The sequence below is a fragment of the Marinoscillum sp. genome, assembly GCF_965229915.1.
In the GTDB taxonomy this organism is placed as follows: Bacteria; Bacteroidota; Bacteroidia; order Cytophagales; family Cyclobacteriaceae; genus Marinoscillum.
The window spans coordinates 1,268,774-1,326,444 of record NZ_CBDDJZ010000001.1; the positions used below are offsets into that span (position 1 = coordinate 1,268,774).

Annotated in this window: 53 protein-coding genes (2 of these 53 running past the window's edge); 29 read left to right on the plus strand and 24 right to left on the minus strand. The window is 44.6% G+C overall.

All coding sequences use genetic code 11. From position 1 onward, the window contains the following. The 3 genes from ACO067_RS05380 to ACO067_RS05390 all read right to left on the minus strand — a co-directional run. Positions 1 to 3,915, minus strand: partial view of a two-component regulator propeller domain-containing protein gene (locus ACO067_RS05380; RefSeq protein WP_421871590.1) — the 5' portion only. The gene continues 138 nt to the left of window position 1, outside the view; 3,915 of the gene's 4,053 nt are visible here — the first part of the coding sequence; the start codon lies at positions 3,913 to 3,915; its stop codon lies off the left edge, out of view. A gap of 108 nt (positions 3,916 to 4,023) precedes the next feature. Further along, the gene (locus ACO067_RS05385; protein WP_421871593.1) at positions 4,024 to 5,907 is read right to left on the minus strand and encodes a sialate O-acetylesterase; all 1,884 of its coding nucleotides are present in this window, start codon (positions 5,905 to 5,907) and stop codon (positions 4,024 to 4,026) included. A gap of 5 nt (positions 5,908 to 5,912) precedes the next feature. Continuing rightward, positions 5,913 to 7,055, minus strand: coding sequence for a glycoside hydrolase family 26 protein (locus ACO067_RS05390; protein WP_421871595.1), 1,143 nt, complete (start codon positions 7,053 to 7,055; stop codon positions 5,913 to 5,915). A gap of 312 nt (positions 7,056 to 7,367) precedes the next feature. Here ACO067_RS05390 and ACO067_RS05395 point away from each other — a divergent pair, with 312 nt between their 5' ends. After that, positions 7,368 to 8,057 carry an SIMPL domain-containing protein gene (locus tag ACO067_RS05395; RefSeq protein WP_421871597.1) on the plus strand — a complete coding sequence of 230 codons (690 nt, stop codon included), beginning with the start codon at positions 7,368 to 7,370 and terminating at the stop codon, positions 8,055 to 8,057. Here ACO067_RS05395 and ACO067_RS05400 read toward each other — a convergent pair. The 6 genes from ACO067_RS05400 to ACO067_RS05425 all read right to left on the minus strand — a co-directional run bounded on the left by ACO067_RS05400 (position 8,038) and on the right by ACO067_RS05425 (position 12,935). After that, positions 8,038 to 8,352, minus strand: a complete 315-nt coding sequence (locus ACO067_RS05400) for a putative quinol monooxygenase (protein ID WP_421871599.1) — start codon at positions 8,350 to 8,352, stop codon at positions 8,038 to 8,040. The genes ACO067_RS05395 and ACO067_RS05400 overlap by 20 nt on opposite strands. Positions 8,353 to 8,372: 20 nt before the next feature. Continuing rightward, positions 8,373 to 8,873: a hypothetical protein gene (locus ACO067_RS05405; RefSeq protein ID WP_421871601.1), complete on the minus strand. Its 501-nt coding sequence runs from the start codon at positions 8,871 to 8,873 to the stop codon at positions 8,373 to 8,375. A 69-nt stretch (positions 8,874 to 8,942) separates the two neighbouring features. Beyond that, positions 8,943 to 10,265 carry a serine hydrolase domain-containing protein gene (locus ACO067_RS05410; RefSeq protein WP_421871603.1) on the minus strand — a complete coding sequence of 441 codons (1,323 nt, stop codon included), beginning with the start codon at positions 10,263 to 10,265 and terminating at the stop codon, positions 8,943 to 8,945. Between the two features lie 52 nt (positions 10,266 to 10,317). Beyond that, positions 10,318 to 11,133, minus strand: a complete 816-nt coding sequence (locus tag ACO067_RS05415) for a hypothetical protein (RefSeq protein WP_421871605.1) — start codon at positions 11,131 to 11,133, stop codon at positions 10,318 to 10,320. Then, positions 11,133 to 12,179: a proline iminopeptidase-family hydrolase gene (locus ACO067_RS05420; protein ID WP_421871607.1), complete on the minus strand. Its 1,047-nt coding sequence runs from the start codon at positions 12,177 to 12,179 to the stop codon at positions 11,133 to 11,135. Before ACO067_RS05420 ends, ACO067_RS05415 begins: the two co-directional genes overlap by 1 nt. 57 nt (positions 12,180 to 12,236) lie before the next feature. Further along, positions 12,237 to 12,935 (minus strand): RDD family protein, encoded by a 699-nt coding sequence (locus ACO067_RS05425; protein ID WP_421871609.1) that lies wholly within the window; start codon positions 12,933 to 12,935, stop codon positions 12,237 to 12,239. Positions 12,936 to 13,284: 349 nt separating this feature from the next. Between ACO067_RS05425 and ACO067_RS05430 the strand changes: the two genes are divergently transcribed. The 3 genes from ACO067_RS05430 (at position 13,285) to ACO067_RS05440 (ending at position 15,798) form a co-directional block, all read left to right on the plus strand. Next, positions 13,285 to 13,989: a cupin domain-containing protein gene (locus ACO067_RS05430; RefSeq protein WP_421871611.1), complete on the plus strand. Its 705-nt coding sequence runs from the start codon at positions 13,285 to 13,287 to the stop codon at positions 13,987 to 13,989. A gap of 368 nt (positions 13,990 to 14,357) precedes the next feature. Beyond that, positions 14,358 to 15,068: a hypothetical protein gene (locus ACO067_RS05435; RefSeq protein ID WP_421871613.1), complete on the plus strand. Its 711-nt coding sequence runs from the start codon at positions 14,358 to 14,360 to the stop codon at positions 15,066 to 15,068. 139 nt (positions 15,069 to 15,207) lie between these two features. After that, positions 15,208 to 15,798 carry a glycohydrolase toxin TNT-related protein gene (locus tag ACO067_RS05440; RefSeq protein ID WP_421871614.1) on the plus strand — a complete coding sequence of 197 codons (591 nt, stop codon included), beginning with the start codon at positions 15,208 to 15,210 and terminating at the stop codon, positions 15,796 to 15,798. Positions 15,799 to 15,917: 119 nt separating this feature from the next. Here the strand turns inward: ACO067_RS05440 and xylA are convergent, their stop codons facing one another. After that, a complete protein-coding gene (gene xylA, locus ACO067_RS05445; protein ID WP_421871616.1) occupies positions 15,918 to 17,243 on the minus strand; it encodes a xylose isomerase in 1,326 nt (441 codons plus the stop codon). Positions 17,244 to 17,245: 2 nt separating this feature from the next. Next, entirely contained in the window at positions 17,246 to 18,727 is a 1,482-nt protein-coding gene (locus ACO067_RS05450) for a xylulokinase (protein WP_421871618.1), read from the minus strand. Positions 18,728 to 18,833: 106 nt separating this feature from the next. On the opposite strand from ACO067_RS05450, the gene ACO067_RS05455 reads away from it, so the two are divergent. Then, the gene (locus ACO067_RS05455; RefSeq protein WP_421871620.1) at positions 18,834 to 19,511 is read left to right on the plus strand and encodes an NUDIX hydrolase; all 678 of its coding nucleotides are present in this window, start codon (positions 18,834 to 18,836) and stop codon (positions 19,509 to 19,511) included. 14 nt (positions 19,512 to 19,525) lie between these two features. Here the strand turns inward: ACO067_RS05455 and ACO067_RS05460 are convergent, their stop codons facing one another. The 3 genes from ACO067_RS05460 to ACO067_RS05470 are packed head-to-tail and all read right to left on the minus strand — an operon-like array spanning position 19,526 to position 21,053. Beyond that, positions 19,526 to 19,780 carry a Txe/YoeB family addiction module toxin gene (locus ACO067_RS05460; protein ID WP_421871622.1) on the minus strand — a complete coding sequence of 85 codons (255 nt, stop codon included), beginning with the start codon at positions 19,778 to 19,780 and terminating at the stop codon, positions 19,526 to 19,528. Further along, positions 19,781 to 20,032 carry a type II toxin-antitoxin system Phd/YefM family antitoxin gene (locus ACO067_RS05465; protein ID WP_421871624.1) on the minus strand — a complete coding sequence of 84 codons (252 nt, stop codon included), beginning with the start codon at positions 20,030 to 20,032 and terminating at the stop codon, positions 19,781 to 19,783. It abuts the gene before it with no gap. 52 nt (positions 20,033 to 20,084) lie between these two features. Further along, positions 20,085 to 21,053 (minus strand): Gfo/Idh/MocA family protein, encoded by a 969-nt coding sequence (locus ACO067_RS05470; protein WP_421871626.1) that lies wholly within the window; start codon positions 21,051 to 21,053, stop codon positions 20,085 to 20,087. A gap of 114 nt (positions 21,054 to 21,167) precedes the next feature. Between ACO067_RS05470 and ACO067_RS05475 the strand changes: the two genes are divergently transcribed. The 15 genes from ACO067_RS05475 to ACO067_RS05545 all read left to right on the plus strand — a co-directional run bounded on the left by ACO067_RS05475 (position 21,168) and on the right by ACO067_RS05545 (position 35,084). Continuing rightward, positions 21,168 to 21,482 carry an ArsR/SmtB family transcription factor gene (locus ACO067_RS05475; protein ID WP_421878274.1) on the plus strand — a complete coding sequence of 105 codons (315 nt, stop codon included), beginning with the start codon at positions 21,168 to 21,170 and terminating at the stop codon, positions 21,480 to 21,482. Positions 21,483 to 21,505: 23 nt separating this feature from the next. Further along, positions 21,506 to 21,919 carry an SRPBCC family protein gene (locus ACO067_RS05480; protein WP_421871628.1) on the plus strand — a complete coding sequence of 138 codons (414 nt, stop codon included), beginning with the start codon at positions 21,506 to 21,508 and terminating at the stop codon, positions 21,917 to 21,919. A 22-nt stretch (positions 21,920 to 21,941) separates the two neighbouring features. Beyond that, positions 21,942 to 22,391: an SRPBCC family protein gene (locus tag ACO067_RS05485; protein ID WP_421871630.1), complete on the plus strand. Its 450-nt coding sequence runs from the start codon at positions 21,942 to 21,944 to the stop codon at positions 22,389 to 22,391. After that, positions 22,388 to 23,353 carry an SRPBCC domain-containing protein gene (locus tag ACO067_RS05490; RefSeq protein ID WP_421871632.1) on the plus strand — a complete coding sequence of 322 codons (966 nt, stop codon included), beginning with the start codon at positions 22,388 to 22,390 and terminating at the stop codon, positions 23,351 to 23,353. The genes ACO067_RS05485 and ACO067_RS05490 overlap by 4 nt, the downstream gene beginning before the upstream one ends. Positions 23,354 to 23,497: 144 nt before the next feature. Further along, complete coding sequence (locus ACO067_RS05495; protein WP_421871634.1) at positions 23,498 to 26,122, plus strand: eCIS core domain-containing protein; 2,625 nt, start codon at positions 23,498 to 23,500, stop codon at positions 26,120 to 26,122. A gap of 121 nt (positions 26,123 to 26,243) precedes the next feature. After that, a complete protein-coding gene (locus ACO067_RS05500; protein ID WP_421871636.1) occupies positions 26,244 to 26,543 on the plus strand; it encodes a DUF1905 domain-containing protein in 300 nt (99 codons plus the stop codon). Between the two features lie 95 nt (positions 26,544 to 26,638). Beyond that, positions 26,639 to 27,448, plus strand: a complete 810-nt coding sequence (locus tag ACO067_RS05505) for a universal stress protein (RefSeq protein WP_421871638.1) — start codon at positions 26,639 to 26,641, stop codon at positions 27,446 to 27,448. A 4-nt stretch (positions 27,449 to 27,452) separates the two neighbouring features. Further along, positions 27,453 to 27,704: a putative signal transducing protein gene (locus ACO067_RS05510; protein ID WP_421871639.1), complete on the plus strand. Its 252-nt coding sequence runs from the start codon at positions 27,453 to 27,455 to the stop codon at positions 27,702 to 27,704. A 40-nt stretch (positions 27,705 to 27,744) separates the two neighbouring features. Then, complete coding sequence (locus ACO067_RS05515) at positions 27,745 to 28,332, plus strand: DUF1287 domain-containing protein (RefSeq protein ID WP_421871641.1); 588 nt, start codon at positions 27,745 to 27,747, stop codon at positions 28,330 to 28,332. Positions 28,333 to 28,393: 61 nt separating this feature from the next. Beyond that, positions 28,394 to 28,789 carry a DUF1801 domain-containing protein gene (locus ACO067_RS05520; RefSeq protein ID WP_421871644.1) on the plus strand — a complete coding sequence of 132 codons (396 nt, stop codon included), beginning with the start codon at positions 28,394 to 28,396 and terminating at the stop codon, positions 28,787 to 28,789. Continuing rightward, positions 28,786 to 29,289 (plus strand): CYTH domain-containing protein, encoded by a 504-nt coding sequence (locus tag ACO067_RS05525; RefSeq protein ID WP_421871646.1) that lies wholly within the window; start codon positions 28,786 to 28,788, stop codon positions 29,287 to 29,289. The genes ACO067_RS05520 and ACO067_RS05525 overlap by 4 nt, the downstream gene beginning before the upstream one ends. A 184-nt stretch (positions 29,290 to 29,473) precedes the next feature. Next, complete coding sequence (locus ACO067_RS05530; RefSeq protein WP_421871649.1) at positions 29,474 to 30,337, plus strand: hypothetical protein; 864 nt, start codon at positions 29,474 to 29,476, stop codon at positions 30,335 to 30,337. A 101-nt stretch (positions 30,338 to 30,438) separates the two neighbouring features. After that, a complete protein-coding gene (locus ACO067_RS05535) occupies positions 30,439 to 31,104 on the plus strand; it encodes an NAD-dependent epimerase/dehydratase family protein (RefSeq protein WP_421871651.1) in 666 nt (221 codons plus the stop codon). Continuing rightward, the gene (locus ACO067_RS05540) at positions 31,085 to 31,693 is read left to right on the plus strand and encodes an START domain-containing protein (RefSeq protein ID WP_421871654.1); all 609 of its coding nucleotides are present in this window, start codon (positions 31,085 to 31,087) and stop codon (positions 31,691 to 31,693) included. Before ACO067_RS05535 ends, ACO067_RS05540 begins: the two co-directional genes overlap by 20 nt. Positions 31,694 to 31,985: 292 nt before the next feature. Continuing rightward, entirely contained in the window at positions 31,986 to 35,084 is a 3,099-nt protein-coding gene (locus tag ACO067_RS05545; protein ID WP_421871656.1) for an ATP-binding protein, read from the plus strand. A gap of 45 nt (positions 35,085 to 35,129) precedes the next feature. On the opposite strand, the gene ACO067_RS05550 is transcribed toward ACO067_RS05545, so the two are convergent. The 4 genes from ACO067_RS05550 to ACO067_RS05565 all read right to left on the minus strand — a co-directional run bounded on the left by ACO067_RS05550 (position 35,130) and on the right by ACO067_RS05565 (position 38,693). Next, positions 35,130 to 35,861 (minus strand): DUF2268 domain-containing putative Zn-dependent protease, encoded by a 732-nt coding sequence (locus ACO067_RS05550; RefSeq protein WP_421871658.1) that lies wholly within the window; start codon positions 35,859 to 35,861, stop codon positions 35,130 to 35,132. Between the two features lie 62 nt (positions 35,862 to 35,923). Beyond that, entirely contained in the window at positions 35,924 to 36,880 is a 957-nt protein-coding gene (locus ACO067_RS05555) for an NAD(P)-dependent alcohol dehydrogenase (protein ID WP_421871660.1), read from the minus strand. Further along, positions 36,877 to 37,605: a DUF4386 domain-containing protein gene (locus ACO067_RS05560; protein ID WP_421871662.1), complete on the minus strand. Its 729-nt coding sequence runs from the start codon at positions 37,603 to 37,605 to the stop codon at positions 36,877 to 36,879. Before ACO067_RS05560 ends, ACO067_RS05555 begins: the two co-directional genes overlap by 4 nt. A 101-nt stretch (positions 37,606 to 37,706) precedes the next feature. After that, entirely contained in the window at positions 37,707 to 38,693 is a 987-nt protein-coding gene (locus tag ACO067_RS05565) for a helix-turn-helix domain-containing protein (RefSeq protein WP_421871664.1), read from the minus strand. Between the two features lie 421 nt (positions 38,694 to 39,114). On the opposite strand from ACO067_RS05565, the gene ACO067_RS05570 reads away from it, so the two are divergent. From ACO067_RS05570 to ACO067_RS05585, 4 genes are all read left to right on the plus strand, one after another. Then, on the plus strand, positions 39,115 to 40,134 hold the full coding sequence (locus ACO067_RS05570; protein ID WP_421871667.1) for a serine hydrolase domain-containing protein: 1,020 nt from the start codon (positions 39,115 to 39,117) through the stop codon (positions 40,132 to 40,134). Positions 40,135 to 40,149: 15 nt separating this feature from the next. Further along, complete coding sequence (locus ACO067_RS05575; protein WP_421871669.1) at positions 40,150 to 40,701, plus strand: hypothetical protein; 552 nt, start codon at positions 40,150 to 40,152, stop codon at positions 40,699 to 40,701. A gap of 44 nt (positions 40,702 to 40,745) precedes the next feature. After that, positions 40,746 to 41,780 (plus strand): serine hydrolase domain-containing protein, encoded by a 1,035-nt coding sequence (locus ACO067_RS05580; protein ID WP_421871670.1) that lies wholly within the window; start codon positions 40,746 to 40,748, stop codon positions 41,778 to 41,780. A gap of 130 nt (positions 41,781 to 41,910) precedes the next feature. Further along, complete coding sequence (locus ACO067_RS05585) at positions 41,911 to 42,273, plus strand: hypothetical protein (RefSeq protein WP_421871672.1); 363 nt, start codon at positions 41,911 to 41,913, stop codon at positions 42,271 to 42,273. A 113-nt stretch (positions 42,274 to 42,386) separates the two neighbouring features. Here the strand turns inward: ACO067_RS05585 and ACO067_RS05590 are convergent, their stop codons facing one another. Further along, positions 42,387 to 43,436, minus strand: coding sequence for a DUF4407 domain-containing protein (locus tag ACO067_RS05590; RefSeq protein WP_421871674.1), 1,050 nt, complete (start codon positions 43,434 to 43,436; stop codon positions 42,387 to 42,389). 115 nt (positions 43,437 to 43,551) lie between these two features. Here ACO067_RS05590 and ACO067_RS05595 point away from each other — a divergent pair, with 115 nt between their 5' ends. From ACO067_RS05595 to ACO067_RS05610, 4 genes are all read left to right on the plus strand, one after another. Further along, a complete protein-coding gene (locus tag ACO067_RS05595; RefSeq protein ID WP_421871676.1) occupies positions 43,552 to 43,944 on the plus strand; it encodes a BlaI/MecI/CopY family transcriptional regulator in 393 nt (130 codons plus the stop codon). Next, on the plus strand, positions 43,941 to 44,990 hold the full coding sequence (locus tag ACO067_RS05600) for a M56 family metallopeptidase (RefSeq protein ID WP_421871678.1): 1,050 nt from the start codon (positions 43,941 to 43,943) through the stop codon (positions 44,988 to 44,990). The genes ACO067_RS05595 and ACO067_RS05600 overlap by 4 nt, the downstream gene beginning before the upstream one ends. Before the next feature lie 59 nt (positions 44,991 to 45,049). Continuing rightward, positions 45,050 to 46,273: an alpha/beta hydrolase-fold protein gene (locus ACO067_RS05605; protein WP_421871680.1), complete on the plus strand. Its 1,224-nt coding sequence runs from the start codon at positions 45,050 to 45,052 to the stop codon at positions 46,271 to 46,273. Between the two features lie 213 nt (positions 46,274 to 46,486). Continuing rightward, on the plus strand, positions 46,487 to 47,203 hold the full coding sequence (locus ACO067_RS05610; RefSeq protein ID WP_421871682.1) for a hypothetical protein: 717 nt from the start codon (positions 46,487 to 46,489) through the stop codon (positions 47,201 to 47,203). 92 nt (positions 47,204 to 47,295) lie between these two features. On the opposite strand, the gene ACO067_RS05615 is transcribed toward ACO067_RS05610, so the two are convergent. The 5 genes from ACO067_RS05615 to ACO067_RS05635 all read right to left on the minus strand — a co-directional run bounded on the left by ACO067_RS05615 (position 47,296) and on the right by ACO067_RS05635 (position 56,840). Beyond that, a complete protein-coding gene (locus tag ACO067_RS05615) occupies positions 47,296 to 48,645 on the minus strand; it encodes an alpha-amylase family glycosyl hydrolase (protein ID WP_421871684.1) in 1,350 nt (449 codons plus the stop codon). Between the two features lie 88 nt (positions 48,646 to 48,733). Further along, positions 48,734 to 50,167 carry a SusE domain-containing protein gene (locus ACO067_RS05620; protein ID WP_421871686.1) on the minus strand — a complete coding sequence of 478 codons (1,434 nt, stop codon included), beginning with the start codon at positions 50,165 to 50,167 and terminating at the stop codon, positions 48,734 to 48,736. A 50-nt stretch (positions 50,168 to 50,217) separates the two neighbouring features. Next, a complete protein-coding gene (locus ACO067_RS05625; RefSeq protein ID WP_421871688.1) occupies positions 50,218 to 51,792 on the minus strand; it encodes a RagB/SusD family nutrient uptake outer membrane protein in 1,575 nt (524 codons plus the stop codon). A gap of 19 nt (positions 51,793 to 51,811) precedes the next feature. After that, complete coding sequence (locus ACO067_RS05630; RefSeq protein WP_421871692.1) at positions 51,812 to 54,802, minus strand: SusC/RagA family TonB-linked outer membrane protein; 2,991 nt, start codon at positions 54,800 to 54,802, stop codon at positions 51,812 to 51,814. 46 nt (positions 54,803 to 54,848) lie between these two features. Next, positions 54,849 to 56,840, minus strand: coding sequence for a glycoside hydrolase family 97 protein (locus tag ACO067_RS05635; protein ID WP_421871694.1), 1,992 nt, complete (start codon positions 56,838 to 56,840; stop codon positions 54,849 to 54,851). Between the two features lie 518 nt (positions 56,841 to 57,358). On the opposite strand from ACO067_RS05635, the gene tnpA reads away from it, so the two are divergent. Further along, a protein-coding gene (tnpA, locus tag ACO067_RS05640; RefSeq protein WP_421871697.1) for an IS200/IS605 family transposase crosses the window boundary here: on the plus strand, positions 57,359 to 57,671 show its 5' portion. Its footprint extends 155 nt past the window's final position; only the first 313 of its 468 coding nucleotides appear in the window; it begins with the start codon at positions 57,359 to 57,361; its stop codon lies off the right edge, out of view.

The following is a 57,671-nucleotide window of genomic DNA, read 5'->3' on the forward strand; positions in this document are numbered from 1 at the left end:
TTTTTCCAGCAATGCTGCAGCGCGTTTGATTCGCACTTCCCGAATGAACTCAATAGGCGTCTTGCCAGTAATCTCCAGTGTCTTTTTATACAATTGCCCACGGCTGACGGCCATCTCACTACTTAGCTCCTGCACGGAGAAATTGGCATTGGCAATATTGGCCTCCACCACATCCAGCGCTTTGGCAATGAACTTCTCATCCAGTGAAGTGATCTCTATTTCTTTTGGTTTAGCTTCTACACGGTGTTCCTGCGCATGAATCAGCTTTTGCAGCTGGATGGCAGATTTGATCGTCTGCACGAGTATCTCAAAGTTGAACGGCTTAGTAATGTACTCAATAGCTCCTGCTTCAAAACCTTCCAGCTTCTGATCATCCGAATAGTGGGCGGTGAGCAAAATGACCGGAATATGAGCTGTACGTGGATCGTTTTTGATTTTTTTGCATAGATCTATACCATTGAGCTCCGGCATCATGATATCAGTAACTACCAGATCTGGCAAGTTATTCAATACCTTCTTCCATGCCTCCTTGCCATTAGGAGCTTCATAGATATTGTAAATGGTTTTTAAGTTGTCCTTGAGATAAAAACGGAAATCCGCATTGTCGTCTGCCAGCATGATTGTGGCATTGTTGTCCTGATGGATTAACGGCTCACCTTCACCTTCCAACTCATTGATCACATCATGCGGCTCCATATATTCGGTGAGTTTCTTCATCGGCAGCTCAAAGATGAAGCTACTACCTTTCTCAACCTCGCTTTCCACCCAGATGTTGCCATCGTGCATTTCCACGAATTCACGAGTAATGGATAGTCCTATTCCACTGCCATGATTGAGATTTTGTGAGGCTTGGCCATCTACCTGAAAGAATCGATTGAATACCTCCTTTAGTCGCTCAGCGGGTATGCCTATTCCAGTATCTTCCACACTGATCCGGATTGTATGCACATCCTCTCGATATGCCACATCCTTCACCGTCACATCAATCTTCCCTCCAGAGTGGGTGAATTTAAACGCGTTGGAGAGCAAGTTGAAGAGGATTTTTTCCATTTTATCCCGATCAAACAAAGTCAGGAATTCATTCATATTGGAATGAAAATGCAATCTCACTCGTCGGTCGTTGGAAAGATCTGAAAACGACTCAGTAATGCTCCTAATAAACTCCACCAGATCACCTGTGGCCAGGGAAAGCCGATGTTGATTAGCCTCCATTTTTCTAAAATCCAGGAGTTGATTTACCAAAGTCAGCAACCTTTTGGCATTGCGATAGATCATCTGGTAATGCTTGGAGGTGCTATGGTCAGTGCTAGTCTTCAACAGGCGCTCGATTGGCGTCATGATCAGCGTCAAAGGCGTCCTGAATTCATGGCTGATATTGGTAAAAAACTTGATCTTCATCAGATCCAAATCGTGAAGCTGTTGAGCCTCCAGCTGCTCCTGTGCCACCTTGGCACGAAAGCGCTCCTTGTCGATAATGGCACGTCTCGTAAAATACAATCCGATGGCCAACAGTACCAGGTACACCAAATATGCAATCGGCGTTTGCCACCATGGAGACTGAATCTGGATGTTCATAATCCGCGACTGGCTATCCCAGCGCTGGGTCTGATCACTGGCCATCACTTCAAACTGATAAGTACCAGGGTCCAGGTTGGTATAGTTGGCTCGGTGGATGTTTGGCCGAACTACCCACTTATCGTCAAAGCCAAGCAATCTGTATTTATAGTTGATATTTTCCTGACGGTAAAAGCTCAGCGCTGTAAACTCAATGGTAAATGAATTTTCATCGTGTGCCAAAACGAGTTCCTCTGTGTTGTTGAGACCATTTTCAAACCATACCTGATCATTAAAGGTGTCACCAGGTTTGATTTGATGATTGGAGATCAGGAAGTTTAGAAAGACCAGCTCATTCTTGTTCTCATCTACTTTGATTTTGGCAGGATCGAAGATGTTAAGTCCGTTTTTTCCTCCAAAAGCCAGGTCTCCATTGTGGAGCTTCAGTACAGACCGTTCATTAAAAACATCACCCTGCAGCCCATCTGATATATCAAAATTGTGAAAAACAGGTTCGTCTCCTTTAAAACTCAACTTGGACAGACCCTTCGGTGTGCTCAGCCAGTAGGCCCCTTCGTCATCCTGACTGGTAGCCGCTACAATGTTCTCTGGCAGCCCGTCTTCTTTAGTGAAGAACCGAAACTTACCTGTTTTTTGATCATATCTACTGAGCCCGTACATAGTACCAATCCACATGTTGTTATCACGATCGCAGAAGATATGCAGTATGGAGTTGTTGCTCAGCGATTCAGAATTTCCTGTTTCCCTCAGAATGTGACGGATGGTATCTACCTTTGGGTCCACTACCTCCAGACCATAGCCAGTACCGATCCACATTTTGCCATCCTGATCTTCGCAAAAACTAGTGATGTAGTCTGAGTTGATCAGCTGATTGTCCAGTCCATAATGCTGGAGCTTTTTGAAATTTCTATCATAGACATCTACGCCGCCTTTGAGAGTACCAACCCAAAGACGATCCTGCGAATCCAACAGCAGGTTCCACACGCTGTTATCAGAAATGGAATTAGGATCGTTTTCATCTTTGTAAAATGCCGTAAACTTCTTACCATCGAAGTAATTAAGTCCACCAAAATAAGTCCCCAACCAAAGTCCGCCATCAGCAGCCTTACTCATACTTACCACAATGTCTGTGCTGATGCTATTCGGGTCTTTTGGGTCATGTACATGATTGGTGTATTCACCCGTTTTTAAATTGAAATAGGTCAGTCCTCCTCCATCGGTACCCAGCCACAGGTTGCCCTGCTTGTCCTCTACTATTGGCCAGATATCATTGGCATTGGTCGGATGACCCGATAGCTGCTTGTAGAAATTGAAAGAGACAGCCTCTGACGAGAAGTAATTCACTCCACCTTTGTTGGTCCCTAACCACACCAGCCCATTATCATCCTGAAATAGGGAAATGATACTATTATGACTCAGCGACTTGGGATCTGATGGATTGTTAACAAAATTGGAGTAGTTCCAATCCTTCTTGTCAAACATGGTCATTCCCCCATGATCTACTCCGATGATGATTCGATCATTTTCATCTTGAATTACTCCGGTCACCAAATTGGAGCCCAACTCTTTCGCATCAAAGTGGCGATGATCTTTGGTTTCTGGCTGATAGTAGCAAGTCCCAAAAGAACTGTTGGTACTGTAAAACCAATACCCTCCGCTATTGTCCAGAAAACTGAGAAGCCCATTGATGCTACGCAGATGCTCAGGATAGTTTAAAAATGTGGTATTGTTCTGATTGGTCACATCCACAAGTTCAATCTCTCCATCAGAATGAATTAGTGCCATATTCCCATAGGTATCCTTGGTGATGCTAGTCACATCCCGATAGGACCCGCCAAAATGATAAATGGTCTGTTCTTTGGTGAGGTATTTTTTCACCCCTACATCATCTATCACAAACCAATAATTGCCTACATCATCTTTGACAATATCGGATAGGTTGTAGTTGTTAATCTGAAGTTCATCGAGCATTTGGGTGATGTCCACAAACTGCTCACGGTGGATGTCATAGGCAAACACGCCGTAGTGTGACTTCAGCCAAATACGATGATCAGGTCCTTCCTTCAGCCATACCACATTGGGGTCGCTGGGTGAGTAGGGATTGCTTTCATCAAATTCGAGCACTTCAATATTGTGACCGTCATACCGGTTCAAACCAGAACGGGTCCCGAACCACATGAAGCCAAAATCGTCTTGAAAGATGGTGCCAACTCGGTTGTGCGAAAGTCCATCACGAATGTCCAAATGTTCGAACCGGATCTGTGGGGTTTGGGCTGTGGCATACTGTCCCAACGACAGCATGAGTGCCATAAGGCAGAATGCTGGGTAATACTTCATCATCTTCAGGGGTAGGGTTTCTTCTATACAATTTAATGAATTTGATCTTTGGGTGGAAGATCAAATTCTACAAATTCAGCTTTTCATGGGTCGAATATTTCATTTGATTACTTATTTCAATTTTATTTGAAAAGGCACCGCTGGCAATCCTTCCTGATTGTAGAGTGGAGCCTCTGGATTATCTCCCCAGGCATAAGACACTGCCTTGGGAGTCTTTACATTCTCTGAGGTTACAATCACCTGGTCTCCGACAATCCTGGCCTGAGCCCAATACCAGTTATTGGCATCATCTGCCACTGCAAAGCCATTCAAAGGACCAGTGGATTTAAGTCCTGAACCAACATGATCAAATGAAAGTATCACTCCTTCCCGATCTGTAGTAGCTTCCTTGATGGATGGCCCTGAATAGACCACTTCATCGCCATAGCTCACTTTCTTAGCTGCAAGCCACAGTCTGGCACCAACATCCTGCTTGTTTCTAGGATGAATATCATCCGGGTTTCCAATGTCGATAGTGACGGCCATAGCAGTCTTCGGCAATGCCAAGGTCTGCGTCTGTGCTTCCCTCAACTCCGCCCAGTCACTTGCTACTGGCTGATCTTGTCGCTGCATGAAGTTGGCAAGTTGCACGTACAAAAACGGAATATCTCCCCACAGCTTGCGCCAGTCACCAATCATATTGGTAAATAGCTGACGATAATACTGCGGCTTGTCGGCGTTGGATTCTCCCTGGTACCATATCACACCCCTGGCAGTATATCCGCCAATCGGTGCAATCTTCGCATTGTAAAGAAAAGATGGCATCTGAAACATTTTGACTGCCATAGGAATGTCCGGTTCTATATCGCTGGAGTACTTCCAATCATGCTCCAGTGAGTGCTTGGTACCGTTTATTTCCAGCCACATCTCTCCAGGTCTACCAAAGTACACATTGTTGTCCCATGAGTTAGCCACCCGGTAGGTGATCACATTTTTTCCAGCTCGAACTAACTCTTTGGGGATTTCCAGTGGCTGGATGTCATCGCTCCACTTTTTAGTCCACAGCAGCTCCCCGTTGTAGAAGACAAAAGCTTCCTGTACCACATTGCTAATGTAAAGCTTGATATCCTTGATCGTGTCAGGAGACAGGTTCACCTCTCTTCGCAACCAGGCCAGGTCGGTCATTCGACAGTTGCAAGGCAGGTCCAGCCTCTCCCAGTTGCTATCATCGAAATCCACGTTTTGTGCACCCGTGGCAACTGCTCCTTCCTGATCGCGCATCAGCTCCCACTTGCGGGCATCCTTTTTTTGGTTGATGGCTTCTAACTGATCCCAGGGCATGCTCGGATTCATGATCGTGTCAGCAATGTCTTCGTATCCAGGAGTGTTCGTTAAGGTTTCCAGTGATGTCCATGCTTCTGCCGGTGTACCTCCCCAATGACTTTCTACCACACCCACCGGCACGTTTTTCTCCAGGTGATTATGCTTAGCAAAAAACCACGCAACTGCTGAAAATTGAGGACTGTTATCGGGATTGGCAAGCAGCCATTCGCCACCAGAAACATCCTGCTGAGGAGATGAAGCAAATGTATTAGGCACTTTGAAAAAACGAATGTTCGGATAATCACTATCCTTCACTTCTTCCTCCCAGTTGTTGACGTTCCACTGAAGCTGCCACTCCATATTGGACTGGCCTCCAGCTATCCACACATCACCAACCAGGACATCTTCGTAGGTTATAGTGGAATCTCCAGATACCACCATCAGAGTGTAAGGACCTCCTGCTTTCCGAGCCTTGAGATAGGTCTCCCAATAGCCCGTTTTATCAGCTTTTACCTGTTGCTTCTCAGCATCCAAAGTGACGCTCACCTTTTCTCCTGGCTCCGTCCATCCCCATACTTTGGTTGGTTGATTTCGCTGAATGACCATGTGGTCTGCAAACAGTCTTGGAAGCTTCAGCTGACTAAATACTAGTGTGGATAGTAAAATGAAAATAGTTGAAAAAAATGCTTTCATGGTCGTTACTTAATTGCTTTTCCTTTTTTGTAAGGATTCTTCATGTCTTGTTGAAAGTAGGTCATGGTATCAGCACTGAACTGCTGGAAATCCGGTACACTCGGATGACCCGGATACGGCGCGTAGTGATGTGTGGTATTAGCATTTCGCCACACCAGCACCCAGGCAATATCAATGTCTTCTGCATTTGCCTTGATCGGATTGAGAATGATCTGAGTAAACCAATCCGCTCGAGAAACACCTTCCAAGCCCGTTTCTGTTAAGGCCGCCACTTTGCCTTTATCACGTGCTATTTTAGTGATCAGCTTCAGTGACTCAATGAACTTTTTGGCTTGCTGTTCTTCTGAATCCGGACCTCCTACCCGACCAACATCTCCATAATTATCTATGCCAATGATGTCCACATAATCATCACCAGGATAGCCCCACAAATAGTTTTGCTCTGGAATGGTATCCAACCGCAAGCGACTCCTGTCTGGTGAAAATGCATACAATATGTGATGTATTTGCTTTTCCTTTTTCAAGTAATCTACCGTGTAGCGATACAGGGCTATATAGTCCTCTTCAGTTACGTTGCCTTTCCCCCACCAAAACCAATCACCATTATGCTCGTGCCATGGCCGGAATATGATTGGAATGGGTGAAAACCATGTTTTCATGGAATTGAACAATTCCGCCAATAAGTCCAGTTGCTCAACAAACTCTGCATGTTTGGATCCTCCTGGAAGCAGATCCTGTACGGAAGGAGTTTTATCCCAGCTATTGCCTCCAGTGGTCAGATTATCCAGATGCCAGGAGAAGGTATTGATGGTTCCCATTTTATAGGCTTTCTTCACCCATTTGCGCATGTTATCAAACTTGACCTGATCAATGTTGGCGTCACTATTGAGTCGACTCCCAACATCCCAACCATGCACCGCTGGAAAGCTTCCAGCAGTCTCTTTTACATCAGACCCTCCTTTGATTTCCTTCCAGCCTACACCATATGCCAGATCATCCTGATGGCCAAACATAAATCCCTGTCGGGCTATCTCATGGAGATTTGTTAGTAAATCAGCGGTTTTTTGAGTGGCTTGATCGTCTATGGGCTGCTGGCCAAAAGTAGCTACAGATAGGGCGAATGCCATTCCTATCAGACACGTTTTCATTCTGCTCATCCTTAGGTTGTTCTAAAACTGGTTCAATCACATCTTCGGGGTGACGGTAAAAAACCGGGAATGAAATCATCCCCGGCATCACCAAAAATTTGAAGAAGTGTGATTGATTCTTAATAATAAGGTGTCATAACCACATAATCACTCTTTGTGAACATTTGAACTCCCTATTGAAGTGATTTATGGCAGTATAGTGGACGCCTGACCAGAATCTGGCAATAGAAGTGTACATACCGCCGGGGTTACTAATTGCATGCGAAATGTATTAAATACAAATTATTCTTAACATATTACTATTTCATCGCCATGAAACAACTACTTCTTTTGTGCCTGCTGGCACCCTACTTTGCTGTTGCTCAATACGAAGACCGATCCATCACTGTATATGGAAATGCGGAACAAGATCTGGAACCAGATCAGGTCGTCATGCAGGTCACCTTTACCGAATACGAAAAGATCAAAAACTCGGAAATTGAGCTTAAAGAAAACAATTTCAAATTGACGCTAGCCAAGTGGAAGATCCCTCAGGAACATGTGGAGATAATCGACTTCAACAGTTATAAGTATGTCAACAAGGTACGAATCATCAAAATCTATGAAGTGAAGCTTTACAATCCCAGAATTGCCAATCGGCTGATTCTCGATCTGTACACTTCTGGTGTAGAGTCGGTTCACATCTCAGAGGTGAAGTACAACAATCGAGATAGTATCCAACTGGAAGTAACGCGAATGGCTATCGAAAATGCTCGCAAGAAAGCGACCATGATGGTTACCTCGCAGGGAGATCAGCTGGGCAACACCCTTTCTATCAAAGAGTTTGGTGCCGAACGATTAGAGTCGGAGTATGAGTCTTACTCTTACGCTTCTATATTCGACTACAGAGCACGTCTGAATGCTACTGGAGCAGTCAGTCGAGCGGTGAGCGAACCGGAGGATTTTGCAGTAGAAAAGGTCAAAATCAACTCCAAAGTACGAGTCACTTATCAGTTGGAGTAGTTCTGCTGGCCACGAGATGGACCGTGCGTACTAGTGGTTCTTCGATGCACATCGGATAGAGTCTCTCTACAAACTTGCGACAGTAGGCACTTTCCTGATGAAGCTGCTGTGCCGCTTCATCTTTGAATGCCATCACATGAGTGAATCTGCCGGGATAATCCTCATCTTCAAATGAGTGATAGTAGTGGGTGTCCGGCTCATTAGTCTGGATACCCAATACCAACTCCTCGATTAGTTTAAGGGCTTTCTTGATCTGATGCTGTTCTACTTTAAAGTCGATAATTACATGGATCATTCTAATAAAATACAAAGAAATCACCAGAGGCTCAACTTACCGGACTTGGCACCTTTCTCTTGTAGGTATGTAAGCAACTCTACTGAGTCTTCGCCTCCTCTTTCGGCATGATGCACCAATGTAAATCCATGTGGTCCAGCACTATTGATCAGTTGTGGGTATTCTTCAAGTATGGGTTTTACAAGGTTGGTTTTGCCCAACATGGTCAGCGCATGAATAGTAGGACGGGCACCTTGGTCCAGTAGGAAGTTCACTATGGCTTTGTTTCCCACATGACCGCCAGCCCCTATTCCAGTTTCAAAGTCGCCACCACCCCAGTCCCAGGAGCTGTAGATGAGATTGGGAAATTCTTCCAATAGTCCCTTGATCTTTTCCAAATCACTATGAGAGGCACCTACAAACTTGCTTACCACCTCTTTTTGATAGGCCGCCGGTTTATCTTGACCTAGAATGGTATTGGGTGCCACAAAAAGGCCAGCCGAAAAAAGTCCGGCACCTTTGATAAATGATGATCTTTTCATGATGCTGTTAGTTGGTTAATGAATGCGAACGCAATCAGATCGATACTGATCAACCTTTTACATCAGTGGTTACTCCCTCTTCAACTCAAACTCCCCGCCACCCTGCTTGAGAACCATTGTTTCATTCTCTGGATCAAATTCTAGTTTCAAACCAGCCTGGTCAAACTTGAACTGATGCTCTGCAAAGCAGTCCAGCGGAAAAGAGGACTGACCAGTAGCCTGAGCCATTAATGTAGTACCATTCTTGGTGATGGTGATTTTCATCGGAAAAGTAGGACTCGAATAGACGCCCAGATACTTATCCAAATCTGCACTGGTCAGCTCAATCGATGGAGCGAATTCAGGAAGCTGGTAATCCATACCAAAGTAAATACTCAAAACACCAATCAGAATGTCATTGACGGGCATCACCACGCCATTGGTTACATAAGCTACTGATACCTTTTCATTGGGAAAGTAAAAGGCATTAGACTGAAAACCGTCAATTCCACCGGTATGCCCATAAGCGCGCTTATCGTAAAACGGAACCTGAAGCAAGCCCAGACCATAGCCATCTTCTATTTCCATCATCAACTTCAGCGATTTCTCAGAAACGAGCCTCTTGTTAAAAAGGGCATTCAAAAATAGATTCAGCTCCCCAGCCGTAGCGTTAATTGCTCCTGCGCCGCGCGGTACCGATGGATCGGTCAGTGTGGCCTTTTCCCAGCCATCTCCGCCCCGATAGTACGAATAAGTATCGGTACCATCTCCTTTGAGCTTCTGCGCATAGGTAGCTTTGGTCAGCTTTAGTTTTTTGAAGATTCGCTGATCTAGTAGCTGGCCAAAAGAAACACCGGTCACGTCTTCTGCAATAAAGGTCAACAACACGTAATTCGAATTGGAGTAAGCCGCCTTAGAATCAGGCTCAAACGCAGCTTCATAGCCATAGATCTTTTTCAGTTGCTCTTCTTTCTTGATGGGCTTTTCCATCCAAAGTGTATAATCTGCCTCATCGGTAAGGCTGAAAATACCACTTTTATGACGCAGCATCATTTCCAGGGTGATCTTATCTGCATTGGTTACCTTGGGATAAAATTCACTGAGCTTTTGTTCCAAACTCAAACTCCCATCTTCAACCAGCTGCATGATGATGGTGGCAGTGAACGTTTTAGTAATGGAGCCAATCCGATAGGTAGATGATGGTGTTGCTTTAATTTCTTCCCCTACGTTGGCATAGCCGATGGCCTTCTGATATACTTCCTTTCCATTCTGAAAAATAGAAAGACTTCCCATGCCTTTATCGTTTTCCTCTATTCGATCCAGAAAAGTGTTCAGCTTTTCCGAATCAAAATCCTGAGCAAGAGCTGCAGCAGATACACTCAATAATGAGAGAATTAGTACAGGTAATTTCATGTCGAGTAGTTAGGTTCAACTAAAAGATACGAAAGAATAGCGTGAAAGATACTTAGTCAATCAATTCCTGCAGCTGTTTCTGCAAACGATCATCCACCAGATCATCCACTTTACCAGATGTCAAATTCAATCGCTTGATGATGGTTGGTTCACGGTATTCATCAATTTCTCCATTTCGGTCCTTATCCCGTGACATGTTCAAAAGAATCTCTGCCGAAGCATGCGGCACATAATAAGTATTCAAACTCAATCCTTCAAAAGCTACTTGTTTCAAAGTAGCTGTTTGTAGGTCATAAAGCCAAAAGGACTGCAGATCCGCACCATCCAGCTTACCGTTTTTATTGGTGTCCTTTGTTGTTCCGCTGATGAGCAAGTAAAGCCGACTATTAATCTCACGGTGCTCAAATTGGGTCAATAGTACTTTTTCAGCAAATACTGGCGTTTTTCTATCTGCCGGGCGATTGTACAAAATGATGTTATTGAAATACCCAGAGTAACTGTGGTAACCATAACCTTTTGACATGGACAGATCCAGCAATGCCTCTGTCTTACGCCTTCTGATCTGTTCAGGCTCTTTAAGGTTGACTTGTGAAACAGGAATTAAGTACAGCGACTGTAGTGTGTCAATCAATCTTGGCGTACCCAGCGTTAGCTCTTGCTTGCGGATGAACTCCTCAGTGTTCTCCTTGGTCTCGGTTGAGTCCCTATCAACAATCAGGGCATTGTCAGGCTGGTCATTGAATCGGAAATTGCGCATCACTTCATTGATTATCAGTCCACCCATAAAAAGGACGAATAAGACCAAAGCTACTACTGCTATAGTACCGAGTACTGCCAGTAATTTTTGATTGTATCGTTCTAGCTTCATCAATTCATGCTATTTTGATTAACTGAATGAATAAAGTCAACCAGTCCTGAGAAGTAGGTTTGCTGATCATCGTACATGGAAAAGTGACTGCCTTCCGGACAATGCAAGTACTGACCATTGGGGACCGTTTCAGCAATCATTTTCATATGCTCCGGATCCATGGTATCGTGTGCTCCTCCTATCGAAAGTACGGGCACGGTGATTTTTTCCAGGTCAGCCGTTCGGTCCCAATTCTTGAGTTTCGCATCACCGACTATTCCAAATTCGCTCGGACCCTGCATGGTCACATACATGTCTGCGTTGATGTTGGCAAAGCCTCGATTAACCGGATCTGGCCATTCGCTCATCGGCATGCGCAAGACATGTCTCGGATAGTAGTGCTCATAAATTAATTCAGTATACCTCGGATTCGCATAGTCTTCGTTGGCCTCTAACTGTCGAATCTCAGCAAGAACTACCGAGTCCAGTTGTGGTCCCAGCACGTTATTCGCATAGTCCACATATTCTGGGATACTGGCCATCATGTTGGAGATGATCAATCCTTTGAGGTTTTCCTGATACTTGAGGGCATATTCCATTCCCAGGATTCCGCCCCAGCTATGGCCGAGTAAGTAAAAATTGTCTTTGTTAAGCCCCAGTGCCTTACGCACCTGCTCCACTTCTTCCACAAATCGATCGATGTTCCACAAACTAGTATCCGAAGGCTGATCGCTGTAAGCTGACTCTAACTGATCGTAGTAGTAATACTCAATACCCGCCTTTGGTAAGAACGAATCAAAGCACTCAAAGTACTCGTGCGATGCTCCAGGGCCTCCGTGGAGTAAGAGCAACTTCATTTTGGGATTGTTGCCTACACGTTTGGTCCAGACATTGAAAGTGCCGCTCGGAGTCTCAATAGGTATCATGCGGGCACCACCGCTTAGCTCAGATAGTGTGCCGGAGTAGTCAAGGTAGTTATCGGAAGATGTCTCAGACTTGATTGGTTTTGGGCTATAACAACCAGAAACGATTCCAGCAGCCAGCCATAAGGTGATTAGGTTCTTCATGGGTATGTTTCTTTGTGGATGTTCAAGCTAAGTGTTATTGCGAGAGATTGCAAGCATTCACTCCCTGACCACCACTGTACCGGCGATGTAATCTGGTATGGATCGAGACTTATCATCAAATAGCATGCTCACAATTTCCATCACCGTCCAACCCCAATAAACGATTTGCAAAATCATGATAACAATAACCACTGCTTCAGCTGCCTGATCTCGATAGATTGCCATGAACAAAATATTTAGCCAAACCACCATGATGTATATTACTGGACCTATATCTCTTAGAAAAGCTTGTTTCATCGTTATCCTTGACTCTTTGGCATAATCAATCACTTTGATGGACATAGCCATTTTACCCAGTGTCTGACCGTACTGGGCATGCATGAATACGGAATAGAAATATGGAACACCTATTGCTATGAACCCAAACAAAGAGGTGATCCAGGCAGGCACTGGAATAACACCAACTAAGCCAGCGCAACCAATGAACAAAAACAAATCGATAACGGCCGCAACGAATCTCGGTCCGGTAGTCTGAAATCGCTCGGCTGCTTTGTTTTCTTCTTTTCTCTGCTCCTCTTTCTCCTGAATGGAAGAAGCCCTTTCAGCCAGTTCCTTACTAACACCCTCGCGCTTTTCTAACTCCCAGATGGTAGCCAACTTTGCTGTCTCCTGATGTTCTTGGCTAACACTTATTCGCTTGAGTTCATCAGTAGATTTCTTTTCAAACTTGGATGAGAAGATGTTCCGCTTTTCCAATGGCAACTAGTTAATCGTGACTGGCAATAATAATTCTTTTGTACTGCATTTCTTATCTTACTAATCATGAAGGCAAAGGAAAGCACATCGGAAACCCGCCGGCAGTTGACCAAATTTCTAGCATTGAGCCCCCTATTGGTGTAAACCAACAATCCACTGAGATAGACTCCAAATAGTACTAAAAAACCTTCATATTCTTTCAATTTCCGCCATTTTCCGTACTTGACCCTGGATTTAGTTGACTCACATGGCAAAAAATTGTATTCTTAAAATGCCAAAAAAAGTGCAAGCACCGTGAGTCTACGGCAAATGCACACATGTTTTACAAATCACTTACCTAATGAATTTAATGAACAAACTATCATTGATTGCTGCAGCTTTCATTACGCTTAGTATGCTCTCTTGTGGACAGCAAGACAAATCCAAGGAAGTTGCTTCCGAGCAGCATCCACACAGCCACGGTGGAGACTCAGATGGTCACACGCATGGATCCTCTGCAGCAAAAGAAACCTTCTCTATTGAGAAATTGGTCGATGAGGTAAAAACTGTGCCTGATTCGATTATTGAATACCTACATGCCCAGCATCACCAACATAAGGTATTGGAAAGGAGAACTGTACCCTCAGGTTACGAAACCAAAAATCTGAAGTACTGGAAGGACTATGCCGCTAAGGTCGAAGACCTGCCCGCGATCAATCCGGGACCAGGCGAATATGTACACGTGATGGAAGGTTACAAGCATGGCTATCAAAACCTGGTAATCGGTATTACTGAAACTTTCCCAGGAGGAGCGCCTCCTATGCATACACATAAAGGCGAAGAATCCCATGTATTGCTCGATGGGGAGATTTTATATGCACTGGGAGATACCATATTCACCATTTCTGCGCCATATATCGTCAATATTCCACCCATGGTGCCTCACGCCTTCAAAAATATTGGAGAGGAAACCGCCAACCTGGTGGTGATATTCCCTACAAATGTGTGGGAGTATGACGTACTGAATTACTTCCCCTTTGAGGACTATGATAATAAAGGAAACAAAATCAACTAACAGAATAAATAGAATGGTTCATAGAACCACTATAGCTATAAATGCTTAGAACATGTCGTCTGTCTCGTGTGCAGGCGACAATCTTTTCATATATCAGAAACTGCTCAACGACCGATGATCACCAATCACCTATCCCAATCCTAACGGTAACGGTGGGGTGTTACTACCGCCTCTTTAAACTTCCAAAATGGTTTATAGTATTCTAAACTACCCACAACAAACACATCTATAAGCTAGCTAAGCTCCTTGTCTCACCTGCAGACGGGTTTGCAAAGGCTAGTGCGATAAGATACTTTTATAGTCCCGATAACTATCGGGATGAAAAGTCCAGCTTACGGATTTTAGGTTGTTATGAACGAACAGAGATCATGCTACAAATAAAGAATCTAAACACTTGCTTACATTTAGGTCTAATCGTAATGCTAATTGGATGTCAACAGACTGGAAATCAGAAGACAAACATATCTCAAGAAGCAGCGGAAGCAGAAGTAAGTATTCAAGACGCTCAAGCCTACTCATTAACCGCACAGGATTCTGCCTTTTTAAATTCATTGATAAAGGACTTAAATGGTATTGATAAATTTTTTGTAAAAAATTCATACAAAAGACTTCAAGTCATACTTGAAAAAAAAGACAATCAAAATACACCAAAGGTCCATGAAATACTTGAAAATGTTTCTACTAACGAGCCTGACTACTACATCGAGAAGTATATGCCAAAAAATGGCTACTTAGCTTACACACCGGGTCCTGTAGAAGTATTTATAGATATGGTTTATTGGAACGTCAGTGATGGTTCTCAACTTATTGCAACACAATTGACAGCAATGGGAGATCAACCAAGCATATCATTTGAAAAACATACAAGTGGTACATTTAAAAAAGTTGAGTCACTGATACCAGATGTGGCAACCCTTTCAGACAAACTTGTACCTGGTTACTCCCCAGACAATTCGGAGGAAGAGTTTGTTTTCAAACTCCCAATTGAGGGAAAAGATCTTCGGTTTTGTGTAGACGGAAGCGAAGACAACTGTCTTATTTTAGAGTGGAATGATGGAACTTTTGTTCTTAAGGAATAGCCAAATCATAACAGACTAAAATGACCCCATTAGGCGTGCACATGCGAACTGAGCCATCTGAAAGGACAATTCACAATGGAAACTTCAGTGCTTCTAGCAGCTTAGACTAAACTAAAGTATATCTAAATAGTCGAAAAAAGTGTTCAAAAATCTATTTAAAAGAAGTAAGCAAAAACCAGATTCAAAACTCCTAGCTCAGAAGGTTAATGACTCCACACTGAAAATGTTATTCAGTGATCTTTACATGCACTATTACGATGTTCATAGAAGTCCTGACCCAACAAATCCTGAATGGCAAAATCAGGGATGCTTTTTCTGGAAAGCAGATGAACCTTTTGAGCGCAAATCACTTCCTCCACATTTTACTGGACTTGATAAAAAGCACTTCACTGTAAATGACATTCCTTCTAATATTTCCGTTTCTGTAGGAACTGCCGCTCCATGGTTTGGAATGCCAGGTGGTGGTCAGAAATATTGCTTCAAAATGAATAATCAAGTCATCCCAATCTCTGATTTAATCAACAATGGGTCCATTTCATATATTGAGGAAATTGAGCTTTCTGATGATAATTTAAGCGTGTTACATGACAGAGACAATTACCTTCTACTGGTAAATCCAGAGAGTGTAAGATATGTTCAGGGTAATGATTCTTTTTATGTCAACGAGGAAAAAATGACTCTGGGACAAATCTTCACAGAAGGTTATATTAAGGTGATTAAGGCAAAATAAAAAACCCACAGCCTCGCGACCGTGGGTTTACCTTATGAAGAAAACTATCTTATTGGCTTACATGTAATTATTGAGAAACCCATGACAATAAATATCAGGATGTCAAGGCATCAAAAGACTTATTTAATGTAATTATTGATGATGTTCTCAAACAGCTCCTGCTTGCCGCTGGTCAGCTCGGTGTTGTCACCAAGCTTGGCTAGTTGCTCCAGAGTTAGCTTGCCATCTTCGAATGACTTGCCATCACCTGAGTCAAACGACGCATACCTATCTGCTTTCAACTTCGAGTAGTTGGAGTTCTTTAGGATGTCATCTGCAATCATTAGTGAACGAGCGAAGTTGTCCATCCCACCAATGTGTGCATGGAACAGATCGTCCAGATCTGTAGAGTTTCTGCGCAGCTTCGCATCGAAGTTGATACCGCCACCTTGCAGTCCGCCGTGCTCCAGAAAGATCATCATCATCTCGGTCAGCTCGTTGAGGTTGGTTGGGAACTGATCGGTATCCCAGCCGTTTTGGTAGTCGCCTCTGTTGGCATCCATACTACCCAGCAGTCCAGCACTTGCAGCCACTTCCATTTCATGCTGCATGGTGTGGTTGGCCAGCGTGGCGTGGTTCACCTCCAGGTTGATTTTAAAATCATCCATCAGGTTATACTCTCTCAAAAAGCCGATCACAGTCGCCGCATCAAAGTCGTACTGGTGCTTGGTCGGCTCTGCAGGTTTCGGCTCAATGAAGAAAGTACCCTTAAATCCTTGAGCTCGGGCATAATCCCGTGCCATGGTCAGGAACTGTGCCAGGTGATCTACCTCACGCTTCAAGTTGGTATTGAGCAGACTCATGTAGCCTTCTCTTCCGCCCCAGAACACATAGTTCTCACCGTTTAGCTTGATCGTCGCATCCAATGCACCTTTTAGTTGTCGGCCCGCACGAGCTACCACTTTAAAGTCCGGATTGGTAGACGCTCCGTTCATGTACTGTGGATTGGAAAACAGGTTGGCTGTACCCCAAAGCAACTTCACACCTGACTCAGCCATTTTCTCTTTCGCATAGTCCGTGATGAAGTCCAGTCGTTTCTGTGACTCATCCATGTTGTCAGCCTCATCGATCAGATCAAAATCGTGAAAACAGAAGAACGGTGCACCAATTTTGGTGATGAACTCAAACCCCGCATCCATTTTGTCCTTAGCGGCCTGGTATGGATCAGCACTGGTAGCCCAAGGCATGACACGGGTACCCGGACCAAATGGATCACCGCCGGTACCACAGAATGAATGCCAGTACGCCACAGCAAATCGGAAGTGCTCCTTCATGGTTTTGCCGGCCACTACTTTGTTTTCATCATAGAATTTGAAGGCGAACGGATTGTCCGACTCTCGTCCTTCGAACTGGATTTTCCCAATTCCTTTGAAATATTCTTTGTCTCCTAATACGATATTACTCATGACTATTTGTTTAAGATTTTTGCTAATTCGTTTTTCCAGCTTTGATAAGCCTGCTGGTAGTTGCCCTGCTGCGGCTCGTACACACGAAGGATGGTATCCCCAGCTACTGCCTCCGACAGTGTTTTATAATAACCCAATCCATAGGCCGCTCCACGCGCTGCTCCAATAGCGCCAGTTGTCTGCACCATTTCTATTGGCGCACCGGAAAGTGAAGCGATGGTGTTGCTGAATACCTGGGATTGAAAGAGGTTATCGTTGCCCACACGGAGTTTGTTGATGTCCATGTCCAATTCCTGCATTACTTCCATGCCGTACATGAAGGAAAAAGCAATGCCTTCCAGAGAAGCTCTGAAAAAGTGCTCTGGCTTGTGTCTGTTGAACTGAACTCCGAGCATGGATGCACCCAGGTCTTTGTTGGACAGCATGCGTTCGGCTCCATTGCCAAAAGGCAACACTTTCAACCCATCCGAACCGACTGCTACTTTGTTGGCCATTGCTTCCATGTCATCATAGTTGACATTGTCTTTGGCCAACATCTGGCGAATGTATCGGTACTGAATCCCTGAGCCATTAATGCATAGCAGTACACCTATTCGCGGATCTTCACTGGTATGGTTCACGTGCGCGAAGCTGTTGACTCGCGATTTGGGATCGAAAACAGGCGTTCCTTTCACTCCATACACTACACCGGAAGTACCGCCAGTCGCGGCGATTTCTCCGGGATTAAACACTCCAAGCGAAAGTGCATTGTTGGGCTGATCTCCAGCACGGTAAGCCACCTGAATTCCTTCTGGTAACCCTAATGCTTCCGCTGCCTGCGCAGTAAGTGCGCCTTGCTCCCCAAAAGTCGGAACGATCTGTGAAATCACCGACTCATCAAACCCACAAGCCTCCATGAGTGGTTTGGACAGCTCTTCGTTTTTAAAGTCCCAAAAGATTCCTTCTGAAAGTCCGGATACGGTAGTAGTGGGCAAGCCCGTCATACGCATGGCGACATAGTCACCTGGCAGCATGATTTTATATACTTTCTCAAAAAGCTCCGGCTCGTTATCCTTCACCCATTTCAGTTTGGAAGCCGTGAAGTTACCCGGCGCGTTGAGCATGTGCTCATTGCTTTTTACCTCACCGATCTGAGCCAGTAGTTCATCACCCGTTGTCACAGCGCGGCTATCGCACCAAATGATCGAAGGACGGAGGACCTTCAGGTCCTTGTCTACCATCACCAAGCCGTGCATTTGGTAGGAGATACCAATGCCTTTTACCTGTGACGCATCTACATTGGCACGAGCCAACACAGCTCGGGTAGACTGCAAGACGCACTCCCACCAGAGCTCAGGGTTTTGCTCAGCAAATCCAGGCTGTGGACTGCTGATGTCAAGTTCTGTCTCAGGAAAATGCGCCACCGCCAGTTGCCGGTTGGTCTCCCCATCAAGGAGGGCCGCCTTGATACTGGAGCTTCCTATGTCGTAACCAATAAAATACATTTTTAGCGTGTTGTTTTTCCAAATATAGAAACTTATAGTCATTATGACTATTACTTCGTGAATTTTATTTACTTTAGTATTGTGGAGAATTAACAAACGATAGATCGTGGAGCATCCTATTATGGACGACCTGTCCATAGACTGTGTGATTTTTGGTTTTACGGACGAGCTGAAGGTACTGCTGGTCAAACATGCGGAAGGCATCAGCAAGGGCAAATGGGCATTGCCTGGTGGCTGGATTACCTACGATGAGTCGTTGGATACCGCAGCAGATCGCATACTTAAATTACTTACTGGTGTAGATAACCTGTTTCTGGAGCAGCTGAAAGCCTTTGGGGCTGTGGACCGCTTTCCTGGTAAGCGCGTGGTGACGGTTGCCTATTATACGTTGATAAGAGATGCGGACTATGACCTGGTGGCGGGCTTTACCGCATCGGATGTGCAGTGGTTTTCTATCAATGAGCTACCAGAGCTACCCTATGACCATCGGGATATACTACAGTATGCCTGGGACCAACTCAAAATCAAGGTGAAGCAAGAACCGATTGGCTTCAATTTACTGCCCAAAAAATTCACTCTACTGCAATTGCAAAATCTGTACGAATCCATTTTACAGATCAAGCTGGATAAACCTAATTTCCGAAGAAAGATGCTGGGCATGAAGCTCCTGATTGACTGTGATGAAAAGCAGGACAATGTCTCCCACCGCGCAGCGAAACTTTTCCGATTTGACGAGGAAGTCTACCGGTCGCTGAAGGAGCACAAGTTTGTGCTGGATTGGTGAGACGGACGTCAAAATCAATAATGATTCCGGCATTGGGCAATGATCAGTCGGTCATTTTCCACTCTGTAAACCAAGCGGTGTTCCTGGGTAATCCTTCTGGACCACCAGCCTGACAAATCACCCTTTAGCCCTTCTGGTTTTCCGATTCCCTCAAAAGGTGTTCGCTGGCATTGCTTGATTAGTTCATTTACCCGCTTGAGCGTTTTCTTGTCATGGGATTGCCAATACAAATAATCTTCCCAGGCGTGGGTCAAAAAAACCGTCTCCATTTAATCTAGCAGTTCCCGGGGCGTACCTCCGCCCTGCTGATATTCCTCAAGCGACTCTTTCAGACGTTGTGCGTTTTTTGGACTACTCAATAAAAACAGCGTTTCCTGCATGCCTTCATAGTCTGACTTGCTCATCACCACTACATCTTCACCGTTCTGCTGGGTAACATATAAAGTGTCGCGTGATGAAATAACCTTTGACAGAAAAGACTTAAGATGCTGTCTGAAATTGGAGTATGATGTGATTTCCATAGTGTAAATCTATTAATAATTGTACAATAAGTCGTACAACTTTTCTCCTTTGTTACCTAAGAATTAAAAACCGCTCCATCACCTTACTCATTAGTTCCTGGAACTTAGCAGAATGGGGATGCGGCATGATGGCTGATTCCTTTTTACCATCCAGGATATCCTGACTGACTGCCCGCAGTTCATGATTGAAACCAATGCTTTCCCGATCATCATGAAAATAATCTACCTGTTCATCTCCCTTGTATAGATAAACTTCTGAAGCTTTCCAAAAAAATGGAATTCGGATAGTTGCTTCCGTACCAATCACAAAGAGGTTGTTGTGCAGTTTACTGCGGAAGGATGTTGCCAGGTTGGCGGTTTCGTCTCCATAATCAAACAAAATATTCACATCATCATCCACACCAGTACTTGCCTTGTGACACGTTACGTGAATTTCCTTCGGATCCTTTCTCAGAAATAGCCAGGCCATAGCAATGGGATAAATGCCCATATCCAAGAGTGCTCCACCTGCCAAATCGGGATTGTACATCCTACCCTTGGCATCAAAAGGAACCGCATACCCAAAGTCTGCTTTGACCTGCACCAGCTGACCAATTCTTCCATCACTCACCCATTCCTGGGCTTTTTGAATGGCCGGATGAAAATAGGTCCACATGCCCTCCATCAGGTAGCAGTCCTTTTCTTTAGCAAAAGCTCGCAACTCGTCAAACTGCTGAGGATTGATCGTAATGGGCTTTTCACAGAGAACTGCCTTACCATAAGCCAGTGCTTCTTTGCTATTTTCAAAATGAAAATTGTGTGGAGTGGCTACATAGATGGCCTCTACATTCGGGTCTTCGTACAGTTTTTGATAGCTGTCGTAAGCTTTTGGTATCCCATGTTTTTGAGCAAATGCATCGGCACTTTCCTGCGACCTGGAGGCCACTGCCACCAATTCCGCATTGTCTACATACTTAAAATCTGACGCAAACTCACCAGCTATGCGTCCGGTGCTAATGATTCCCCATTTGACTTTTTTCATAGAGTCAAAGAAAAGAAATCATCCTGCATCATTTAAAAATTCCCAGTTTTATTTGCGCAACCAAATTGTTGCATATATATTTGCAACCATATGGTAGCGAATAAATCAAAATCCATTCGAAGAGACGTTTTCCAGGCGATAGCAGACCCTACACGCCGTGCCATTATCTTTCTGCTGGCTGCAAGTGCTATGACACCTAATGCCATGGCAGAACACTTCAACACCAGTCGGCAGGCGGTGTCCAAGCACCTCAAAGTATTAGTAGAATGTGAGGTGGTAACACAGGAGCAGCAAGGCCGAGAAATCCACTACCACCTCAACAGCGACAAGATGAAAGAAATAGAAAAATGGCTGAAGCAATTCCGACAACTGATGGAAAACCGCTTCGATAACCTGGACCGGTATCTGGCCAATCTGAAAAAGAACTAATCAAAAGCAACAACTTTTTAACTATGAGCAATAAACTAACGATTCAAGCGACAGTAGCCGCTGACTCCCAAAAAGCATGGGACTATTACACTCAGCCAAAACACATCACTCAATGGAATTTTGCAGATCCCTCCTGGCACTGCCCTTCCGCATCTAATAACCTGCGTGTAGGTGGCAAATACACAGCCAGAATGGAAGCAAAGGATGGCAGCTTCGGCTTTGATTTTGAAGCAGTCTACAGCGCCATTGAGCCAGGTGAGTCATTTGCCTATACGCTAGGAGATGGTCGGCAAGTCTCAGTCACATTCGAGCAGCAAACCGAGCACACACTTGTAACAGTGGTATTCGATCCGGAGTCTGAAAACCCAATGGAAATGCAAAGAAATGGATGGCAGGCCATCCTGGATAATTATGCCAAATACACCGAGGCACACTAAACACCAATAGACCTCCAAGCAAATGGATATTAAAGACCGGCAAATTACTCTTGAGCGAACATTTGATGTATCACCAGAACTCATGTGGGAAGCATGGAGCCATCCAGAACACATCGCTCAATGGTGGGGTCCAACTGGATTCAGCACCACCATTCACAAAATGGACTTTCGGGAAGGAGGCGAATGGCTACTGACCATGCATGGGCCCGATGGTACCAACTATCCCAACCGTAGCGTCTTCAAAGAAATTGTCCCATTAAAAAGAATCAGTTACGAACACTACAATCCTGATTTTCTAGCTGAAGTGGAATTTCAATCAGATGACAATGGAACCACACTGATCTGGACGATGACCTTTAAAACTGCCGACTTGTTACAAGCGATCCTGAAAGCACACAACGCAGCAGAAGGTTTGAAACAAAATGGCGAAAGACTACAAAAATATCTCAACGAAAAACTCATTAAATCATGAATAAAGCACTATTAACGGACTTCACAGTAGACAAGTCCAACAATACCATCCACGTAAAGCGTGAATTCGATGCACCGCGTGATATCGTCTGGAAAGCCTGGACCACCGCCGAAATCCTCGATCAATGGTGGGCTCCCAAACCCTACAAATGCAACACCAAAACGATGGACTTTCGAGACGGAGGATTTTGGTTGTACAACATGGAAGGTCCTGAAGGAGATGTTCACTGGTGCAGAGCGGATTATTCCAATATCACGCCCGAAGAGGTGTTTGAGGTGGATGATGCCTTCTGCGATAGTGAGGGAGTCATCAATGAGGGGCATCCGGGATCTCATTGGGAAAACACCTTTTCTGATCATGAGGAAGACCGAACGCTGGTCGCCATTACTATCAGCTACAAAAGCCTCGAAGATTTAGAGAAAATCGTGGAGATGGGCTTTAAAGAAGGATTTAGTGCTGGATTGGACAATCTGGATCATTACATCAGCACGCAGTTTAAGCTCCAAAAAGAGAACAAAACGAGCAGTCGACCGGGTGTAGCTACTTACCTTAACTTTCCTGGAAATACCGAAGAAGTGTTCCTGTTTTACAAGAAGGTATTCGGAGGAGAGTTTACTGGCCGTGGACTTCAGCGCTTCGAGGATTTTAGTTTTCCGGGTCAGCCGCCTTTGGATGACTCCAATCGCAAGCTTATTATCCATGTAGAACTGACCATCATGGGCGGTCATCGACTCATGGCTACCGATGCGCCGGAGAGTATGGGCTTTAAAGTAACTCCTGGCAACAATATGCATATCCAATTAGAACCCGATAGCAAAGCTGAAGCTGACCGGCTGTTCAACGAACTTTCAGCAGGTGGTGAAGTGGAAATGGGCATGAAAGACATGTTTTGGGGTGCCTACTACGGAGCCTTTCAGGATAAGTACGGCATCAACTGGATGATCAATTATCAGCCGGTTTAATTCATTAGGTGTGACAAACGGTAATGGGGCTGCCATGGATCAAGCCCCGATGTTGTCACACCTCCTAATAGTTTAAGCGGGATTTATCTTTTTTTGCAGGTAACCTTTTCCATTTTCTGGTATGAATACTTATTCGAACCGAAAATGCCGACAGTAAACTCCCACACCAACAAAGAGCAGGTCTCTGGAAAGCATGCGGTGTCTTCGAGATTGTCATCTAATTTCAATTCCGATGGAACCCAACAGATGGTCAATAACAGGCCGGAAGCCATCGCACAGCTCAAACTAAAAAAGGTAGCAGACACCTACAGCTCCCGTCTGAGTCAAACGGTTCAGACAAAAAGCAACCACACTGGACTGCCGGACAATTTGAAAGCAGGCATAGAAAGTCTTTCCGGCTTTTCCATGGACGATGTGAAAGTTCACCGAAATTCAAGCAAACCGGCACAGCTCCAAGCAGCAGCTTATGCCCAGGGCACTCACATACACCTGGGGCCTGGTCAGGAAAAACACCTCCCACACGAAGCGTGGCATGTGGTGCAGCAGAAGCAAGGTCGGGTACAGCCGACAATGCAGCTAAAATCCAGTATTAACATAAATGATAGTCCCTCACTAGAGAATGAGGCCACAATGATGGGGACAAAAGCACTAACCACACCTCCAGGTGCCTATAGTGGATCAGGAACATCACTTCCAGACCAAGGGATTGTCCAGGGTATTTTTGTCAATGAGCAAAAGAGCCATCAAATCTCAATTCTGATCTATGAGAGTGTGCTTAAAGCCATTTCAGAAACTGGTGACCAACTATTGATCAGTCAGTTTAAAACTCAACATGTAAGTGGATCACCTATGACCATTTCGCTCTGGATCACTGATAACTGGCCTACCAACAAGTATAATCAACAACGTGAAAAAGCTCTAAAAGCCAGCACGCAAGACTTAGATCCAGTTCATGAAGATGATGGTAGTCATAAATCCCAGATCAAAGAGCATAGCCTCATAACCAATGCCACAGTACTATCAGAATTGATCAAGCAACCCGGTGCTTTTGAAGACAGGCAAGCCAGTAGCGGAGGTCCACGAATCATTGTCAGGTCCATACTGGGGTTTCTTACCTCTCCCATGGTAGCCAATGCAGCTTCGAACCATTTGCCAAATCAATGGGGACCCAAACCCAAGGCAATACTGAAGTGGAGCTTGATAGAAGGCGTAAATAGAATGCAGCAACTGCATGGGCCAGTAATGATTTATCCAGATACCAGGATCATTTTCCAGGCACTTCCGTCCGCTTCAGTCCAGAGTATAGCAAAGAATTTTGGCAACATGGGACAGCAAAGTCTGGGACAACAATGGCCCATTGTTTACAGCTTAATGAACTCTTTGAGCAGTGGCCCCTCTCAGCCATTGCTGCGACCAATGATGACGCTTCTAGTAAAAGATTTGCATACCAAAGACACCCATGTAGCCTACGTCATGGCATTATTGCACGCTATCAAGGTACAATACATCGCTGAAATCCATCACCAGCTACCTGCAATCATCGACCCGCTTACTCGCGGTAATCAGGATACCTGGGGCAAGGTCACAGGGATGGCGGGTGCTTCCAAGCTCTTGATGACCTTTCTACCCAAGGCAGAAGCCGAGTATCTGAGTCATTTGCATGATGCGCAGCTCGGCAACTCATGGAGTGGTCCATCGGTTCAAGCCAAAACACTATGGGAACAAATGGCAGTAGCGGGAAGAAACAAGCAAGTCTGGCATGGAATAGATGGCCATGAGGACATGCCGGATACCATGAATCTTACCGCTGTAAATGCTCTGGTACATCAGCATGCTTTTACTATCGCCATGCTTTATTTCTCGGCATTGAAAAACTCCGTTCGGCACCCAGGATCATTACCAAAAATCATGGTCTACCGCAGAGAGGACCACAGTCATGATACCAATCCTGGACACCTGGTCACCAGCCGGCAGTCACCTCGCCCCAGCAGAGCCAGTCTTGAGTCCTGGTCCTACGCCGGAATGACTAAAGGCACCGGTGAAAAATGGGCCACAACCCTGGGAGCACTACTGCCTATATCACAGGTACTACTCAGTTACATCCAAACAGATGAAAGTGGCCAGAATGCTATCCTGGGAATTGGAGAATCTGAGTTTTTTGCTGCAGCAAGCCATACAGAAATCCATGATTTGGGATACCTCGACAAACGCCTTGACGAATCACATGATGACATGCGAAAAACCATGAATATCGTTCGCATCAAACGATTTGTCGAAATGGGATTGGAGTCATTACAAGATCAAGAAAGGTCCATAAAGCAACTTGGATCGACCATTCAAGAAATAAAGTTGAAGTTTGAAGAATACAAACAACTACTAAGCCAGAAACCACAGACAGATCTTAAATACACTGAAGCTTCTAAAAAAGCTAATACAGAATTGCCAGTCCTCGAAAAAGAAATGGAAAAATGGATACAACAATTGGAAATAAATCGTAAAGAATTTGAAGAAATACGACAACAACTCGAACAGGCTATTGGTGGTCGCTTTGATGAACTTGCGAGGCTACTCAAACTACCCTCCAGCGGGAACTTATCCCAATTAGTCAAGAATGCATATGCATTGGCGCTTTCCCTGACCAATCGAATTGCCGATCTTAAAAAACCTGTGTTTAGTGCAAGTAGCCTGATGGCCTCACTTCAGCAAACCATGAAAAACATGCCAAAAGCTCCAGTAAACAATGATAGTGATGATGACTGGGATGAGTAATCCAGTTTTAACTGAACTTGAATGAAGGTAAAAGCAATCATCTTTTTTGTGACTGGAGATTGCACCGAAATACGACCAACTCTATCTTACACTTCCATTCATCACTCACATTTTAAAATTCATGCAGGCCAAAATCACCTACACCTTCTCCGCTGAAATCTGGCAATATGGCGCTCCAGGAGGTTGGTATTTCATATCACTTCCAGAGGACCTGGCTACAGAAATCAGGACGCATCTCAAATGGCAAGAGGAAGGTTGGGGTCGGCTCAAAGCAACCGCCAAAATCGGTGATACCACATGGGATACCGCCATTTGGTTTGATACCAAAAAGAACACCTACATCCTACCTCTCAAGGCACAAATACGCCAACAAGAAAAGCTGAAAACTGGTCAAAAGATCACGGCATTTATCTTCCTCTGAGCTGACATAACTCATCCAAAATGGCACTTTTTAGCCCATTTAAGGGTTTATGTTTGTAGGGTAATCCAAAGCCCCTTTAGTGAGCAACCTCAAAAATGAAAAAGCTAATTGTTGCATCGGACTTTTCTCGAGAAGCCAATCACGCCACTGAGTATGCGGCTCAACTGGCCGCTATGCAAGAAAGTGAATTGATCCTGTTCAACTTATACAAGCCCTCTATCCACGCCATGAATGCTCGAGCTTCCAGCACTTCATTTGACGAACTGGAGCACAGTAACCACCGGGAAGCAACAGCGGTGGCCTCCATCATCATGGAAAAATATGGAGTTATGATCACTCCGTATCATGCCACTGGCGACTTTTTCGAAGAAATAGTGCGATGCACTGAGGCCACATCAGCTGACCTCCTGGTCATGGGCATGGCGCCAAAATCGATCGAGCAGGAACTGCTGGGTAACACCACCACCTCTGCCATTCACAAGCTTTCTATTCCCATCCTGTCCGTACCGATAGACTCATCATTCAACGGAATTAACAAAATACTCTTTGCCTATGATGCAACACACGATCTACCTTCCAGAGCACTGGAAGCAACACACGACATAGCCGCTAACTTTGGTGCAGATGTAGAGATTTTCAATGTGAGCGAACAGGCTGAGCAGGTTTTTAATCAAGAAGACACACAAGTGATCGATGAAGTAATGGTAGATGTAACCTACTATTACAAGAATGTACGCTCCAGAGAAATAGTCAAAGCCATACGAGATGAAATGATGGATTCTGAGTCGGACCTGCTGGTAATGGCTCCACAAAAGCATGGCTTCTGGGATTCACTCACTCATCGCAGCAAAACCAGCATCATGGCCTCCGGCAAAACGATTCCATTGTTGTCCATACCCATGTAAGGTCATGTCTGAAGAAGCCAATATCGCATTGACAGAAGTCTACTCTAGTACATTTATTGAGGCCTGTCAGGTCAAAAACCTCATGGAACATGCGGGTATTATAGCTTTCTTAAAAGATGAATACATAGGAACAATTTTTCCCTGGCATTCTGCTCCCGGAGGCAGTGGAGCAGTTAAAGTGTACGTGGCAAAAGTGGATGTAGAAAACGCCCAGAAGATCATTTCAAAATACGAAGGTCAGTCGACAGAGGAATAATCTTAATTCAGGCTAACTTCACTTCTCTGAACTCAGCCGAATGAAAAGCCTGGTTATCCTATGTACTCTCCTACCTTCACTGGTTTTTTCACAAACGAGCTTCTATGAGCAGTTGGCTGACTCTGCAGAAACGCTCACCCAGGTTTCAGTGGTTTATGATCCCTCTTACTTTTCGATTAATTACCCCAATGGAGATGTGCCCGAAGGCAAAGGTGTGTGCACGGATGTGGTCATCAGGGCTTATCGCAAACTGGGAATAGACCTACAAAAAGAAGTACACGAGGACATGAAAACGCATTTTGACCGATACCCCACCATCTGGGGTCTGAGCACAACAGATAAGAACATCGATCACCGGCGTGTACCCAATCTGATGACCTTTTTCGAACGATACGGTATCACACTACCTCTATCAACAGATCCAGACCAATACCTTCCCGGAGATATTGTCTGCTGGAATTTGGGCGGGGCTGTCACCCATATAGGTATTGTCAGTGATGAGATTGGTGAAGACACCGGACTCCCCATGATCGTGCACAACATCGGTAGAGGTCAGGTAATAGAAGACATGCTATTTGACTACCAGCTCATCGGTCACTACCGGTACCAACCTCTTGCTAAAAACTAGTAAGGAAGCTAAAATTCACTAACGCTTGTAAATCCTGCATTCTGCTTGTAGATTTAGTCTTATGAACCCTCATGTAGCTCAATACAATCTGGAGCAGTCTGAAACGGATCAGCAGATTACTCAAATACTAGCTGATACCATTGATTTGTACTTGTCCAATGCAGAAAATAAAATCTGGCATGGTCACCCCGTATGGTTTCTGAATGGCAACCCAATCGTTGGGTACAGCAAACAGAAAAAAGGAATCCGATTGATGTTCTGGAGTGGGGCCGATTTTGAGGAGGATGATTTAGATGTAAAAGGACCCAAGTTTAAAGATGCCTCCATTTTCTACCATTCACCAGATGCTATTGATACCGTCAAACTGAAACGATGGTTAGCTAAATCTGAACGCATCCAGTGGGACTACAAGAACATCGTCAAACGCAAGGGACAACTGGTAAAGTTAGACCTGTGACATACAAGGACATCACGCTCAAAGCACGAATTGATAACCCAAGAGAGCTGCAAAGACTGCTACAGGATCTGGCGGAATACAAAGGACTGGATCATCAAGTCGACACCTATTTTGAAACAACGGAGGGCAAACTGAAATGGCGCCAGGGTACTATCGAGAACGCGATCATGCACTACGAAAGACATCAGGAAAACGGAGTGGAGCGCACCACCGTCTATCGATATGATCAAAACCCAACAAGACAAGCCATTGACGAGCTGAAGGCTACACAGAAAGCAATCGGGCAAATCAAAAAGAGACGCCATATCTACTTCCAAAACCACCTCAAAATTCACCTGGACCAACTCCCCACAGGTGAACATTTCCTGGAGATAGAAGCGATTGATCAGTCGGGTATGCTTTCAGACGAATTACTGCTAAAGGAATGTTTGAACCTGAAAGAGCAACTCAGGATAAACGATGCACAGCTGATTGCTACTGGATATTTTAAAAACTTATAACCTTTACTCTTAGTCAAAATATACATGGAGATAGCAAGTCGAGCACTGACTAATAGCAGAATCTGTGATCATTATACTGTGAAGGGTATTCACAAAACACCCTATGAAACTACAAACCATATTTTGACGTTGTGTCATATTTTTTTAAAGTTGGAATGATAACTAATAACTAACCTCATAAAAAATGAAAACCGCCAAAAACTGCATTTTCTTATTAATTCTGTCGCTCATATACGCCTGTGGCGAAGAGGAAGAGCCTTCATTTCGTGACACGCTGAAAAATTGTGATAGTGAAATCGCTCCAGATATTATCATGGGTACAGGGGAAGAGAAAATTCTATTGGGCACCATTTATGCCGAGATTTATGATGATGTAGAATACATCGAATTGTCTATTGATGGTCCAGCTTTTGGTCGAGTAGATGGATATACTAAAACGTATCAAGTCAGCAGCTTTCCCGAGGAGGAGTGGATATCTCTTGGTAATGCTGAAGAGCCTATTTTCTACTGGAATCTACCCTTTGAACTGAATGAAACGAACCGTAACTATAATCTGGAGATAACTTATTTCTGCGAAACTGAAAATGGTGCAGAACCAGGTCATAATGCTGAAATAAGTGTTACTTCCACAGACTTTTGCAGTGAAATCTCCAGTAATCTCACTGGTAACTTCGATTTTGGGCAACCTTTGATTAATGATGACTGGCAAGGCCCAATAACTGAAACCAACTTCAACGTTAAATTCCATTCGTTCTTTAGAGTAGATCAGGGATTTGGCCTATTACTCTTCCCAAAAGAAAAAGCCGACTATGGTACTGTCTATCTTAATAATGGGAATGAGTTTAGCGCTGATTTCCCATTGCAGTTGACAACTGAAGTAATTGAAATCGATGCAGAAACCGAACTCACCGAAGCATACCTTTCCGCAGACCTGGACCTTGAGGAGTTACTTAACCTAACCTACGATGAAATGCGTGGAGCCAGTGTAAATTTCTCAATTACTTTATGTGGAAATGAGTTTGACAAGGGGAGCTTTATGCTACAATGATCTGAACATACATCTTTAGTGTTGGACCCTCCGGAGTTTGTGTTGAACAAATTACCATCCTGTTGCGAGCTTTGTAAACTCAACAATCACTAAATTGAATCATGGCACATGTACTCATCACTGGCTCCACAGGTATGATCGGCAAGGGCGTTCTTTTAGAATGCATCGATGATCCATCTATTGAATCCATTACATTGATCAACCGCTCTCCCTCCAAAGTCACAGACAAAAAAATCAAAGAAGTCATCCTGCGGGACTTCTTGGAGCTAGCTACAGTAAAAAGCCAATTAGGAACACCAGACGCATGCTTTCACTGCATGGGCGTATCCGCAGTAGGGATGAGTGAAGCCGAGTACAGCAAGCTGACACTTGATGTGACCAAAACGCTCGCCGATATTTGCTACGATATGAATCCGAGAATGACTTTTAACTACGTATCCGGCACTGGCACAGACAGTGAGGAAAAAAGTCGGCAAATGTGGGCTCGTGTGAAAGGCCGCACCGAAAATTATGTATTGGCCAAAGGTTTTGCAAAAGCCTATATGTTTCGTCCCGGATTTATCATACCAGAAAAAGGAATCGAGTCGAGGACCAACCTTTACAACACTATTTATAAAATCATGCGACCATTCTTCGGGTTCTTTCGAAAGATGAACAGCGTCACCACTACCACCCGAATTGGTGTGGTAATGATCAAAACCATCACTGAAGCACCCGATCTACAATACCTCGAAAATCCAGCAATCAATGCCCTGGCTAAAAACTAAATCCGTACTATTAGCCAGCTTCATGATGGGCAACATCCTGACAATGGTAGCTCAGGAAACTAACTGGCAACTAAAGAAAGACAAGGATGGCATACAAGTGTACACACGAGATTCCGAGGAATCAGATCTGGATGAATTTAAGGGAGTGGGTGTGATCAAAGCTTCAGTTGCATCATTGGTGAGTATCCTGGAGAACGCGGATCTAATGCACGAATGGGCCAACTGCGAAGAATCGAAACTTATTTCCCGAAATGGAAACAAGCAGATCCACTATACAGTAACCGACGTTCCGTTCCCTTTGCAAGACCGGGATTCGTATGCTCAGTTTGAATATGAAGAAGTAAGTAATGGGGTGAAGGTAAACATCACAGCACTACCAGAGTACAAGCCGACCAATGAAGGCAAAACAAGGATTCCTTTCTTAAAAGGCTATTGGCTGCTGGAGCGGATGAGCGATCGGGAAACCAAAGTCACCTACCAGCTCGTGGCAGATCCTGGCGGTTCCATCCCTACCTGGCTCGCCAATGCTGGCTCCGTGGACACACCATTTGATACCATCAAAAGCTTACGAGACTATTTGGAGAAGTAGTGAATTCCCTGTTACCCCTAATGCTTGCCATAGATCAGGCTAACGACAGCCATAAACCACTGAAAATGTCTGATGCAGAGAATTCACTCAAACTCATTCACCACCCAATAATTCTCGCTGGTAGTCTTTAAACCCACTTCACACCAACATTTGCTGGTCTAGCGGAGTTTTCCCCTGCTCGGTAGGGCGATCTTTGAAAACCAACTAAAATTCCCGTAATTACTTCGAGTATTACATCATCCTGAACCACTTTGATCCAGCTTTGTCTACCATTAACTGCCCTTTTTTGCCAATGAGAGTGAACTTACTCCTACTCTCGTTATTGGTGGGCTGTTTAGTCTCCGCTCAGCCCTCTTTACAACTCCAAAGCTCAGATAAATACACCATCAAAAACTGGACTACCAGTAATGGTCTTGCTCAAAACTCCATTCGCGACATCATCATCGCTCGGGATGGAATCGTTTGGATGGCCTCTTTTGGGGGACTAGTGAAGTTTGATGGATCTGACTTCACCCACTACAATATTGGTAACACACCTGATCTTGGGTCCAACAGACTGATTGAAATCTACGAAGATCATGGAGGTAATCTTTGGTTTTTACATGAAGGCGTAGGCATGACCCGCTACAGCAACGGGGAGTTCTCAGTGTTTGGTGCCAATACACCCATGGAGCTAATTAAGTACAGTGGTGTCGTGCAAATTGACTCTGTTACTCATTGGCTTGCCACTGAAAATGGCCTAAAAGTCCTGGTTAGGGACTCAGTCACTGAAGTGATGGACCCAGGGGTAAGCGAAGACCTCATAGACCTCTCAGATGAGCATAGCTCTCTATTCGTAGCTAAAAGTATGAGCAGAACAGACCAGAAGCAAGAAATGCTATTCTTTGATGGCTCGGAGATCAGCAATAGAGTGGAGATTATCCCTGCTCAGAATCTGTCCTTCGTCAAGCGAAACAACACGCTTTGGGCACTGTATCCCGACAGGCTGATCCGCGTAAACGTTGCAGACTTATTGGATTCCGACACTATCCACTTGCCTTCTGCTATCAAAAACTCTCGTGATCTCCTGATTGATGGAAATCAGCTGTGGCTTGGAACACCATCCGGTTTGTATTTACTAGAGCTTGAAGACCAGGAAATTACCTCTTTTCAAGAGATCATAGCAGATATCAACGTAAACGATTTGATGAGAGATGGTCGGGGTGGAATCTGGATTGGCACTGAAGGATCAGGCATGTACCTGGTAGCTGAGCGGGCCATCAATGTATGGGAGACACCAGGCAATGTACCTCAACCTGTGGGGCCAGTGGTGACCGATGGTCAAGGGGGTGTTTGGTTCAGCACCTTGTGTGACTATTTGGTGCACTATGACGGACAGTCATTTTACGTTAGCCAACCCAATCGCTGCGTCCAGTCGCTGCACTATGATAAAAATACCGGGAGAGTTCTCATGAGCACTTCTCGCATGGTTGGTTACCTCACACGGGATGGAGTGGATACTTTGCTGCTACTACCTTCAAAAATCAATATCAGGACCTCATGCATCTATATGGATCAAACTGGAGTACTCTGGATAGGAACTTTTGATGGAATGATCTTTAAGTACGAAAATGGGCAGCTGTCGCAAATCAATATTCAGCAAGGAAATGGCATCCACACCATCACAGAAATAGGTAATAAAATCTGGATAGGCACTACCCAGGGACTTGTTATCCTTTCGGGCGATGAACACCAGCTAATTACCAAACAGGATGGACTACCTCCGGGAGCCATTCGAAGTATCTATCAGGACCAGGAAGGAACAATCTGGATGGGGAGTTATGGAGGCGGGATGACCCGGATCAATGGAGAGGACACCACCATAATCAACACTGAATCGGGCCTATCCGAAAACATCATCTCCAGAATTCATGAAGACCGTCATGGACGCATGTGGATGCTGGGGAATCTGGGCTTGTTCATGACATCAAAGCAGATGCTCAATGACTATGCGGCTGGCCACATCAACTACGTCTCCTGTCTAAACCTCTCGGGGGCAGATGGGATGAAAGAAGGCAATGGCCCAGGCATGATTGCCAGGAGTGCTGATGGGCTGACATGGTGGCCGACCATCGACGGAATAGCCACCATCAACACCGACGACTTTACCATAGATAGCTCCAGTGTACACATCAACATCCAGGGGATTAAAAGCAAGAATACACTCCTTGCGATTGCTAAAGAAATAAGTCTAAATGAGTCCCAACGAGATTTTGAAATCTCCTTTACTGGTATCAACTACCATTCTCCTGACCGATTGCAGTATCAGCACATACTAGAAGGATATGATGAGGATTGGATCCGAGACGGGCATAAACGAAACATCACCTATACCAACCTGCCTCCTGGCGAGTATACACTAAAGATACAAGCCGCCAACCAACATCATATCTGGAGTCGGGACATTAAAAGCATCGGCATCATAGTGAAGCCTAAGTGGTGGGAAAGACAGTGGGTTCAGATCCTTTTGGCATTTTCGCTAGTAATAATAGCACTCTTACTCATCCATTGGCAAACTTCCAGCCTGGTGAGAAGAAAGAAATTACTACAGATACAGGTGGATTTGAGAACCAAGCAACTTGAGATCAAAAACCGCGAACTCAAAGCAGGTCACCAGCAACTGAAACAGACCATTGAAGAGCTCAAGCAAACCCAGGGTCAGCTGATCCAATCAGAAAAAATGGCCTCTCTGGGAGTGCTTGCCGCTGGGGTGGCCCATGAAATCAACAATCCGCTAAACTTCATTCGTGGAGGGATGTTTTCTGTATTTGATTACCTGGAAGAAAAAAACAAAACGCTGGACCAGGAACTCCTCAACTATAAAAAGACCATAGAGGAAGGTATCAACAGAACCTCCAACATTGTAAAAAGTCTGAATCAATTCAGTCGCAAAGGCCAATCGATGCAGGAGACCTGCCGGATCAATGAAATATTGGACAGTTGTCTGGTGATGCTAAACAATTTATTAAAAGACCGTATAGAAGTAATCAAAGATTACAGTTCACTGACACCTATTCACGGCAATGTTGGCAACCTCTTTCAGGTATTTCTCAATCTCCTGACCAATGCCTGTCATGCTATTGAAAGAGAGGGTACCATTACTATTAAAACCCGAATGCGCAATCAACACATCAGCGTTTTCATATCTGATAACGGAGTTGGGATCCCTAAAGAGAACCTCTCCAAGGTGATGGATCCATTTTTCACCACCAAGCCTCCAGGCGCCGGAACCGGCCTGGGACTATCTATTACCTATGAGATCATCCAAAACCATCGGGGACATATTTCAGTAGACTCAAAACCGGGCAAGGGAACTACCTTTGTCATTACCTTTCCGATTGCATCCATATAATCATCAACCTTAGATATAAGAATAGAATTTGGAGGTGGAAGTTATCTAAAAGCCGGCAAGATTGACGATTTCAGCAACGTCTAGATTACTCAGCTGCAGGATATCATAATTTGAATTCTTCAGGGCCTCCTCTATCAAATATTTTCCAGCACGATAGCCGATGTATTGCCGGCCATCCGGGTTTGTCCCCGAAACCCAGTGGGAGTAATTAGCTCCATCTGGCAAAGCCATAATATCCAGTACCCATTCATCGACATTCGGTGGGTAGGCATTAGCTGACTTAATTTGATGAGTGTACTGCTCAGCAAAAACAACTGCAAGACCTTCATTGACTGCTGCCGATAAAATACTGCTTGACAAATGGCTATTGGCCATGGTCCACCCGTGAGCTATATGATGCAGTTCGTGATAAATGACATTGGCCAGTCCGTCACGTACTGCTGCCAATATTCCACCAGGATAAGAAGTGGAGATCATAATCACCAACTCACCCTTCGGATCATTACTATCAGCTCTTCCAGTGACACCAAATACTGTTGACAGGTCGTTGGGCACCAACTTCACCTGGATAATAATTGAGTTCGGCAAAGTAGGTAATAAGTTTCTGAGTTCATTTGAGTAAGCATTTATTGCACTGTCAATAACGTGTCGCTCTTGGACACCAAGTAGATCTGACTCTGGATAATGAATGGTAACAGCTTCTTGATCCTGGCCCATCGCTGGAAATGAGACAATTAGCAGGCTCACTAAATAGGGAATGACTAACAAAGTTTTCATGAGGATTTGAAATTTACGTGAAGAGATAGCTGTGCCGGTATGTATCTCCGACATAGCTGCTTTTATATGGAGATCACCAGCTTACCTTCAGCACTTCCGTCCCCAATCACCCCTAGTGCCTCGGGCACGTCATCTAGCGTGAAGATCTGCTGAATAACAGGTTTGATGAACCCTTCCTCAGCCATCTTGGAGATAGTTTGCAAATCCGCACTAGTGGTGCTTGCCATCAGATTGGTAAACTTCTTTCCATTAGCCAGGGACAACCAGGGACCCAAAAACAGTGCACCCATGGAAAAGGCACAACTTACATAAGTACCACCATCCTTCAAAACCCCGCTAATTGCTCGAATGGAATGATTCCCAACCACATCGAAGATCAAATCATATCGACTTTTACCTTCCGTAAAATCAAATTCCTTGTAGTCCAGAATACGGTCTGCTCCCTGATTCCAGGCTAGCTCCACTTTGCTGGTGCTACAGACCGCTGTTACTTCTGCATCAAAGTATTTGGCAATTTGTATGGCAAAACCTCCTACTCCACCGGAAGCACCATTAATCAAAACTTTTTGATCCTTTCGGATTCCTCCTTTTGAGCGCAATCCCTGCAAGGCAGTGACGGCCGCCATGGGTAAAGCAGCGGTTTCTTCATAGGTAAGATTGGATGGTTTCCTGGCCAAGTGGCTTTCATCCGTAGTGACGTATTCGGCAAACCCACCAAAACCAGTGGCAGAAAGTTCTCCAAATACCTCATCGCCTACTTTGAATTGGGACACCTCCGCTCCTACTCGTTCTACCACTCCTACTACATCAGCTCCGAGCGTTTTGTATTTCGGACGAAACATCCCGGCCATCATTCGGATTGGAAATGGCTCACCTGTTAATAGGTGCCAATCTGCCTTGTTGACGGATGCAGCCAATATTTTAACCAGCACTTCTTTTGGTCCTGGATTGGGACGTTCGATCTCTCGGAGCATCATTTGCTCCGGTCCTCCATATTGTTCGTAGACTATCGCTTTCATTGGTTTTCAGTTTTAGGGTTAGACTTTACTCCTTTGATGAGCAGGTAAAGCGTCAACTCCACCTCTCCCAGTGCGGCAGATAAGCCCACGACCCAGGCCAGCCACACTTCATTACCGGGAAATAAAAAATCGCCAAATGTTTCCATCAGATAGCCTACTCCAGCTATCATCATGGCCACTCCGAAAAAGACGGGCATCAGTCTGGATCTGGTCAGTTGAAACCCCAGAAGTAGACAGTGAACTCCAAAGAACCCTCCGGCAAGTAAATAGCCATAACGGTGTGCATTCATGAACCATAGACTCAATGTTTGTATCTCGATCACTTCAAACCCGGTCATCATTTCCATACCAGCCAGCACATCCAGGGCCATGTAGTGATTCAATAAGTTGATGGCTCCAATAGCCGGGTGTGCCAGCAACCTCAGTGACGAGGAAACTAGGGCGAGCGTCTTGCCATAGGGCTTTAACATTTGATAAAACATCACGGAGATCACCGCATCTAGAATGAAGGCAATGAGGTCGGAGACTAACCCAAGTCTGAAGAGACCAGAGTTTTCCATGATATTGGTAGCCGTAGCTACTGCATCTCCCGGGATGTACAGGTTGGCACGAACGTACCCTTGACTAAATCCAGCACATACGATGACTACCAGATACATCAAACCGGTCAGTCGTGCTTCTTTTGTTATTGATTTTGTGTTAAAGCTTGATAGATGTCGTTTCATTTTACTTCCAGTTTAAATTCTGAAGTAAAATTGATCTGAAGACTTACCTATTTCTTGACCCAATGTGCCAATCCCTTGACACTTGAGGCCAAATACCAGAATTAGAGGTTTTTTCGGTAGTCCGCTGGTGATTGATCTGTCCAGCGCTTGAAAGCCCGATTGAAGGCGCTCTGTTCAGAAAAACCCGTCTGAAAAGCGATCTCTGCCATGGATTGGGAGGTATTTCGGATGAGAGTCATGGCAACCTCCTTTTGGATCTTCTGAACATATTCCCGAAAGGAAATACCTTTTTCTGAAAGCCTCCGCTTGAGTGTACGGGGACTCATACCCAAAAACTCACTAACCTGTACAAGACTCGGAATGCCACTAGGTAATGCCTGCTCAATAAGCTGATGAATCTCCCCTATAAGCTGGTCAGAGTTGGCATGAATGCCTCGTTTCTCTTCATCCATGCGCTCCAGCAAATAGGCATTGATGGTGCGATCTGCTTTGAGAGTCTGAATGGACAAGTCTGAAGTTTTAAACTTTAGCGAAGATACTGGCTGGTTAAAGCGTACATCACATTGAAAAAAGTCTTCAAATGCTGCTGGATTTGCTGGCGAATGTTGATAGCATACCTCCATGGGACGAATGGCTTGACCTGTAATTTCATGAAGGATATTGGTGAGCATTACCAGGCTTACCTCGTTAGCTATTTCCACACCTCTACGATGAGCCGGACGATCCAAATTAATAGAGGTGCATCCTTGCTGCTCTTCAAGTTTGATGCTGCCATGGTCGGTGACCAACACCATAAACCTGACCAACCGATCAAAGACATCTCGCGCTTGCCAGCTGGTTTTCCAGGACATGCCGAGCGTGCCATAATCATCCGAATCCAGCTGCTTGCCTTGTCTTACCGCAAATCCCGGAGCGAGTTGTGCATCAGCAGCTTCATAGGTGTCAAAAAGCAGATCAATAGGAATGTACTTGGCACCGCCCTGAAGCTCACTCGACCCATTATGACCATCAAATACCGTAGCATCCAACCCTTCCGAGAGAGCGAGCTTCTTGGCTTTGTGATAAATACTACTGCTGACAAAAGGCATGCTACGGCTAGATGATCGTTTCTGCCAATGAAAATAAGAAATTTGAAACAAAGTCTTATCATGCCACAAGATGCATCAACTTCCTTTTGCAGGTGATCCCATAGGTCATTACCCAGGTGTAGTCGACTAAGCGAATCTGACAACTGTTCCTATTTGAATCGATCTCCTGCATCCTAAATTCAGTATTTCTGGAGGCGATGCTTATCTAGCTTACCTCAGCACAAAAACCTATAAGGTTATGGCGCTAAGTTTTCCTGTTGAATTTCTAGAAGGAATGTGCTGCTGCTTCATAAATGATATGTATGAAGCATAGTTTCTATTGCATCTTCAAAATTGATAGCATTCGCCACATAGCTTATAACAGTACCTGAAATCAGCGAGCCACCTTTGTAGCTGATTAAAAACTTAACAATCCAACAAAATGAAAAAGCGATTTACACCAATTTCATCCGTTGCATTTGCTTGTATTACGGTCATTTTATCTGGCTGTGCCTTTGGTCTACAGCCTTTGCCAAACACTGTCCAAGAGCAACTAAATGATGCAGTGGCTCAGGGTATGGATGGTGTCATCGTCTGTATCAATCGGCCAGATGACATCCAGCTGTACGCTGCGGGGTGGAAAAACCGTGAAGACCAGATTCCTGCAGACCCACAGGCTTTGTTCAAGATTGCAAGTATCAGCAAGCTATACATCGCGGCTGCTACCACACGATTGGTTGCTGATGAGAAATTATCACTGGACAAAACGCTGGCAGAGTATATCCCAGAAGTAACTGGTCGCATTGAATATGCGGATCAGATTACTCTGAAGATGATGCTCCAGCACCGAAGCGGCATATTGGATTACAGTTCTGAACCAGAAGTTGCCGGCGAAACATTTGATGATTACCTCTCCTTCGCTGCTCGTATTTATAACAAATCAGCGGTATTTGAGCCTAACAAAAAGTATCGGTATTCTAACACCAACTATCTGTTAATCGGAGAAATCCTTGACCGGACATTGGGCTACTCTCATCATACCTATATCCAAGACGAGCTGTTGACTCCACTTGGTTTGAGTCATACGTACAACATCCCAGCCGATGTAGCCATGGAAGAGCTGATGAGTGGTTACCTGAAAGGTTGGGAACCTGATGTAAAGGACTGGGAATTTCCCCTACCTGGTGGATCCATGATCGCTACTGCCGAAGATGTGAGTGTCTTTTTAAGAGCACTCATCGATGGAAGCCTGCTTTCGCCTGAGGAGCAGACTATTTACACGTCCGTCTACCCTTACGAACATACCGGATGGTTGCCCGGCTACACCAGCATCGCTCGCTACCATCCAGACATAGACGCGGTAGTAGTCCAGTTTGTCAGTACCAGCGGCAAAGAAATCTACTGGCTCGAACTCAAAAGACTCTACAAGCGCATTGTCCGAATCATCGAAATGAACCACTAACCACAAAATCAGATCATGATACGATTCATACTAATCATTCAAATACTTTTATTTCCGGTGATGCTTCAAGCACAAATAAGTGATGTGGACAACACAGGTAAATTGGGTGCTAGTTTAAATACTTGTTTTATTGGAGAACTTGGTGCCGTTCAAGCTACACCAAGTCTGGCTTATTTGAAGGGTAACAATCAGTTCGAACTAGGACTTGGTTTCAATCCTTTTGATCGGTCAGACCAGACATTACTCAGTGGAGATATCAACTACAAATACTTCCCTAATGGAACAACAAGGAAATTCAACCTCTATTTCGTCACGCAACTGGCCATTGTTCACAATCAACGAAACACCTACTACCGAGCCACCTACAACTACCTGTTTCTGAATGCTGGGTATGGTTTTCAAATCAAACTCTTTGAAAGTGCTTTCCTGGGCACTAATGTTAAAATCGGTACATTCACCTATAACAAATCCTCCGAAAACCCCTATGAGGGGTTTCATTCAACAGACTTTTTTGATGAAACGGGAGTGAATCTAGAATTTCAATTACACCTTAATTATTACTTTTAAACGACCTCTTTACTTCAGATAACCACTATTAAACCTACATAACCATGACCTCTCGAAAAACCATTGTTGTTAGAATACTGCTGTTTGTTGGAACCGCCATTTCCTTATTTTTTGTCCCATGGCTGCTGGTGAAAGCATGGATACTGCCACTACCAGATACCGTCCAGGAGCAGGCAGATGAAGCCATTGGTCATGGATTTGACGGAATCATCGTTTACGTAGATCAAGCTGATCAACCACCTCAGTATTTTGCTTCCGGCTGGCATGATCGAGATGCCAAGATACCCGCCAAACCTGATGCACTGTTTAAGATTGCCAGTATCAGCAAGCTCTACGATGCGGTAGCGGTCACCAAACTGGTGAGTGCCGGACGACTTTCTCTGGATAAAACCATAGCGGAGTATTTGCCAGAACTGGTCGGAAAAATCGAAAACACAGACAAAATTACCTTGAGGTTACTGGTTCAGCATAGAAGTGGCATTCCTAACTTTACGGATGCTCCAGGTTTTTGGGCTTCCCCGACGGAAACGTTCGAAGAAAGCCTGGCCTTGATTGCGGGCATGCCCGCCAACTTCGAACCTGGTGAAGACTATGAGTATTGCAACACCAACTACCTGCTAATCAATAAGATCATGGATGATGAGCTGGGCTATGGTAACTTTCAATTCATCAAAGAGGAAATTCTAGTACCGCTAGATCTCAAAAACACCTTCGGTTCACTAATTGATGTGAATATAGATGAGGTGATGAGCGGCTATCATGTCGGGTATCCGCATGACTTAAAAGGCAATGATCATGGCATGCATGCCACGGCAGAAGATGTGGGAACCTTCCTAAGAGCGCTGAATACAGGCTCTTTCTTTACTCCCGAAGAGCAAGAGATTTATTCTTCCATCTATGAATACAAGCATGCCGGTTGGGTTCCGGGTTACCAAAGCTTTGCGGAATATTACGAAGACATTGATGTAGTGGTGGTTGCATTTTACAGCACTACAGACCCTGACCTTTACAATTGGAACTTGTCTGAAATCATCAACAGTAGAATCGTCAAAATATTGAGAGAGCAAGAGAGCTCATGAGTCAGCCCGAAACTTTAAAACCATCACCTTCCAATGCGAGCTTGTAGCTCGTAACATCTTGATTCTGGTTAAGTACCTTAGTTTGGAAATAAAAAACACCTTTGTAGCATCATCATAAACTGATTTGACCATGAATTTTACCAGATTAGTTCCTAACGTCTATTATCAAAATATCAATGACGGTATCAAGCTTTTTGTCAACTGTCTTGGATTTAGAATTGGACATGAAGAACTGACATCAAAAGAACCATTTTGTGTAATCGAAAGTAACGAGTTCCATCTAATGCTTTTCGAACACAAGGAATTGGCTAAGGAACATCAACCCGAGTTTAGACTTGTGACAAGAAACATAGAAGAGGTATTTAATAAGATCAGCTCATCACATCCAGAATATTTGCATCCTAATCTTAGCAAGATTACTCTTCGCCCCTGGGGAGCGAAAGAATTTGCGTTAAGAGATGGACAAGTATGTCTTATCATTCAACAATGGTGAATCACCGAGCTGGGTCGAGTTTGTAGCTTGTTACACCACGAGCAACATGCTGGCGGTAGTTGAGGATATTCACCACCCAAATTACGGTAAACCAGATCGTTGGTGGGAGTAACTTACCCCCTCAACCCCAACTCCAGCCGTTCGTTCAGATACTCCACTTCTGCTCGAGAGAGTTTTGACGAACGTTTCTTGATGGTGGCATTGACTTTAGCCAGGTCCTCATAATGAAACGCTTCAAATCCATACTCTTCGGTCTTGAGCACATAATCATAGGGTCCACGCTGAGATACCAGCTTCACAAAAATCGGTGAGGTCTCCACCACCAAAAACAATAGCATGATGAACCAATGCGCCATGGCAATGGCTGAGCTTTTGTTGGTCAGTCGGTCCAGCGCTTCCATACGAGACGCAAGCCCTGTCAGCTGGCTTTCTTCCAGTGCAGCAAGCTGTTCATTTTGTCGGTCGTTCAAGTCCCGAATGGCTTGCTCCTTCTCTTCGATAATGGGTGCATTGGCAGCAATCAATTCATTGAGCTCTGCCTCTATCCTATCGGCATCTGCTTTTTTGATTTGGTAAATGGGTCCAGGGTTTCTCAGGCCGGTTCCGCCAGTGCCATCTGCTTCTCGCCGTGCGATCTCTCTCAGTTCATCTCTACGAGCTGCTTTTGTGTCAATTTCTGATTTCAGTGAATTGATTTCACTATTCAGTCGGCTTCTGGACTCCTCGAATCGATGCTGCACGATGCGCTCTTTGAGCGCCAGGTCTTCCTGAATCATGGAAGTGATCTCGCTATTCACTTCCTTCTCAAAAATCTTCAGTTCCAGCGGCTTAGCAATCACAATGGAGATCACCACCGCCAGCACCAATCGTGGCAATACCTGTAGAAATTCCTGTTGGGTATCGCCATTCTTGCGCATGCTACTTACGATAAAGCGATCCAGATTAAAAATCATCAGACCCCACACGATCCCAAAAAGAGCCGCTATCCAGTAATTGTCAAAAACCGTGTAGAGCGCATAACCGCCGGCTAGCGCAGCGAAGATTCCTGTAAAAAAAACGGTGGCTCCAATACCCACATATTTTGAGGACTCGGATGGCGTATTAGACAAGATCTCCCGGTTGGCACCAGAGCATAACCAAAAAAATTCTTTTAACCTGTTCATGAACATTTGAACGAGGAGACTGGGAAGATGTTGTTTTTACTGGTTCAGTGAACAATAAAACCACAAATACTCTTCTACACTTGTAGAATCTGAAAAGTTCTTCTATACTTGTAGAATGAAATCTAAAAGCGTAGAAATAAAATTATCCGACAAAGAGCAGTATATCATGAGTTTGATATGGCAAAAAGGAAGAGTATACATGAAAGATATCATGGATGCACACCCCGAACCAAAGCCAGCACCTACAACTCTGGCTACCCTTCTGAAACGTCTGGCAGACAAAGGAGCTATTGCTTATGACCTGCATGGAAACTCACGACAATACTACCCACTTATTGATGAGAAGCGCTACTCATCGTCATATCTCAAGGGGGTGATTTCTACTCTCTTTCAAGGCTCTACTGGCAGATTTGCTTCCTTTTTTGCTCAAAATGCGAATCTCACCAAAGGTGAACTGGAACAACTACGTGAAATTATTGATGACAAAATTAAAGACGCAGAAAAATGATACTCTACATCATCAGATTTAGCTTGTCATTGGCCATGTTTTATGGCTTCTACAAACTCCTGCTGGAAAAAGAGAAAACCTTTGTTTTCAACCGGTTCTTTCTATTGCTGGGGTTGGTATTCTCATTAGTCGTGCCACTGATTTCCTTCTCAGGTCCGGAAGAGTTCAAAATGCTCTTGAGCGATACCGGATTGAATGTTTCGCAGCAAATGATTACCTGGAATCAACTCTTTGATGTAGTCTACCTAGGTGTGACCTTCATTTTCTTAGTCCGTTTTGGAATCGACACCACAAAGCTTTGGAGACGAATCAAAAAAGGAAAAATCGAATGGATCAATGACACAAAAGTGGTTTTGACCAACAAAAGCCATGCTCCCTATTCGTTCATGAACTATGTGTTTATCAGCGAGCAAAATTTTGCTCACATTGAACCAGAGCTGATCGATCATGAAATTGCGCATGTGCGACAAGGACACACCTATGATATCCTGTTGATCGAATTCGTAAAAGCCTTCATTTGGATCAATCCAATGTTAGGTCTCTTCAAGAAGTCCATGCGACTCAACCATGAGTTTCTGGCGGATCAATCAGCAATCAATAACACAACGAGCATATCCCACTACCAAAATATGTTGCTTGGCTACTTTATGTCACAAGACGTACCTGCCATAGCCAGTGGGTTTAATTTTTCTCTAACCAAAAAACGATTTTTAATGATGAAAAAGCGAAAAAGTAAGACCCAGTATTTAAAACAGCTCATGGCTCTGCCACTCATTGCGTTTATCCTATGGTCGTGCTCAGACAACCAGGGAGTGACCGGCAAAGAAATGCTCAAATACTGGAGGTACACAGCCAATATGGAGGAGATCCTTCGTACCGGTCAAATGAATGAAAAAGACCTGGAAGAAGGAATTATTCTGCCCATAGAAAACAAAGCTGAATATGACGCCCTTCAGGACATCTACAACAGGATGAATAGTAACCAGAAGAAATCCGTCTACGAACTTCCCCCTTATCTGGAGCCAATTGAGGATTCCTCGAATTAAAAAGTAGCTCCTACTACCCACATTTTATCACTTTTTTTACCCTTTAACTTAAAGCGGACATGAAAACTATTGTCAAAATACTACTGGCTCAGCTATGGCTAATCACTTTACAGCTCAGCGCACAGGACGTAAATGATCCTTCCTATTTGTACAAAATAGGGACAAAACAAAGTATACAATCCAAGATACTCGGAGAAGAAAGAGACTTCTGGATCCAGGTACCACCCGATAGTAAGCCCTACGACCGGTTTCCAGTAGTATATGTACTGGATGGTGGCGAACAAATGAGTGGACTCACTGCGGTTTACAATTACTACTGGGGACACTATCTGCCCAAAATGATACTGGTAGGAATCTCCAATAAAGATAACCGCACCAGAGACCTAACACCAACTAAGATAAACGGCGTTAGTTCTGGTGAGGCCAGGCGCTTTACCGAGTTTATCCAACAGGAACTCATTCCTTTCGTGGATGGTCATTATGCCACCACCTCCTACCGAACCTTGATCGGTCACTCTCATGCAGGCTTGTTTGCCATAAACACGTTCATTAATCACCCCAACTTGTTTAGCAATTACATCGCCATCGATCCAAGCATGGACTGGGATAACCAAAAGTTCTTAAACAAGTCATTAAAGAAACTGGATCATATAGACTTGCAGAACAAGAGCCTTTTTATCTCACTAGCCAGTCCACTAGACCGGTCCAATGAAGCTATTGGTATTGAAGAGGTGATGAAAACAGCATCACCGCATTCGGTCCTGGCCAGATCTACATTGACCCTATGTAAGGCACTTGAAAGCAAACAGTCTGACGAATTTAGATTCAGGTGGAAGTACTATCCGGATGACATCCACGGTTCGGTGCCACTACCTACGATGATTGACGCTTTACGCTACACATTTGAGTGGTATCAGCTAAAAGACGCCTCAAAGTTTAACAACCCGGAGACTCCTACTGAAACGCTCCGAGCCATGATCGATGCGCGTGCCCAACTACTTTCTAAACGATTTGGCTACACGGTGCCTCCCGCCGATGAAGAACTGCTGTCAATGGCCGCACAGATGTATGTGCAAATGGGACAACTAGATAAAGTAGAACTGTTTCTCAGCTATGCTGCAAAATTTTACCCAAAAAGCGAAGAGGCACAAGGTCAGCTTGCTGAGTATTACCTTCAAACCAATCAACCGAACAAGGCAGTCACCTATCTAACAAAGGCGTATGAACTGAGTAGAAATGCTCGATATAAACAGAAAATCCAAGAAATTCAATCAGAGAATTAGCAAAAGCAAACCGACTGAGAATGAAACACCAACAGCGGTACTCCTCACAACACAAGTCACTCTGATAATTAAAATCTAGTGTCATTGGTTTTGAATCAGTCAGTGCCAATGACCATTGTGCTGGCTAAAGACCATTTGAGCCATGAAAATATTCATCTTATTGGGAATAATTATTTCATGATTTTTACCGTAATTGGCAGGAAAATTCACCTTATGAAATCCATCTTATCGCTGTTTATCGTTGTGCTTGTCAGTATGCAGGTCAATGCCCAATATTCCAAATACTTCATGCCTCCGGTAGAGGATGGTCTTCTCATGACCGCCAAAGAAGTATATGCCGTCACCATTGCTGGAGATACTATCCGCGGTAGCATCAGCTCTGCCACCATGATGGATGGCCAGGTTCGCGCACTCACCATTAAGCAGGCTGATAAAACCAAAGTGAAACTCAAATCCGCGGACGTAACATTGCTGGCAGTGAAAACAACCAGATTCATGAACCAGGTAAGTGCCCTGGCTACTCCTAATATCCAGCGGGCTTCTGAAATGGATTTTGACAAAATCATGGAGCGTGAATGGGTCATTTTTGATCAGGCACTTCTCCCAAACAAAAACAAATATGCACTCATGCAGCTCCTCAATCCAGGGTTTGACAGTAAAATCAAAGTCTACATTAACCCGAACGCAAACGAAACCGGCACCTTTCAAGTACAGGGTTTGGCTGTAGCTGGAGGTGAAGACACCTCCTATCTGGTAGTAACTGAAGGTAGTAACCAAGCCGAGATTTATAAAAAGAGAAAATACGACGATGAGGCACTTACTCGCTTATACAAAGACTGCCCGGAATTCGAACAAGAATATGCAGGCGAGAAATTCAGATGGTCTGACTTTTCTGAGCACGTGCTGGTTTATGATCAGCTGTGCCAATAGAATAGTAAGGTTGTAGGTACTAGGTTCTATGTTCAGCGACTTTAGGTTGACTCAACTATGAGTCCAAGACATAGAATCTGGAACCTTACCTCCTACCTCTTCAGAATTAAATACTCATAAGCCGATAACTCAATAGTGCCACTCAGTGTAACCAACTCTTCATTCAATACATTGGTCCAATCACCCTCCAGAGCACTGCCAATTACAAGTGCACTGCCATCATTGCGTATGTTGGCTAGCACCAACACCTCCTCATCCCCATTTATACGAGTGAATGCTATCACATCAGAACTGGAGAAAGAAGTCATCGATCCGTCACTTACAGCAACAAGAGCTGCTCTAGCATTCATCACGGCTACATATTCATCGTAAATTCCCGGGTTTAGTGTCCAGTCTATGGGGTCATCTGTTAGGAAATTAATGGTAGTGGGGCGGGCTATCTCCTGTCCGTTGTAAATCAATGGAATACCACCCAGGTAAGCTGTGATCACAAATGCAGTGACAGAACCCACCGCTGTAAAGTCATCAACCACGGTACTTTCCCAGGCATACACGTCATGGTTAGTAATGTACCTGAGCTTTTCCTTACCCGATGGGATGCGATTGTATTCATTGGTATGCGCATTGATGATCGTAGTGGCAGATAAGCCATTCTCAAATGCTGATCTGATCGCGTGGTTGAAATCCCACGCATAGTCCATTTCAAATCCGGCCGAAAAGTTAGCCGTCTGGCTACCTTCAGCGAGTAGAATCAACTCTTTATCCGTGCTTTTTTTCAAATCACCAAGTGCCTGTGACCAAAAACTACTGGGCACAAAATCAGCAGCATCGCACCTGAATCCATCGATTCCTGCATTGTCTATCCAAAACTGCATAGAAGAGATCATCTCTGCTTTCATGTCGCTATTGCTAAAGTTAAGTTCTACCACATCCGTCCAGTTGGTTCCTGGAGGTGGAATCATGTTACCATTATCATCAGTTGTATACCAATCGGGGTGTTTCGAAACCCAGGCATGATCCCAGGCAGTATGGTTGGCTACCCAGTCCAGAATGACCGCAATCCCTCTACTGTGGGCATCATTGACCAGACGAATCAAATCATCCATGCCCCCATACTCTGATCCAACTGTTGTATAATCTTTAGGCGCATAGGGTGAATTCACTCCTTTCTCGATCCCAACAGGAAAAATAGGCATCAGCCAAATCACATTAGAACCCAGTTCTTCAATGTTATCGAGTCTACCCTGCACTCCCTTGAAGGTGCCTATTGAGCTTATTGCTCTCATATTTACCTGGTATACGACCATCTCTTCCAGGGATGGGATATCACTAAAAGGCTCTACAGCTACGGTAATGTCACCACCAGGATTATCTGGAGGTGTAAGACCCTCATCACCACAGGCAAGAGAAAAAAGAAGAGCAAGAACTAATAGGTATCGCATAATCATAGTATTGAAACACAGATACACCCTGAGAGTGGATTGTAATAGTCCATCTCCCAAGGTGCAATTATCTACATTAGGTTGACAGTTACTGATTTCTTATAACTTCAAAGTTCCATTTGTAAGGACTTACTGAAGTGTCAAAGCTGATTACTACGGTGTAGTTACCTGATTCGGTCACTCCAAAGTCGATAGCTGCATCCGTATGGATCAACTCACCTCGGTTGGTGAAACTATCCCTTGGACCGAAATTAATATCCCAGCCATCATTGGCTCTAAACTTCAATGCTCCGTTCACCAGATCTTCAGTCAACTCCCAGGTATTGTTGTCTTCATTGAAAGTCATTGCCGTAGAGGCATCCCAACCACCAGGTGTAGCTGTACCAATCACTCCCCACTGCACTTCGGTGAATGAATATGTCAGGTTAGTAGGGTCTACAATCACTCGATAATGACCTGCAGCAACTGGAATATTGCCTGTTCCCGTTGTAGTCAGTACTCCATCGGAATCAAACGCGTAGTTAGTACCATCCCAACCTGCCTGATCAGTGAACTTCACTTCGTGTGCGGCATTGAAGTACGCATATCCTTCGTAGTTTGTAGTCCCTTCATTGTCAAATGGATGGAGAATTACGGCATTGTTCCAGGGCTCCCATCCCGGATCGGTGAAACTCCCTGTCATGTACATCACATCCGAACCAGAATACTGAGCATCCAGCGTAGTGATGGCCGCAGTGGCTGCCTCCGCTGCAATGGACTCCTCACCAGAAGTAGCTGTCACCACAAACTCTACACTCACTTCAGTATTTGGATCTTGTCCCAGGTTTTGATCCAGGTAGAAGTTAAGCGCCTCGTGGGTAAGTGTCGTTTGTAGATCACCGGTAATCGCTACTGTCTGTGAAGACTCAGCTCCTGCTACTGACATGGCTACTGTATAGATAGTCGTATCCCCTGATCCTACTGTGGCAGCACTCCACGAAATAGTCAGTTCATTGCTAAGCGTTTCACTGGTAACAGCAACGGTAGCTGAAGAGAGTGTCGTAACTGGCGCTACAATGACATCTGCTTTGAAAGAAGTCACATTAAGGCCGATCACTCCAGAAGTCAGGTCATCTAACCCCTGTGATGAGGCCACTACTCTTAAATCCAGATCTACTGCGGTGTTCGCCTCCTGCTCCAGGGTAGAGATCACTGCAGAGTTCAAAACGGAATACGCAATGGTAGTAGATACTCCATTCACACCTGCGGCAAGGGTAGCAGCATTGGAGAAATCACCACCATCTACATCAAGCTGAATATCATAGCTCACCGCTACATCCACTCCAAAGTCTGCAGCGGCCCATGAGATCTCCAGATCTGACTCTAGATTACTTTCAGTGATCACAATACTTGATCCGTCTGTTGGAGCAGTTACTGAGGGGGCTACCGGATCAGATACCTCGTTGCCTCCATCGTCATCATCGCCACACGCACCCAAAATAAGTACTGTGAGCATCATTGCCATTAGTTTTAGTTGTTTCATGATAGTCATCGTTTAAATAATTGGTTAATAGTTTGTTGATTAGGTGATGGCTAGTAGCCATCATTTTGCGTTAAGTTTTTATTGAGTCCCAGGTCAAATGCAGGTAATGGGAAAAGCGTGAGATGTTGAGCTGTGGAAGTACCTGCCTGCACGCCACCTTTCCAGTCCCAGCGGAGGGTTCCGTTAGTGAACTGTCCGAATCGGATCAGATCGGTGCGGCGATGCGCCTCCCAATAGAGTTCTCTACCACGCTCAGCAAGTAGGAAATCAAGTGTCAAATCTGAGGTGGTAATGTTCCCGGAATTGTCACCATAGGCTCGCTGGCGCAGTTCATTCACCAAAGCCACAGCTTCTGTCATATTACCTCCAGCACCACCTCTTAGCACTGCCTCGGCGTACATCAGGTAGACATCTGCCAGGCGGAATAGCGGGAAGTCCGTGTCCACAAATGTTGGGTCCTGACCGTTTGCTCCTCCAGACGTGAGATTCTTGAATTTGCTGCATCGATAACCCTGACCAAACTGAATGGGATCGTTAATTACTGTTCCGGTTTGTCCAGTTGTCGGAAAATACGCTCGGTTATCATTACCATCAGCAAAAGCTGACTCCACAAATGAACTGGTTGGTCGGTGACCATACCAGCCTCCGCTCACACCATTAGCCGGACCATCACCGGTAGCTCCGTGGATGATGAAGGTCATCCCACCATAGTTTCGTGTATTCACTCCGTCCTCAGCCACTGCGAAAATGATCTCCTGAGTAAGTCCGTGATTATCTGCCAGAAATAACTCTTCATAATCAGACCCTAAAGAGAATGCTCCTGAGTTGATAACGAGACTGCTATATTCCACAGCTTTGTCCCATTGTGCGGTTCCTGTGTACACTTCAGCATTTAGGTAAAGCTTAGCCAAAAGCGTCCATGCCACTGCCTTGTCTATTCTGGCGTATTCATTCTTGCCTGCATCGATAAGCTCTGGAAGAGCCATCAAAAGCTCTGATTCGATGTGATCAAACAATTCTGCTCGGCTGATCTGTGGTGGTTGATAAGCTCCTACACCATCCTCTGGAAGGATGAACGGAACATTGCCCCATAAGTCCATAGCGAAATAGTAATTCAATGCCCGAAGAACAGCTGCCTCTGCTCGATAAGCTCTTACCTCATCCTGAAAATCTCCAGACAGACCGTCGATGCGCTCATCGACTGCTCGCAGGTATTCGTTGCAAAAGGCAATGTTGATGTAAATCCGCTGATAAAGCAGAGAGAGGAGCGCATTCTGGTCTCCCCATGTTTGGAAGTTGAAGGTTTGAATCTTTGGATCATTCCATGAGGAGATGGCCTCATCAGTAGTTATCTCCTGAGCTGACCAGTAGGTTCGGAGAAAAGATGTTTCCCCCTCATCAGGATTGGCAATCTCGGGATTACCAAACTCGCCCTGCTGACCTGTCAGTGTCAAACTACCATATAGTTTGGCGAGGAATTGTTTGTAGCCCTCCTCCGTATCGAACACAGTGGCTCCATTGATCACCTGATCCGAAAGGGGCTCAGTATTCAAGTCATCCAAACAAGAGGTCATGGACGACAATAGGAGAAGACTGGCGAATATTTTGATTGATATATGTTTCATGATCGTATTCATTTTGGGGTTAGAAACTGGCTTTTATGCCCAGCATGAAGGTTCGGGATCTTGGGTAGAAATTGTTGTCCATACCACCACTCACCTCAGGGTCAAGCCCTCGATAGTTGGTGATCAACAGTGCATTCTGCACGCCAACAGTGAAACTCAAGTCGGCGAACTCATTAAATACATCTGGCAGATTGTAAGTGAGGTTGACATTGTCTACTCGAAAGAAAGTCCCATTCTCTACGTAATAATCTGAAAGCCTGGTAAACTCTCCCGCATCGGTAATCTGTGTCAGATCCGCTTGAGTAGACATGTTCCGTAGATAGCCCATACCATCGTACAGATTGTAGTAGTTGCTATTGGCGGCTACATTGTTGTAGACATAGTTATTGAGATTGGCTCTTGCATTGATAGCCAGATCAAACTGCTTGTAGCTGAGCCATGTATTGAATCCGAAGATGACATCTGGATTTGGATTTTTGAGTAGGTACCTGTCATCATTATCAATGATGCCATTCTTATTTCGATCCACGAAAGCATTCGGGATCATCTTGCCGTCAGGACCATAAACCTGCTCATAGACATAGTAAGAGCGAATCGGATAACCTACTCGATAAACCTGAGCCGTTCCATCGGTGGTACCGCCTACACTACTAGAAGGTTCTGGCACAGTGTATTCCTCATCAGCACTATTGTTCAGCTTGGTCACTTCATTGCGATTGAAGAAGACATTCCCATTGAGTTTCCATCGCCAATCTCCCTGGTCAATAGCGATCCAGTTTAAGTTGAGCTCCACACCTCGATTGACCATATCACCGACATTGGTGATGAGTGTAGCCACAAAGTTGGTACCTGGTGAAATGTCCACCTGATTGAGCAAATCCGTCGTCTCCTTCTGGTAGACATCTAGACTACCTGACAACCTGTTTTTAAACAAACCAAAATCGATACCTGCATTGAACGTAGTTGTTGTTTCCCATTTCAGGTAAGCATCGTATCCGTCAGGACGAAGGGTATTGTAGAAAGTATTTCCTAACTGATAGCGAGCTGAGCTGTTGCTCAAAGTGTAGGTAGGAATGTATGGATAGTCATTATTAACCACATCCTGCTGACCAGTGACACCATATCCCAGACGCAACTTCAGGTCTGAAACCAGTTGACTACTTTTCAGAAAAGCCTCATCATGGATGTTCCAGGCAAATGCAGCTGATGGAAATAACCCGGACCGCTGATCCGGCCCGAATCGAGAAGTCTGGTCATTCCTCAAAGTGAGGGTAAGTAAATACTTGTCCAGCAATGTATAGTTGAGCCTTCCAAAGAACGAGATCAAGTAATACTCCGATGGAAAATCATTTCCACGTTGGAATACGGTCTGATCGCGGTTCCATGTAGAGTCAGTATCATGACTACTAAAGTGTGCCCAAGAATACCCAACCATCGCATCAAAGCGACTATTAATGGACTCGGCGTCTCTTTTATAACTCACATAAAAATCCAACAGCTCATTCTTTCGCTCGTTTTCATAAAGTGTAGTGCGACCACCCTCAGGTACCGGCAGATAAACCCACTGGGTACTATCAGCTACATTGTTGTGCCCTTCCGAAAAGGCATAGTCATACCCGACATTTGCTGTAGCAATTAACCCATCGATGATTTCATAATTAACTTTAAGGTTTCCAATGCTCCGTTTGACTTGAGAAGTGTTGTCTGTCAGTGCCAACTGCGCCACGGGATTGGCAGTACCCAAAGTGATGGGATTTCCGTTTACATTTTCTGGATCATCAGTCAGCGTAGTATAACCTCTATAGCGAGTATTTCCATTGTATATGGGCAAAGTCGGATTGTAAGCGATGGCATTGGCAATAGCTCCCTGCTCTGCAAAATTGTTGTTATTGATCATGCCCTTCACGTTAAGCTGCATCCTCAGCTTGTCATTGAGGAGTGTTGGGTCAAGCCCCACAGCCACAGTAGTTCGCTCGAAGTTGTAAGTCTTCAGAACACCATCAGTATTGTTATAACCCACCGAAGCGCGGTAGTCCAAATTAGGAACAGACCCTGATAAACTCACGTTGTGATCCTGACCAAATGCATCTTTATAAATAGCGTCCTGCCAGTCAGTATTGGCGTCACCTAGATAGTTCCGAGCATCGTGATCAGCAGCATACTGCTGCGTGATTAGCTCCCTGAATTCATCACCGGAATACACATTCAGTTTATTGGGTGTTGTATATAGTGAGCCAGTAAAATTGTAATCCACTTTGAGCTTCTGATTCGCTCCTCTTTTAGTGGTGATTATGATCACTCCTCCGGCAGCTCTTGAACCGTAGATGGCCGTAGCGGATGCGTCTTTTAACACGGTAAAGGATTCAATATCATTTGGGTTGATGGTCGACAAAACATTCGGTGCCCCGCCGATTCCTTTGTTATTGAGCGGCACACCATCCACCACAATCAATGGATCATTGCTGGCATAGATGGAGGACGCTCCACGGATTCTGATAGTAGAAGTATTTCCCGGTGCTCCGCTGTTGCTGGTGATGCTGACACCTGCAGCTTTTCCTTGAATCAACTCCTGCGGTGAGTTTACAGCGCCTTTATTGAAATCTTTGCTAGTCACCACGGCCACAGAGCCTGTCGCATCGGATTTCTTCACCGAACCATAACCTACCACCACTACTTCTTCTAAAGCAGCAATGTCCGTGGACATGGTTACATCCAGTTGAGTTTGACCATTCAGCTGAATCTCTTGTGTCACAAACCCCACAAAAGAAACGGTAATCACGGCATCTCCTTGCCACGAGGGAATGGTAATGGAGTAGTTGCCATTGATGTCTGTGATCGTTCCATTGTCCGTTCCCTTCACCAGGATAGTGGCACCAGGTAGGCCCTCACCTGTATCTCCGTCGGTCACTTTACCTGATAGTGTCCTGTCCTGTGCAAAGGACCACATGCTACACATGAATAGCAGCATGGGTAGCAGGTATTTCATCATTTTTAAGTCTGTCTGTATCATTTAGATGGTTATTTAATTTGGGTGGAAAGTCTTCATTGTTTTGGTATTACTCCAGCAAGTGGAACCTTATAGCTTGCCCTCCTCCAGGGGCAAGTTTCAATTGCATGGTCTGGTCAGAGGACACATTTGCGCTAGTGATGAGCACGTCTGTGGGATTGTTTTCCATATCTGCCTGTTCACCATCTGCATAGATCTGTGCCTGGTACCTTCGGTTGGGAAGTAAGAAATTGAGATCAATAGTTAGCTCACGCGGTTGCTCATTGGTAGTACTACCCAGGTACCAGTCATCACTTTTTCTGTCTTTGCGCACAATGGTCAGATGGTCTCCAATTTTAGCGTTGAGCACATGAGTCTCTTCCCAATCCGTGGGCACATCTCGGATAAACTGAAATGCTGGCTGCCCTGCATAATTCTCCGGCAGATCAGCGGCCATTTGCAGTGGACTGTAAATCGTCACATAAAGTGCTAGTTGTTTTGCAAGCGTGGTATGCACCCTGTTTTCGGGTTTGTCCTTGATGAGGATGTCGAAGATCCCCGGTGTATAATCCAAAGGACCCGCCAGGCATCGGGTGAAAGGTAAAATCACCGTATGCTCTGGCGGATTACCCTTGCTCCACGCTTCGTACTCCGTACCTCGTGCACCCTCACGGGTCATCAGGTTTGGATAGGTTCTTCTCAATCCAGTAGCCTTCACTGGCTCATGTATATCTAGTGCGATTTGGTGAGCAGCAGCCATTTCCACCACACGCTGGTAATGGCGTACCATGAACTGTCCCTGATGGTATTCACCAGCAGGTCGACGAGTCACATATCCTGTCTTCACACTGTGAATTCCATACCGCTGGTAAAACTGGAATGCCTCAGGAAGCTGATTCTCATAGTTCTCGATGTTGCCTCCTGTTTCATGATGACCGATCAACCCTACTCCATTTTGCGAAGCATATTGACTGAGATTGGCAATATCAAAATCATCATACGGTTCTAGGAAATTGAATCGACCTTCACTCCAGTCATATTCCCAACCTTTGTTCCAGCCCTCCACCAGGACTCCAGATAAGTTATTGGCTCCAGCAAAGTCAATGTATTTCCTAACGACAGGTGACGCAGCTCCATGTTTGGGTCCCTGATTCCATGTGTAGCGATCAAGGTGCATTCCCCACCAGATACCATTGTACTTACCCGGTCGTAGATAGGAGAGGTCTGCAAGTTTATTCGGTTCATTGAGATTCAAAATCAAATAGGAAGTGATTAGATCGCCAGCATTTTCTGCCACCTGAATGGTTCTCCAGGGTGTCACCGTAGGTGCTTTACCAATTACTTTGTCGCCATTGGCCCAAGGCACTAAATCACAAGTCAGATTTTGGCCTTTTGGATCTAGTGCCATTCCAGCATAATCAACCAATGCCGCTTCATGAATGGTCACAAACAAAGAATCACCAGATTCCATGGTCAATGGTGTATGTACTTTCTGACCGATTTCGCTTATTCGATTTTTCGTGAAAAGAAATTCTGAATCGATCTCATCGCCATATGCTGGTATCCACCAGGCATCCATGTCTCGGGACATGTTGAAGGCTGTCAGTTCATTGGTGATGATGAAGTCTTTGAGGTTTGGTTGTTCCGGGAACTCGTACCGAAACCCAACTCCATCGTCATAGGCTCTGAAAGTGATTTCTAAGACTCGTTCCAGCCCGGTCTTTTCTCGAAGTGTGACCGTTATAGCATTGTAGTGATTGCGAATGTTTTTGACTTCTCCCCAGGGTTGAGACCAGGTCTCATCGAAGGAAGAGGTCTCTAGATTAATAAGTTGAAGGTCGCTAGTAAGAGCAGGCTGATTCTTAAACTCAAATCCAAGTGGAGAATCCTGCACAATGACCTCACCACTCTTGCTTACGCGATAGAAAGGTTGGTCGTCGATCAGCTTGAAGGTTACCGCTATTGATCCATCTGGTGATAAAACCACGGTATCTGAAGAACAGGCTGTCGCCAACATCAGGACAATCAGTCCTGCAATCAAAGTGCTTACTCTTTGCATCATTTAGGGTTTTGAAAACATCACTATTCCGGGTCAGTAGGGTGATGAAAAATGCCCCGGAATTGGTTTTCACAAAAGAGTCAGACTTGCAAAGGATTTTCAAAAAACATGCGTTTTGTATAAAAAATAATTAGGTCAAATATGACCTAATTATTTGTATTACAAGTAGTTAATTGTTTGTGAGTGCTATTAAAATATAGATGTGATATTGAGTGAAATAGCTATTATTTTGTCCCTTTCTTTTTAAACTGAAATGCATGCGAGGTGAATTGAAATATTTTAATGCAAAATGAAATCTAAACAGGTCGCACCAACAGAGCTCACCGATAGAAGTAGCCTTTTAAATTACTAATAGATCATTCTTTTTGAGATTCAAACAGCTTAATCGGACAGCCTCGGAGAGGCGACCTGTTCTTAGAAAAGACAAATACCCTCTACCAGCCCCGGAGGGGCGGCCTGTTAAGTCATTCTTGAACTTATGATACGTTAGCAGTAAATTAACCTGATTAACAAATTCGACGATGGCCAACACTTACTCACAGATTTACATTCAACTGGTATTTGTAGTAAAAAGGAGAGAAAACCTAATACCGAAAGAACATAGAGAAGAACTTCATAAATTCATTTCTGGAATTGTGGCTAACCGGGGACAAAAACTACTAGCCATATTTTGCATGCCAGATCACGCCCATATTCTGGTCAGTATTAAACCAAGCATTGCTATATCCGATCTTGCAAGAGATGTTAAGGCTGGATCTTCTGGCTTTATCAACAAGCAAAAATGGATGTCCAATAAGTTTCAATGGCAAGAAGGATTTGGAGCGTTTTCATATT

Bases quoted from the DNA above. Each gene is read 5' to 3' on its own strand.
- ACO067_RS05385 (WP_421871593.1), bottom strand. From the start codon at position 5,907: ATGAAAGCATTTTTTTCAACTATTTTCATTTTACTATCCACACTAGTA.
- ACO067_RS05390 (WP_421871595.1), bottom strand. From the start codon at position 7,055: ATGAAAACGTGTCTGATAGGAATGGCATTCGCCCTATCTGTAGCTACT.
- ACO067_RS05395 (WP_421871597.1), top strand. From the start codon at position 7,368: ATGAAACAACTACTTCTTTTGTGCCTGCTGGCACCCTACTTTGCTGTT.
- ACO067_RS05400 (WP_421871599.1), bottom strand. From the start codon at position 8,352: ATGATCCATGTAATTATCGACTTTAAAGTAGAACAGCATCAGATCAAG.
- ACO067_RS05405 (WP_421871601.1), bottom strand. From the start codon at position 8,873: ATGAAAAGATCATCATTTATCAAAGGTGCCGGACTTTTTTCGGCTGGC.
- ACO067_RS05410 (WP_421871603.1), bottom strand. From the start codon at position 10,265: ATGAAATTACCTGTACTAATTCTCTCATTATTGAGTGTATCTGCTGCA.
- ACO067_RS05415 (WP_421871605.1), bottom strand. From the start codon at position 11,133: ATGAAGCTAGAACGATACAATCAAAAATTACTGGCAGTACTCGGTACT.
- ACO067_RS05420 (WP_421871607.1), bottom strand. From the start codon at position 12,179: ATGAAGAACCTAATCACCTTATGGCTGGCTGCTGGAATCGTTTCTGGT.
- ACO067_RS05430 (WP_421871611.1), top strand. From the start codon at position 13,285: ATGAACAAACTATCATTGATTGCTGCAGCTTTCATTACGCTTAGTATG.
- ACO067_RS05435 (WP_421871613.1), top strand. From the start codon at position 14,358: ATGCTACAAATAAAGAATCTAAACACTTGCTTACATTTAGGTCTAATC.
- xylA (WP_421871616.1), bottom strand. From the start codon at position 17,243: ATGAGTAATATCGTATTAGGAGACAAAGAATATTTCAAAGGAATTGGG.
- ACO067_RS05450 (WP_421871618.1), bottom strand. From the start codon at position 18,727: ATGTATTTTATTGGTTACGACATAGGAAGCTCCAGTATCAAGGCGGCC.
- ACO067_RS05460 (WP_421871622.1), bottom strand. From the start codon at position 19,780: ATGGAGACGGTTTTTTTGACCCACGCCTGGGAAGATTATTTGTATTGG.
- ACO067_RS05465 (WP_421871624.1), bottom strand. From the start codon at position 20,032: ATGGAAATCACATCATACTCCAATTTCAGACAGCATCTTAAGTCTTTT.
- ACO067_RS05470 (WP_421871626.1), bottom strand. From the start codon at position 21,053: ATGAAAAAAGTCAAATGGGGAATCATTAGCACCGGACGCATAGCTGGT.
- ACO067_RS05480 (WP_421871628.1), top strand. From the start codon at position 21,506: ATGAGCAATAAACTAACGATTCAAGCGACAGTAGCCGCTGACTCCCAA.
- ACO067_RS05485 (WP_421871630.1), top strand. From the start codon at position 21,942: ATGGATATTAAAGACCGGCAAATTACTCTTGAGCGAACATTTGATGTA.
- ACO067_RS05490 (WP_421871632.1), top strand. From the start codon at position 22,388: ATGAATAAAGCACTATTAACGGACTTCACAGTAGACAAGTCCAACAAT.
- ACO067_RS05495 (WP_421871634.1), top strand. From the start codon at position 23,498: ATGCCGACAGTAAACTCCCACACCAACAAAGAGCAGGTCTCTGGAAAG.
- ACO067_RS05500 (WP_421871636.1), top strand. From the start codon at position 26,244: ATGCAGGCCAAAATCACCTACACCTTCTCCGCTGAAATCTGGCAATAT.
- ACO067_RS05505 (WP_421871638.1), top strand. From the start codon at position 26,639: ATGAAAAAGCTAATTGTTGCATCGGACTTTTCTCGAGAAGCCAATCAC.
- ACO067_RS05510 (WP_421871639.1), top strand. From the start codon at position 27,453: ATGTCTGAAGAAGCCAATATCGCATTGACAGAAGTCTACTCTAGTACA.
- ACO067_RS05515 (WP_421871641.1), top strand. From the start codon at position 27,745: ATGAAAAGCCTGGTTATCCTATGTACTCTCCTACCTTCACTGGTTTTT.
- ACO067_RS05520 (WP_421871644.1), top strand. From the start codon at position 28,394: ATGAACCCTCATGTAGCTCAATACAATCTGGAGCAGTCTGAAACGGAT.
- ACO067_RS05530 (WP_421871649.1), top strand. From the start codon at position 29,474: ATGAAAACCGCCAAAAACTGCATTTTCTTATTAATTCTGTCGCTCATA.
- ACO067_RS05535 (WP_421871651.1), top strand. From the start codon at position 30,439: ATGGCACATGTACTCATCACTGGCTCCACAGGTATGATCGGCAAGGGC.
- ACO067_RS05540 (WP_421871654.1), top strand. From the start codon at position 31,085: ATGCCCTGGCTAAAAACTAAATCCGTACTATTAGCCAGCTTCATGATG.
- ACO067_RS05545 (WP_421871656.1), top strand. From the start codon at position 31,986: ATGAGAGTGAACTTACTCCTACTCTCGTTATTGGTGGGCTGTTTAGTC.
- ACO067_RS05550 (WP_421871658.1), bottom strand. From the start codon at position 35,861: ATGAAAACTTTGTTAGTCATTCCCTATTTAGTGAGCCTGCTAATTGTC.
- ACO067_RS05555 (WP_421871660.1), bottom strand. From the start codon at position 36,880: ATGAAAGCGATAGTCTACGAACAATATGGAGGACCGGAGCAAATGATG.
- ACO067_RS05560 (WP_421871662.1), bottom strand. From the start codon at position 37,605: ATGAAACGACATCTATCAAGCTTTAACACAAAATCAATAACAAAAGAA.
- ACO067_RS05565 (WP_421871664.1), bottom strand. From the start codon at position 38,693: ATGCCTTTTGTCAGCAGTAGTATTTATCACAAAGCCAAGAAGCTCGCT.
- ACO067_RS05570 (WP_421871667.1), top strand. From the start codon at position 39,115: ATGAAAAAGCGATTTACACCAATTTCATCCGTTGCATTTGCTTGTATT.
- ACO067_RS05575 (WP_421871669.1), top strand. From the start codon at position 40,150: ATGATACGATTCATACTAATCATTCAAATACTTTTATTTCCGGTGATG.
- ACO067_RS05580 (WP_421871670.1), top strand. From the start codon at position 40,746: ATGACCTCTCGAAAAACCATTGTTGTTAGAATACTGCTGTTTGTTGGA.
- ACO067_RS05585 (WP_421871672.1), top strand. From the start codon at position 41,911: ATGAATTTTACCAGATTAGTTCCTAACGTCTATTATCAAAATATCAAT.
- ACO067_RS05590 (WP_421871674.1), bottom strand. From the start codon at position 43,436: ATGAACAGGTTAAAAGAATTTTTTTGGTTATGCTCTGGTGCCAACCGG.
- ACO067_RS05595 (WP_421871676.1), top strand. From the start codon at position 43,552: ATGAAATCTAAAAGCGTAGAAATAAAATTATCCGACAAAGAGCAGTAT.
- ACO067_RS05600 (WP_421871678.1), top strand. From the start codon at position 43,941: ATGATACTCTACATCATCAGATTTAGCTTGTCATTGGCCATGTTTTAT.
- ACO067_RS05605 (WP_421871680.1), top strand. From the start codon at position 45,050: ATGAAAACTATTGTCAAAATACTACTGGCTCAGCTATGGCTAATCACT.
- ACO067_RS05610 (WP_421871682.1), top strand. From the start codon at position 46,487: ATGAAATCCATCTTATCGCTGTTTATCGTTGTGCTTGTCAGTATGCAG.
- ACO067_RS05615 (WP_421871684.1), bottom strand. From the start codon at position 48,645: ATGCGATACCTATTAGTTCTTGCTCTTCTTTTTTCTCTTGCCTGTGGT.
- ACO067_RS05620 (WP_421871686.1), bottom strand. From the start codon at position 50,167: ATGAAACAACTAAAACTAATGGCAATGATGCTCACAGTACTTATTTTG.
- ACO067_RS05625 (WP_421871688.1), bottom strand. From the start codon at position 51,792: ATGAAACATATATCAATCAAAATATTCGCCAGTCTTCTCCTATTGTCG.
- ACO067_RS05630 (WP_421871692.1), bottom strand. From the start codon at position 54,802: ATGATACAGACAGACTTAAAAATGATGAAATACCTGCTACCCATGCTG.
- ACO067_RS05635 (WP_421871694.1), bottom strand. From the start codon at position 56,840: ATGATGCAAAGAGTAAGCACTTTGATTGCAGGACTGATTGTCCTGATG.